This is a genomic window from Sorangium sp. So ce185 (assembly GCF_051526825.1).
Lineage (GTDB): Bacteria > Myxococcota_A > Polyangia > Polyangiales > Polyangiaceae > Sorangium > Sorangium cellulosum_D.
This window is the reverse complement of sequence record NZ_CP150316.1, coordinates 5994847-6051593: the sequence shown is the minus strand read 5'-3', so window position 1 is coordinate 6051593 and position 56747 is coordinate 5994847. Positions and strand designations below refer to the sequence as shown.

The window sequence follows — 56747 nt, the reverse complement described above, 5'->3', positions numbered from 1 at the left end:
GGGACGGACCTCGTGACGTCGATCGACGCGCCCTCGCTGGGCGGCGTCTACAAGCTCGTGGAGATCGGCGGCGCCGAGGCGGGCGCCGGCGGCGAGCGCACGCCCATCGCGAAGTTCTCGGAAGGGAAGGCGACGCTGCCCGGCGCGCACCAGGTGCACCGCTTCCGCGACCCGGCCGGCAAGCTCGCCCGCGACGTCATCGCGCTCGACGGCGAGCCCGCGGCTCCCGGGGCCGAGCCGCTGCTCGCGCCCGTGATGAGGCGCGGCGCCCGGGTCGCGCCGCCCGAGGGGCTCGACGCCGTCCGGGCGCGGGTGCGCGCCGAGATCGCCGGCCTGCCGGACGCGCTGCGGCGCATCGACGACGACCCCGCGCCGGGCGCGCCCTTCGCGGCCGAGGTGTCGCCGCGGCTCGGCGCGCTGGTCGAGGCGGTGCGCGCCCGCGTCGTCGCCGGCGCAGGATAGCGACGGCGAGCGGCCCGCCGCGCGGCGAGGCCGCGGCGCGGCGCGCGCCTTTCGAGGGGAACGCGAGAGGAGAGAGGACATGGCGAGCAGCGATCCGACCCGGCAATCTCCGCACCCGAGGGTGTTCGTCGACGTCGACGTGCAGCGCGACTTCTGCGAGGAGACCGGCGCGCTCTACGTGAAGGGCTCGCCGAACGCGCTGTTCCGGCGGCTCACCGCGCACGCCGTCGCGCGCGGGATCCCGATCGTCGGCTCGGTCGACTCGCACGCGTGGGACGCGTGGGAGTTCGGGTCGAACGACACCCCGGCGCCCGAGGGCGAAAAGCCGGGCTTCCCCGACCACTGCGTGAAGGGGACGCCGGGCTGGCTCAAGGTCGAGGGGACGCTGCCGCCGCGCTTCCGCTTCCTGCCGAACGTCGCGGAGGCGCCGATCGACGCCGCGGTGCGCGAGCTCGCGACGGGCAAGACCCACGCGGTCTACTTCGAGAAGGAGGTCTACAGCCTGTTCGCGAACCCCCTCGCCGAGGGCTTCCTGCGCGACCTCGCCGCGGCGCTCGGCGGCGCGCCGGAGCTCGTCGTCTACGGCGTCGCGACCGACTACTGCGTCCGCGCCGCCGCCCTCGGGCTCGTCCAGCGCGGCTACCGCACGACGGTCCTGACCGACGCCGTCGCCGGCATCACCGAGGCCGGCGTCGCCGCCGCGCTCGCCGAGATGCGGGCCGCCGGCGTCGCCCTCGCGACCTCGTCGGCCGTGCTCGCCTGACGCCGTCGCGCGGCCGGCGAGGACCGCCGGGGCGCCCGCGGCGGTCGTCGACGACCCGCGCGCGGCGCCGTCAGCGGCCCTGCGGCGCGCCGCCGGTCGGGTCCGGATCGCTCGGGTCGCCCTGGGCCCGCAGCGACGCGCAGAGGTCGACGAGCGGCTGCGGCTTGTCGAAGTGCCACCCCTGCGCGTAGTGGATGCCCATCGACGTGAGCAGATCGGCGATCTCCTGGTTCTCGACCTGCTCGGCGACGGTCTTGATGCCGAGCGTGTCGCCGATGCGGTGCACCGACTCCACGATCGCGCGGTGGAGCGTGTTGTCCTGCAGGTCGCGCACGAACATGCCGTCGATCTTCACGTAGTCGACCGGCAGGCTCTCCAGGTAGCCGTACGACGCGTGCCCGCTGCCGAAGTCGTCGATCGCGAACCGGCACCCCATGGCGCCGAGCTCCTGCATGAACCAGAGCACCTCGCCGAGGTTGGCGAGCGCCGCCGTCTCGGTGATCTCGAAGCAGATCTTGCTCGGCGGCACCTGCGCCCGGTGCAGCTGCTCGACGAGGAAGTCGAGCAGGCCCTCGCGCAGGAGCGACACGCCCGACAGGTTGATCGAGCACGTGTCGAGGCGGCGCAGCGCGTGCTGCGGCAGCGCGCCGATCAGCCGGAACGCCTGCCGCGCGACGTAGCGATCGATGACGTGGATGAGGCCGCTCTGCTCCGCCGCCTGGATGATGCCGACCGGCGAGTAGAACCGGCCGTCCTCGCCGAGCTGCCGCACGAGCACCTCGAAGTGCGCGCCGCGCGGGGTGTGGGGCGCGCCCGGCTTCACGAGCGGGTGGATGCCCTGCGAGTAGAGCCGGAGCCGCCCCTCGGCGAGGTGGCGCTGCAGGCTCGCGACCCACTGCATCGAGCGCCGGCTCGTCGTCATCTGCTGGTCGTCGAGGTAGACCTGCAGCCGCCCGCGCCCGTTCTCCTTCGCGATCCGGCACGCGTGATCGGCGGCGCCGAGCACGTCGACCGCGCGCTCGAAGTGGGGCGTCAGCACCACGAGCCCGATGCTCGCGCCGATCGAGAACGTCTTCTCCGCCCACCCGAACCGGAACTCGAGCAGGCAGATCTGCAGATCGCGCGCGATGCGCTCCGCCTCGCGCTCGCTCTTGTCCGCGAGCAGGAGGACGAACTCGTCGCCGCCGATCCGCCCGGCCGCGTCCTTCGGCCCGACGATCTCGTGCACGCGCGTCGCGACCCACTGGAGCAGGTCGTCCCCCGCCTCGTGGCCGCACGTCGCGTTGACGAGCCGGAAGCGATCGAGGTCGATGTAACAGAGCGCGTACGGCGTCCCGGTCTTCCGGCAGTCGTTCAGCGCCTCCTCGATGCGATCGATGATCGCGTACCGATCGAGGAGGCGCGTGAGCGCGTCGTAGCGGGGCTTGGCCGGGTGGATCGGCAGGGGCCCCGGCGCGCCGAGCTCGCGGAACAGGATGATCTGCCCGGGCGGCGGCGGCGGCTTCGAGTCGCGGTGGCCCTCGCGCGCGGGCCGCGCGGCGACCGTGCCGATCGTGTGGAGGATCGGGATCACGGAGCCGTCGCGGCGCTCGAGCAGCGCGGTGTACCGCGCCGGCGGCCGGCTCGCCGCGGCCGCCTCGGGCGCGGCGAGCGGCGCGCCCGGCGTGCGCAGCGCGCCCTCGTCGATGATCACCGGCGAGAGCGGCACCACGGGCTCGCGCCGCGGCGTGAGCCCGGGCGACGGCGGCGCGGGCTTCGCGGGCGTGCCCTCGTCGAACAGCTCGTTCATCTCGCCGACGTCGATGTCCGGATCTCCGCTCGTCGTGCCCGCCGCCGGGATCAGGCGGAGCACGCGATCGAGCAGCGCGCCGCGCGCCTCGACGATCGACCAGCCGGTCAGCCGCTCCGCCGCGCCGTTGCAGCGCACGATGCGCTGCTCGGCGTCGACCTCGATCAGGCCGACGTCGACCTCGGACAGCCACGCAGCAAGCTGTTTGTCCGGCGAGCCGCGGTGCGCGTCCGAGCGATCGAACGCGGCGTGCAGGCTCGACTCCGGCCGGTCATCGATCTTTGCCACCACCCCGTTATGGTAGTTGTATTCCCGGAGAAGCGGACTTCTTAAGCGCCGACGGCGCGGAAACTCGACGGCCACGGCCCCCCGCTGGGGTAGGCTCGGGTCATGGGTGGTCACGAGGAGAGCAGGCGCTCCCGGCCGGGGCTCGGCGTCGGCGCCGCCATCGTTTCCCCGGCGTTGCGGCGATCCGTCGATCTCCAGCGGAAAAATTCCGGTCACCGGCCGGCGAGAGCCGGTGCTGACGCGATGCGTTGTGGCGGTGTGCCGGGGTGGGATGGCGGTGTGGGAGCGCGGATCGCTCCCGGCGGGGGGTGAAGCTCGATGGGGCTCGTCCTGTTCGGGCTCACCGGCGGCCTCGGGTCCGGCAAGAGCACGGTGGCGGCGCGGTTTCGCGCGCAGGGGCTCCCGGTGATCGACGCCGACGCGCTCGCCCGCGACGTGGTGGCGAAGGGGACCGAGGGGCTCGCCGAGGTGGTCCGCGCCTTCGGTCCGGAGGTGCTCGCGCCGGACGGCTCGCTCGATCGCGCGCGCGTCGCCGCGATCGTCTTCGACGATCCGGACAAGCGCCGGCGGCTGAACGCGATCGTGCACCCCCGCATCGGGGCGCTCCTCCTGGAGCGCGCCGCCGAGATCGAGGCGCGGGGCGAGCCGCTCGCGTGCTACGAGGCGGCGCTCCTCGTCGAGAACGGGCTCGCCGACGCGTTCCGCCCGCTCGTGGTCGTCGCGGTGCCGGAGGCGGTCCAGATCGCGCGCGCGATGGCGCGGGACGGCGCGACCGAGGAGCAGGTGCGCGCCCGGCTCGCCGCGCAGCTCCCGCTCGCCGACAAGGTCGCGGTCGCCGACCACGTCATCGACAACGCCGGCGATCGCGCCGCGACCGAGCGCCAGGCCGACGAGGTGCTCGCCGCGATCCGGGCGAAGCTCGGCCGCGCCGGACCACTGACTTGATGCGCAGTGCCCGGCGTGGAAGTCTCGCGGCCGGCCGATGACGTCGTTCAAGTCGAAGCTCGCGCGGCTCGGGCCGCTCCCGGCGGAGCGGCGGGGCAGCGCGCCGCTCGCCCCCGCGCCGGCGCTCGCCCGCGATGCCGCCGCGGCGGACGACCGCGCGTCCGCCCCTCCGCCCGCGCCGCCGGCTCCTCCGCCGGTCCTCTGCGAGGCGGACGCCGTCGGCGCGGTCCCGGCCGCCGGCGGCGCGGTCCTGGCGGTGGCCGCGCCGGCCGAGGCGGCGCGGCCGCGGCCGGCGGCGCCGGGCGCGCCCGCGGGGGGCGGCGCTCGGCCGTCGCTCGACGAGCTGCGCGATCGCATCTCCCGCATCGTCGCCCGGGGCGCGCCGCCGACGCCGCGGGCCGATCCGGCGCGCGGCGAGCTCCCGTTCCACGTCGAGCAGACGCCCGGCGGGCCGCTCTACGTGAGCCGCACCCGCTCGCTCGCGGCGGCCCGCGTCGGCCGCGCGCCGCTCGTCGCCGCGCGCGACGCCGACCCGGCGATGCTCGCGCTGCTCGCGCTCGATCCCGCGCTCGCCGGCTGCGACGTGCGGAGGGCGCTGTTCCTCGACACCGAGACCACGGGCCTCGCCGGCGGCACGGGCACCGTGCCGTTCCTGATCGGCCTCGCCTGGTTCGACCCCGGGGCGGCGAGCGCGGGCCCGCTCGGCGAGCCCTCGTCCGACGGCTTCGTCATGGAGCAGCTCCTCCTGCGCCGCCTCGGCGAGGAGGAGCCGATCCTGCGCCGCCTCGCCGAGCGCCTCGAAGGCGCCTCGATGATCATCACGTACAACGGCAAGGCGTTCGACATGCCGCTCCTGCGCACGCGCTACGTGATGAACCGCCTGCCGCCGCCGCCGGAGCTGCCGCACCTCGACCTCGTCCACGTCGCCCGCCGCATCCACAAGGCCCGGCTGAAGACGCGCACGCTGATCGCCCTGGAGCACGACGTGCTCGGCCGGGTGCGCGTCGGGGACGTGCCCGGCGGCGAGATCGTCGCGTGCTACGCCCACTTCCTGCGCACCGGCGACGAGGAGGCGCTGCTCGGCGTCGTCGAGCACAACGCGGCCGACGTGCTCGCGATGGTCGCGCTGGTCGGCCTCTACGGCGAGCCGCTCGGCAGCCTCGCCGCCGGCGATCTCGCCGGCGTGGCGGCCACGCTGCGGAGGGCGGGCGCGCTCGAGCGCGCGGCCGAGCTCGCGGACGCGGCCGTCGAGCGCGGCGGCGGCGCGGCGGCGCGCCGCGCGCGCGGCGACATCGCGAAGGCGCGCGGGGACAAGGCGCGGGCGCTCTCGGACTACGAGGCGCTCGCCGCCGAGATCGACGACCCCGCGGTGCGCCTCGAGCTGGCGAAGCTCTACGAGCACCACGTGCGCGCCTTCGCCCGCGCCCTCGACCTGGCCGACCTGGGCACCGCCGAGCCCGAGCCCGCGCAGGCGCGCCGCCGAGCCCGGCTGCGGCGGAAGCTCGATCGCGCGACCGGCGGCGCCGCCGCGCTGGCGCTGCCGTTCGAGCGCGCCGTGGCCGGCGGAGCGGACGGAGCGCGGCCGTGCGCCCAGCCCGCCGCCGCGCCCGAGCGCGAGGGCCGCGAGGGGAAAGAGTGAGCGGGCCCTCACCCGGGAACCTGCGGCGCGGGCCCCCGGGTGGGGGCCAGGTAGGTGGGACGGGGCCGATCGAGAAATCCATCGGTCCGGCTTCTCGCCGGCGCGCGCGTGGGCTAGGGTGGGGGCGATGATTACCGTCGGCTGCGCCGGTTTCCCCGTCCCAGCGACGCGCTATTTCCGCGAGTTCATGTTCGTGGAGGTGCAGGAGACCCACGTGTCCCTCCCGGGACCTGGAACGATCCGGCGCTGGCGGCGCGAAGCTCCGGTCGGCTTTCGTTTCGCCCTGCTCGGTCCGCGCGAGATCGGGCAGGAGGGCTTCCGGGACGGCAAGGTCATCGAGACGGCGCTGAAGAGCATCGAGGCCGTGGCGGACGAGCTCGAGGCGAAGAGCGCCGTCTTCGTCGGTCCCCCGGAGTTCACGCCGACGCGCGCGAACAAGGCGATCCTGCGCGACTTCCTGGTCAACGTGAAGAAGCGCTTCGAGCGCGTCGTCTTCGAGCCGCCCCCGGGGTGGGATCCGGACGAGAGCGACGAGCTCACCCAGGAGGTCGGCGCCCTGGCCGCGCGCGATCCGCTGACCGCGGGGCTCTCGCGGCTGAAGGTGGCCTACTACCGCCTGCACGGCCCGGCGGGGCACAAGTCGCGCTACGAGGACCCGGCGATCGAGCGGCTCGCGGAGATCGCGCGCGGCGCGAAGCACGACGACGCGACGTACGTGTTCACGAACGTCGACATGTTCGCCGACGCGAAGCGCTTCAAGAAGGCGATGAAGATCTGACGCGGGCGCGCCGCCCGCGGCGCGGCCCAGCGCGCCGCGCGGCGCCGTGGCGGTGAGGCTCAGCGCGCGGCGCCGCGGTGGTGAGGCTCAGCGCGCGGCGCTGCGGAGGCGCCAGCGCTCCGGCCGCGTGAACAGCGCCATCGCGGCGCTCACGGCCGCGGCGACGTACCACGGGATGTCCTGCACGGTCCCGTAGACGGTCCGCGCGCGCATGAACCGCGCCTCGCCGAGCAGCGTCTGCTCCTTGAAGGTGTCGCTGTGCACGACGACCCGGCCGACCGGGTCGACGATCGCGGAGACGCCGCTGTTCGTGGCGCGCACGAGGTAGCGGCGGTGCTCGATGGAGCGCATCTTCGCGAGCGCGAGGTGGATCCACGGCTCCGTCGTGTCGCCGAACCAGGCGTCGTTCGTGAGGTTGACGAGCAGATCGGGGTCGCCCGCGGCGACGAGCTTGTTCACGAAGTGCGGCAGGATGTCCTCGTAGCAGATCATCGCAGCGAGCCGGTGGCCGTCCCACTCGAGCGGGGCGAGCGACGTGCCCGGGCTGAAGCGGCCCGAGTTCGGCGACAGCGTGTAGAGGTACGGGACCGTCTCGCCGAGCGGGAGGTACTCCCCGAACGCGAGCAGGTACTGCTTGTCGTAGCGCCCGAGGATCTCGCCCCCCTCGCCGGCCATCAGCGCCGTGTTGAAGCTCACGCCGCGCTCGTTCCGATCGGCCGGGAGCCGGTGGATGACCGTGCCGACCACGGTGGGGACGCCGAGGCGGCTCGTGAGCGACCGCTGGACGTCGTTCTTGTACGACGATTCGCGGAACGCCTGCGGCACGCCGGCCTCGCTCCACACGACGAGCCCCGCGCCCTGCTTCGCGAGCGCCCGGGTGCGGTCCACGTGGATCTTGAGCGCGTTCCGCCGGTCGAAGAGCGCGAGGTTCGGCTGGACGATCCCGATCTTGATCGGCTCGGCCGCGGCGGCGGCCGCGTCCACGGCGCGCATGCGGATCACGCCGTACACGGCCGCGAGGGCGGGGGCCGCGACGCCCACCGCGACGACCGCGCGGCGGAGCGGGCGGCCGGTTCGTGGGCCGGCGCCGCCGCCCGCGCGCGGCGCGCGATCGAGCCGGAAGGTCACCAGCTCGGCGATGGCGAGGTTGGCGGCGACAAGCACCAGCCCGACGAGGTAGGGGCCGCCGAGATCCGCGACCTGGCCCATGACCGGCGCGTTGTGGACCGAGGCGCCGTAGTACCAGGGGAAGAGCAGCGGATACACGAGCTCGCTCGTCACGAACGCGAGCGCGAACGCCACGGCGCCTGGCCATCCGCGCGCCTCGGCCCGCCCGTAGAGCCAGCCGCAGAGGGCGATCCGTCCGGCCTGGTAGGCGCAGAGGATGGCCATGAAGAGCGCGCAGAGGATCGTGGGGAATCCGCTGAACACCCGCAGCATCTCGAGCAGCCAGTAGAAGCCGGTCATCGTCATGACGAAGCCGGCGATCCAGCCGAGCAGCGCCGCGCGCCCCGGCGTCTGCCCGCGCAGCGCCACGATCAGCGGGACGAGGCCGAAGAACGAGATCGGCCAGAGGTCCATCCCCGGAAACCCGAGGAAGTAGAACAGGCCGCTGAGCGCCGCGAGCCCGTAGGAGAGGCGCGCGGGCAGCGGACGCGCCGCGGCGCCGGCGCTCTCGCGCGGCGCGCCCGCGCCGGGAGGCGCTTCCGGCCGAGGGAGGTTTCCGGCCTCTCCGCCGCCGACGCCTGCGCCGGCGGCCTCGCTCTCTCGCTGGTGCGTGGTCGTCATCGGGAGCGCCGGGGGAACCGGGGGGAGGCGAAGCAGGGCGCCGCCGTGACGGCGCGGTCGAACTTGAAGGAGCCGAGCATGGCGGCCCCCGTATTGGATGGGCGCCGCCGCTCGTCAACCCGCTCGGCACGCGGCGGCAGCCCGCTCGGCGCGCGGCTGGCAACCCGCTCAGCGCGCGCCTGGCAACCCGCTCAGCGCGCGCCTGGCACCCGTTGCGCGCGGGCCGCCGACGGGCTCAGCGAGCGCGAAAGAACAAGCTCGTTGCAAGCGAGCGCCCCAAGCGGACGAACCGGGCCCGGATCGCGCCGGCGCGCCTGGTCACGCGGTGGAAAGTAGCGCAGAACGTGCCTGAACCCCGCCGTTCGTGACTACTATCCGCACGCAGAGCCCATGTCGAAGATACTTCACATCGAGGACGATCCCGCGAACCGCCTGCTCGTCCGCAAGCTGCTCCAGAGCGCAGGCTACGAGGTCCTCGAGGCCGCCGACGGGCTCGAAGGGGTGCGCCTCGCCTGCGCGCACCGCCCGGACCTCGTCCTCGTCGATCTGAACATCCCCGGCCTCGACGGGTTCGAGGTCACGCTGCGCCTGCGCGGCGAGGCGTCGCTCGCCGGCGTCCCGATCGTGGCGATCACCGCCGAGGGCGACCGGGACACGAGCCTTGCGGTCGGCTGCGACGGCTTCCTCCAGAAGCCGATCGACGCGCGCTCCTTCTCGGCCGTCATCGCCCGCTACCTCAGCGGCGCGCGCGAGGAGCTCCCCGCGTCGCAGGGGCCGCTCCGGCTGCGCGAGCAGAGCCAGCGCATCGTCGCCCACCTCGAGCAGAAGGTGGCCGAGCTCTCGCGCGCCAACGCCCGGCTGCGCGAGCTCGACGCCGCGCGCACCGAGTTCTACCGCAACATCTCGCACGAGCTCGCGACCCCGATGACCCCGATCGTCGGGTACGTGAAGCTGCTCGCCGACGAGGAGCTCGGCCCGCTCAACAAGGCGCAGAAGAAGGCGCTGCTCGCGATGGAGGACTGCGTGCGCAGGCTCCGGTCGCTGATCGACAACCTGCTCGACGTGACCGGCATCGAGACGGGCCGGATGCGCTTCATGCACTCGGAGTACGACTTCCTCGACACCACGCGGCGCGCCCTCGCGCAGGTGGCCGACCGCTTCGCCGAGGGGAAGGTCCAGCTCGTCGAGGATCTCCCGCGCGGCCCGCTGCCCGCCTGGGGCGACGCGGGCCGGCTGCAGCGGGCGATGATCCAGCTGTTCGAGAACGCCGCGAAGTTCACGCCGGCCGGCGGCACCGCGGGCGTGCGGGTCAGCGTGCTCCAGTCGGGGCACTACGAGCTCTGCGTCGCGGACACGGGGCCCGGGGTCAAGGCCGACCGCCAGCCGCGCATCTTCGAGCCGTTCTACCAGGTCGACGGCTCGGCCACGCGCGCCTACGGCGGCGTCGGCGTCGGGCTCGCGATCGCGCGGCGCACCGCCCGCGGGCTCGGCGGCGACGTGCGCGTCGTCTCGCCGAGCAACGAGGTCATCGAGGGCGAGTCGCTCACCGGAGCCGCGTTCTACCTGACGGTCGCCCGGCGGGCGCCGCTCCAGGACGACGGCAGCTCGCCGGGCCGGCTCGGCCCGCCCTCGTCGCCGCCCATCGATTCGTAGGCCGGATGCGCCCTGCCTCCAGCGTCATCTACCTCGACTGGAACGCCACGACGCCGCCGCACCCCGAGGTCCTCGCGGCCATGCAGGCCGCCGCCGAGGTGGCCTGGGCCAACCCGGCGAGCGTGCACGGGCCGGGGCGGCGGGCGCGCGCGTTCATCGAGCAGGCGCGGGAGGCGGTCGCCCGGCTCACCGGCTTCGACGCGCGCGACGTGACCCTCACCTCGGGCGGGACCGAGGCCAACAACCTCGCGCTCCTGCACGCCTTCGGCGACGAGGCAGGCGCGGCAGGCGCGGCCGGCGTGCCGGCGCCGGGGCGGCTCCACGGCGCGCTCGTGGTCTCGCGGATCGAGCACCCGTCGGTGACCCGCGCCGCGGAGGGGCTCGCCGGCCGCGGCGTGCACGTCGCCTGGGTCGATCCCGAGCCGTCCGGCCGGGTCGCGCCGGAGGCGATCGCCGCAGCCATCGACCGGGCGGCGGCGGTCGCGCCGGTGCGGCTCGTCAGCCTCCAGGCGGTGAACCACGAGACGGGGGTCGTCCAGCCGGTCGCCGAGGCCGCGGCGATCGTCCACGCCCGCGGGGCGCGGCTCCACGTCGACGCCGTCCAGGCGGTGGGGCGCCTGCCGCCCGAGGCGTGGGCCGGGGCGGATCTCGTGTCGGTCGCGGCCCACAAGATCCGCGGCCCGAAGGGGATCGGCGCCCTCGCGGCGCGGCCCGGCATCCGGCTCCGGCCCGTCCTGCTCGGCGGCGCGCAGGAGCGCGGGCTGCGGCCCGGGACGCAGGACCCGGTGGCCGCGGCCGGCTTCGCCGTCGCCGCCCGTCGAGCGCTCGGCGCCCCCGCCCGCTACGCGGCGCTCGCCCCGCTCCGCGATCGCCTCGAGGCCGAGCTCACCCAGGTTGGGCGCGCCGCCGGCGCTTCGCCGGTCCGCAACGGGGAGGGCGCGCGCGCCCCCCACGTCACGAACCTCTCCTGGCCCGGCTGGCGCGGCGACGAGCTCTGCGCCGCGCTCGACCTCGAGGGCGTCGCCGTGTCCAGCGGCGCGGCCTGCAGCGCCGGGACCGCCGAGCCGTCCCCGGTCCTCACGGCGATGCTCGGACCCGAGCGCGCGGCCTCCGCCGTGCGCTTCTCGATCGGCGAGGACACGACCGAAGCCGACGTGGTCGAGGCCGCGCGCCGCGTGGCCCGCGTGCTCTCCCGCCTCCGGTCGCTTCCAGCCGGAAGCTGAGCCGATCCAGCCGCTTACCGAGAGCCCGTCGATTCTTGAACCATCCCTCGAGCCATTCCGGATTACCGCGCAGAAAAGGGTGAGTCCACAGGGGTAAACCCTCGCAGCGACTCAACTTTTTGAGGGGGGTGTGGATTCTTTTTGTCGATCCATTGAATGGATTGAATCGGCCGTCCTGCTGCGAGCCTGTTCAGCGATGGACCCCCTGCTCGAAACCGCTTCAGGTGTTCCGCTTATCTATGCAAATTTGTTGATCATTTTTCTGAATTCAGGAATGAACTGACGGCGCTTCCTGACGACCTCGCAGCGCGCGTTGCGCCGAGCCCAGCCCCATTGCGCGGGATCGAGCGCTCCAGGTCCCCTCGGGAATGGCCTACGGCGCCGGCCTTACGATCGCGCAGCGCACGCGCCGTGGGTCCGCCGGGCAGGGCGCGGGCGAGGCGACGTGCGCTCGCGCGGGCGAGGCGACGTGCGCTCGCGCGGGCGAGGCGACGTGCGCTCGCGCGGGCGAGGCGACGATCGCTTTCGGCCTCGGGCTACGCGCGGGGCGCGCGGCGCTGCCGGACGACCTCGTAGAGCGCGATCGCGCCGGCGACCGAGGCGTTCAGCGAGGAGATGGGGCCGGTCATGGGGAGCCGGGCCACGTGCTGGCAGACGCGGCGGACCGAGCGGCGCGTGCCCTTGTCCTCGGCGCCGATCACGATCGCGACCGGGCCGGTCAGGGGCAGCTCGCCGAGCTCGACCGGGCCCTGCGCGTCGAGCGCGATCGCGGCGACACCCCGGGCGGCGAGCGACTCCAGCGCGTCGGGCAAGGAGCGGACACGGCAGAGCCTCGCGTGCTCGATCGCGCCGGCGGACGCGCGGAACGTCGCCGGCGTGAGCGGCGCCGAGCTGTGCTCGGGCCACAGGATCGCCCGCGCGCCGAGGGCGACGGCGCTGCGGATCACCGCGCCGAAATTCTGGGGGTCCATCACGCCGTCGAGCGCCACCGTGATCGTACCGACGCCGGGCTGGCCCTCCTCGACGACCGGGATCGCGTCGACCCCGACGATCTGGAGCTCGGGCGCCGACGCGACGGCGCCCTGGTGGCGGCCGCCGGCGCTGCGGCGATCGAGCTCGCCGCGCGGCGCGCGCTCGGTCGGGATGCCCTGGCCCTCCGCGAGGCGCGCGAGCGCGTCGAGCTTCGGGCCGCCGTCGCGCTGGACGAGGACCCAGCCGATCCGAGCGCCGTGCGCGCGGATCGCCTCCCGGACGGGCTGGAGACCGTAGACGAGTCGGCTCACGTCAGCGCGGAGGGTGGAGCGTGTGCGCGATCTCCTGGACGATGGAGCGCGCCGTGGCGAGCGGATCGGCCGCGTCGCGGATCGGCCGGCCGACCACCAGGAGATCGGCGCCGGCCGAGATCGCGGCCGAGGGCGTGGCGATGCGCTTCTGATCGTCGGCGCGCGCGCCGTCCTGCCCGGGGCCGAGGCGGATGCCCGGCGTCACGATGAGCTCGCCACGCCCGAGCGCCTCCCGCAGCGCCGGCACCTCCTGCGGCGAGGCGACGAACCCGTGGATGCCGGCGTCGCGCGCGAGCTGCGCCAGCCGCACCACGTGCTCCGACGCGCTCCCCTGGATGCCCTGCGCGGCCAGATCGCCCGCGTCGAGCGACGTGAGCACGGTGACGGCGAGGAGGATCAGATCCTGGGAGCGCGCCGCCTCCTGGGCCGCGCGCCGCAGCATCTCGGCGCCGCCGGCCGCGTGCACGGTCAGGTAGCGGACGCCGTGCGCGGCGGCGCTCGACACCGCGCGGGCCACCGTCTCGGGTATGTCGTGCAGCTTCAGATCGAGGAAGACGTCGAGGCCGAGCGACCTGCCGATCTCGATCGCGGCCGGCCCCTCGCGGACGAACAGCTCCAGGCCGACCTTGAGCACGCCGACGGAGGGGGCGACGCGGGTCGCCGCCGCCCGGGCCTCGTCGAGGGTCGCGAAGTCGAGCGGGAAGACGAGCCTGCGGCGCGCCTCGTCGAGCGAGCTGCCGCCGAGGCTCGTCCTCTGCCTGACGTAGCCGGTGTTCGTCATGCGGTGACCCCGTCCCCGATCAGAAGCAGCTGCAGAGCGGATCGCCAGGGGCGCAGGTGCAGGGTTTGCTGTTGCCGCCGCTCGCCGGCTGGCCGCCGGACGGCCGCACGCCGCCGCCTCCGCCGCCGCGGCGCAGCTGCTCCTGCTTCTGCTGCTCGGCCTCGAGCTGCTTCTGCAGGGCGAGGCGGGTCGCCTCGTCCTTCGCGCTCGCGAGCTGGTCGCGGAGCCCCGACATCTTGGACTCGGACTCCTTCATCTGCGCCTCGAGCCGCTTGTTCGCCTCCTCGAGCTCGCGGGCGCGCGCGGCCTCGGCGGCGATGCGCGCCTCGTTCTCCTGGGACGACTTGACCGCGGCGATGGTGATGCCGCCGATCACCAGCACGCTGGCGACGGCGCCGCCGATGAGGAGCTTGCGCAGCTTCTTCTTCGACTCGTCCTGCTGCAGCGCCGCGAGGGAGCGCTCGTGGTGCTGCTGCGCCGCCATCGCCTCGAGCCGCGCCTTCTGCTCGGCCTCGACGCGCGCCTTCTCGATCTCGGCCTGCCGGATCGCCTCGAGCCGCGCAGCCTCCTCGCGGGCGCGCCGCTCCTCGTTGCGGCGGCGCTCCTCCTCGGTGCGGAGGCGCAGCTCCTCGGCCTCGCGCGCGGCGCGCTCCGCCTCGACCCGCGCCTTCTCGGCGGCGGCGGCGGCGGCGGCCTTCTGGGCCTCTTCGGTCTTGATGCGATCCTCCTCGAGGTTCATCAGCTCCTTGAGCGAGAACAGGACCGAGCTTTCCTTCTGTTCCGACATGACCTCGTGGCTCCTTCGATCGAGCGCGTGCGGTTGGGCTACCTAGGGGCGGTGCGGAGAACCTGCAGGTCGCCCCGGGTGAGGGCACCGAGCAAGACGATTCTGACCCGCAGCGCGGCTTTCACGCAAATCTTCGCGATCACCGCGACCCTCGCGATGTCGAGGAACCGCGGGGCCGCCGGCCAGATTATCGCCGTGGCGCACGGCAGGTACCAGCGGAAATCGCAGCGCTCCGTCCCTTCCACGCTTCCACGCCCTCGACGTCCGTTGTCCGCGCACCTGTGTACCCGCGCCGCCGCGCGCACCCGCGCCGCCGAGCGACCTGTACCGTCCAGAGAGGGCCGGCGGACACGCTCGGGCCGGGAACGCCCGACACAGCGCCTCCCGAGGTCGCGGCGCCGCGCGCCACGGTCCCGTTGGATTCTCGGCGGCTCTCCGGTAGGTTCGCGCGCCCATGGCAAAAGTCATCAAGGCGCACATCACCGGTACCGTGTGGAAGATCGAGGTCAAGCCGGGCGACAGGGTCGAAGAGGGGACCGTCGTCGTCATCCTCGAGTCCATGAAGATGGAGATGCCCGTCGAGGCCGAGGACGAGGGGACGGTCGAGGAGATCCTCGTCACCGAGGGGGCCGCGGTCACCGAAGGCGCCCCGCTGATCAAGCTGGCCTGACCGCCCGGGCCGGCCGGCGTCCGCGCTTTCGCGGACTTGCCCGCCGCCTCCGAGAGGGCGCGGCGGGCGCTCACTCGCGCCAGAAGAACTTCCAGGGGTTGTGCTTGAGGTCGCGGGCGAGCTCCTGGAGGTCGTCGAACAGCTGCTCGTCCATCACCAGCGCGCCCACCGTCCCCTTGCCGCGCTTGACGTGGGCGAGGACCTCCTGGGCGTCGGCGGTCGCCGACCTCGCCCTGCCCGCGATCTCGGCGATGTCGTCGAGCGTCTTCCGGATCTTCGCCTGCTCCGGCTCGCCGCCCACCGTGGTGGACAGCCGGCGCGCGTTGGCCAGCGTCTCGCGCGCGTCCGCCATGAGCGGCGGCAGATCGCGCGCGGCCGTGCTGCTCACCTGATCGGCGTTCGCGAGGATCCGGTCGATCTGCGGGTTGTTCACGTACTTCTGCCGGGCGTCCTTCACGAGATCGGTGCCGTCGAGGCTGATCTGCTCGACGTTCTCGGCGATGCGATCGAGCCGGTCCTGGTTCCGGTGCATGAAGTCGCCGGTGCCCTTCAGCGTCTTCCGGAGCCCGTCGAACGCCTCGCCGACCTCCTCCCGGTGCTCGCGCATCGCCGTGACGGTCGCGTGCAGCAGCTCGTATCCCTCGGCGAGGAGCATGTCGAGGCGCGGCGGATCCAGCCCCCGGACGACCGCGTTCGCCGGGAGCACCGGCCGATCGGTCGAGCCCGGCTCGATCGCGAGGAACTGCTCGCCGAGCACGCCCTGCGTCGTGACGTAAAACGTGGCGTTGTCGTGGATGCTCTGCTGGTAACGTTCCTCGACGCGCAGCTGGATGCGCACGAGCGGCTCGCGGCGGCCGTCCTTGCCGACCTGGCCGCCGCGGAAGTGGATCTCGCTGAGCTTGCCGACCTCGACCCCGGCGATCTTCACCGGCGCCCCGGTCTGGAGGCCGCCCGGGTTGTCGAACTCGACGTAGATCGAGTACTTCGGCTGGAAGTTGACCCCGCCCATCACGAGGATGAACGTGGCGAGGAGCCCGATCGCCGTGAGTATGAGGATCCCGACTTTGACCTCGATCGATCGCGGGCTTGCCATGGGTGCTTCATCTTGTCCGATCTTGCGGCAGAAGGTGAGGGAAATAGGCCGGGATCCAGCCGTGCGTGCCTCCTCGCCTGTGACGCATTGTTTCCGGCGCGCGTCGTGACGCTTCGCGCTGCCTTTGCCCTGACGCAACCGCAATTACCCCGCAGGTCGCGATGATTTCGTTCCGGAATGTCAGAAAATCCTTTGGACCCAAAGAGGTCCTCAAGGACGTCTCGTTCGACGTCGAGGACGGCGAGGTGTTCTTCATCATCGGGCAGTCGGGGGTCGGGAAGAGCGTGCTGATCAAGCACCTCGTCGGCCTGCTCTACCCGGACGGCGGGGAGATCTGGCTGGACGGCGAGGAGGTGAGCCGCTTCGACGAGGCCCGGATGTACCCGGTCCGGATGAAGTGCGCGATGGTGTTCCAGCACTCGACGCTGTTCGACTCGATGACGTGCGCCGAGAACGTCGCGCTCCCGCTCCGCAAGCACAAGGGGCTCAAGCCGAAGGAGGCGCTCGCGGAGGCGCGGCGGCGGCTCGAGCAGGTGCACATGCGCGAGTTCGCCGACCGCTTCCCGCCGGAGCTCGGCGACGGGATGCGCAAGCGCGTCGCCATCGCCCGCGCGCTCACGCTCGACCCGCGCTACGTGCTCTTCGACGAGCCGACCACGAGCCTCGACCCGGTGAGCGCGCGGCGCGTCGACAAGCTGATCCGCGAGCTCAGCGACACGCTCGGCGTGACGAGCATCGTCGTGAGCCACGATCTCGTGAGCATCTTCACGATCGCCGACCGCATCGTCATGCTCTATCAAGGGCTCGTCCGCCTCCTCGGGGATCGAGCGGTGTTCCAGGGCGCCGAGGACCCGATCGTGCGGCAGTTCATCACCGGCAGCGCGGAGGGGCCGATCGAGTGAGGCGCGGCGCGGCCGCGCGGTCGGGCTAGCGGAAGATCAGGAACGCGGCCGCCGAGATCAGCATGTTGAGGACGATGACCGCGAGCGAGGAGTTCACGACCGCCCGCGTCGTCGCCCAGCCCACGCCCTCGCTGCCGCCGAAGGTCGAGAGGCCGGAGTGGCCGGAGACCACCGGGATCGCGGCGCCGTACGCCACGCACTTGGCGAGGCCGGTGGCGAGGTCGCCCGCGTCGACGAGGCTCACGTTGATGAACGTCTCGGGGCTCACGCCGAACATGCTGTACGCGGTGATCATCCCCGTGGTGAACGCGACCGCGGCGCTCCAGACGATGAGGCACGTCGTCATGAGCAGGCTCGCGATGAACCGCGGCTTGATGAGGTAGTCGATCGGATCGGCCGCGCACATGCGCAGGGCGTCGACCTGCTCGGTCACCACCATCGAGCCGATCTCGGCGGCGATGCCGGCGCCGACGCGCGTGGCGAGCATCAGCGCGCCGATCGAGGCGGCGAGATCGCGGACGAGCAGCTCGAGGTAGGTCGCGCCGAGCATGGTCAGATCCGGGATGACCCGCTTGGCCTGCTGGCCGGCCTGAAAGACCATGATCATCCCGATGAAGCCCATCACGACCGTCAGGAAGAACAGCGATTTGTTGCCGATCTCGTACATCTGCACGAGCACGGCGCCCGGCTCGCGGCGGCCCTTCGCGCAGTAGTAAAGCGTCCTTACGAATACCGAGTAGAGCTCGCGCGCGGACGCGAGGAGGGACAGCGCGGCGCCGCCGAGCGCGGCGACGCCGGACAGCTCGGGCGCGACGTCGCGGAGCTCGCTCGAGGGGGGGCCGGTGGGGGGGCCAGCGCTCGCGCGCTCCGGGAAGCTCGGGTGGGAAGGGGGCATGCGCGGCGCCGTCGGTCCGTCAGTCGAGCGTGAACGAGACGAAGTAGTCGAGGATGAAGATGCCGGCGGCCGAGGCGACGACGGTCGCGTTGACGGCGCGGCCGACGCCGGGGGCGCCGCCGGTCACGCCGAGGCCGTACTGGCAGCTCGAGAGCGCGAGGACGACGCCGAAGACGACGCTCTTGACGAGGCCGCTCATGACGTCGCCGATGCCGAGGAGCCCGCTCGTGAGGCCGTTGTAGAAGACGGCCGGGGCGACGCCGAGCAGGAGGTCGCCGGTGAACGCGGCGCCGAGCAGGGCGAGCGCGTCGGCGAAGATCACCGAGAGCAGCAGCGTCAGCACCATCGCGAGGAAGCGCGGGGCGATGAGGAAGCTCACCGGGTCGATCGCGAGCACGCGGAGGGCGTCGATCTGCTCGGTGACGACCATGGTGCCGAGCTCGGCGGTGTTGTTGGCGCCGACGCGGCCGTTGATCATGAGCGCCGTGAGCAGCGGGGCGATCTCGCGGAGCGTGCCGAAGCCCGCGCCCCAGCCGAGCAGGCCGTGCGCGCCGAAGCGCTCGACCAGCGGCGCCGCCTGGATGACCATGATCGCGCCGGTGAAGAGCGCCGTCACGACGACGATGGGCATCGACTTGACGCCCATCCTGTAGAGGTTGCGCATGAACTCGGCGCCGTCGACGCGGAGCGTGGCCACGCGCGCCGCGATCTGCCCCGCGAGCACGGCCATGCCGCCGACCGTGGCGGCGATCTGCAGGAACGACGCGCCGACCTGGTGCACGCCGGAGGGCTCCTGCGCGAGCGGCGCGCGCCGCCGCCGCGGGGGCGGCCCGCCGGGGGCGGGGAGCGCGCCCGGGACGCGCGCGGCGGTGCCTGGGCCAGCAGGAGACGTCATCGGAACGGGGAGCTTAGCCCAAGGCCCACGGGGAGCGCGGCCCGATCCGACGCGATCCGCGCGCGCAGCGGCCCGGACAGCTACCCAGCCGGGAGATCGTCCCCTACCTGAAAAATACCTGCCTCTCCCCGGAGCCGTCCTGTGCGATGGCAAACGCGGACTTCCACGCGCAATGCTGGCTCGTCTCCCGCTCGAGGAGCGCGCCCGCGGGGCGGGGCCGCGGCGGCGCGGTGGCGCGGTGGCGCGGTGGCGCGGTGGCGCGGTGGCCGATGCCCGGTCTCCCGCGAATCGACCTGTGAGCCTGTGACGACGAGAGGCGCGATTTCATGTCCCAATCCGAGCGCGCGCACACCTTGACCGGCGAGCTGCCGACTGGCCTCCTCGACGATGGCCGGACGTTCGCCGTCCTCTCCGCGGCGACGTTCGCGCTGAAGGCGATCTTCGTGAAGCTCGCCTACGCCGCGCACCCGATCGACGCGGTGTCGCTGCTCGCGCTGCGGATGGGCATCGCGCTGCCGTTCTTCCTGTGGCTCGCCCGGAGGGAGCGCGGCGAGGCCGCCGAGCGCATGACGCCCCGCCTCTGGGGCGGCGTGCTGCTCGTCGGCTTCCTCGGGTACTACCTGTCCAGCCTGTTCGACTTCATCGGGCTCACGTACATCAGCACCGGCCTCGAGCGCCTGATCCTGTTCGTGTATCCGACGCTCGTGCTCCTGATCGGCGCGGTGTGGCTGAAGCAGCCGGTGCGCGCCAAGGCCTGGGGAGCGCTCGCCGTGTGCTATCTCGGCCTCGCGGCGGCCGTCTGGCACGATCTCGAACAAACCGGGGACGCGCGGGTCGTCGCCGTCGGCGGAGCGTGGGTGTTCGCGAGCGCGGTGACCTACGCGCTCTATTACATCGGCGTCGGCAAGCTCGCCTCCAGGGTGGGCTCGACGCGCCTCGCCGCGTATTGCGGGGCGACCTCGTGCGTGATGGTGCTCGCGCACTACGCGGCGACGGGGAGCCCCGCGCGGCTTTCGGAGCTCCCGGCCGCGGTGTGGTGGTACGCGGCGGCGATGGCGACGATCAGCACGGTGCTCCCCATCGTCCTGCTCGCGGCGGCGATCCGGCGGCTCGGCGCCGGCCGGGCCGCGACGTTCTCGACGCTCGGCCCGGTGCTCACGATCGCGTTCTCCTGGGTCATCCTGGGCGAGCCGTTCGCGTGGCAGCAGGTCGTCGGGCTCGCGCTGGTCGTCGGCGGCGTGACCTCGCTCGGCAAATCGCGCTGAGCCGGACCTCCGCCCCGCCGCGGGATCACCCCGCGGGCGCCGCGGGCTGGGGCTCCGGCGCGCTGGTGCCGAAGAGCTCGCTCCGGACGCGCTCGCGCTCGCGCTCCACCTGCTCGGCCGTCGCGCCGAGCCGCACGAGGAGGCGCTCGGTCATCGAGAACGCGACCTCGGCCTCGCCGGTCACGACGACGTCCGCGCCCGCCTTCTTCAGCGCGGCCACCTCGCGCATGTAGAAGGCGCGGGCGAGGACGAACAGCCCCGGATTGATGCCCTTCGCCTGCTCGATCACCGCGTCCCCGGACGGGCCCGCCGACGTGAACAGCAGGCTGTCTGCCGTCCCGACCCCGGCGCGCTCGAGGATCTCCCGCTGCGTCGCGTCGCCGTAGATCGCGCGGATGCCCTGGCTCTGCAGGTGCCTCACCGTGTCGACGTTCAGCTCGACGACCGTGGGCTCGATGCCGTTCTCCCGGAGCAGCCGGGTCAGCGTCCGCCCGACCGGGCCGTAGCCCACGACGACCGTGCGGTGGGCGCTCTCGTCCACCGGCGCGGGCTCCGCGCCGGCCTGCGCCGCGGCGCCGCGGCGCAGGAGGAGCGCCGACGTCGAGCGCGCCAGGCGATCCCGGAGGCTGAAGAGCAGGGGGTTCAAGGTGATCGACGCGATCGACGCGACGACGAGCGCCTGCGAGGCCTCGTCCGGCATGATGCCGAGCTGCCGGCCGAGCGTCGCGAGGATGAACGAGAACTCCCCGATCTGCGCGAGCGACAGGGCCACGGCGAAGGCGGTCTGGAGGGGGCGGCGGAGCAGCACCACGACGAAGAGCGCGGCGAGCGGCTTGCCGATCAGCACCACGGCGAGCGTCGCCGCGGCGACCGGCCAGCCGATGGCGAGCTGCGTGGGGTCGAGGAGCATGCCGACCGAGACGAAGAACAGCACGGCGAACGCGTCGCGCATCGGGAGCGCCTCCGAGGCGGCGCGCGAGCTGAAGTCGGACTGGCCGACGACGAGGCCGCCCAGGAAGGCGCCGAGCGCCATCGACGAGCCGAAGAGCTTCGCCGAGCCGACGGCGACGCCGAGCGCGACGACGAGCACCGTCAGCGTGAAGAGCTCCCGCGAGCCGGTCTTCGCCACGTAACCGAGCAGCGTGGGGATGACGCGCTGTCCGACGATGAAGACGAAGGCCACGAGCCCGGCGAGCTTGAGGACCGCGATGCCCACGGACACCGCGACCCCCGTCGCGCCCGCGCCGGCGTCCCCGCCGAGCAGGGCGGGGAGCAGTACGAGCACGAGCACGGTGAAGACGTCCTCGAGCACGAGCCAGCCGATGGCGAGGTGACCGGCCGGGGTGTGCAGGACGTGGCTGTCGCTGAGGACGCGCGTGAGCACGACGGTGCTCGCCACGGAGATGGCGATGCCGAAGACGATCGACGCGGCCCACGACCAGCCCGCGGCGCGGCCGACCAGGCCGCCGAGCGCGGTGGCGACGGCGATCTGGATGAGGGCGCCCGGCACGGCGACCTTGCGCACGGCGAGGAGCTCGCGGACGTGGAATTGCAGGCCGACCCCGAACATCAGCAGGATGACCCCGATCTCCGCGAGCTGATCCGCGAGCCCCTTGTCGGCGACGAACCCCGGCGTGAAGGGGCCGACGAGGATCCCGGCCAGCAGGTAGCCCACGATGGGCGACAGCCTCAGCCGCTGGGTCATGAAGCCGAACGCGAGGGCGGCGGTGAGCCCGCCCGTGAGCGTGAGGATCAGGTCGAGTTCGTGCGGCATGTCCGCGTCTAGTAGCGCTTCTCGCCGCCGGCCGCAGCCGTTACCGCGCGACGGGGCGGCGGAAGCTGCGCGACATCGTCATCGATCGTCGCGATCGTCGCGCCCGCGTGCCGGCCCCTACTTGCCCACGACGCCGATGGCCTCGTACGCCTCGATGATGTGCGGCTCCTCCTTGGCCTTCGCGATCCACTCCTGCATCGCGGGGAGGGCCAGGATCGACGCCACGTAGCGCTGAGAGATCGCGTCGAGCTCGACCCCGTAGGTGTCGAACCGCGTCGCGACCGGCGCGTACATCGCGTCCGCGACGCTGAAGCGGCCAAACAGGAACTCGCCCCCTTGGCCGAAGCGAGATCGGCAGTCGTTCCAGATCGCTTGGACGCGCGATGTCCTGCGACGCGGCCTCGGTGATCGCCACGCCCTGGATCTTGCGCCGCACGTTCATCGGGAGCGCGGTGCGGAGCGCGGCGAAGCTGCTCGCCATCTCGGCGCTCACCGCCCGCGCGACGGCGCGCGCGCCGCGCGCCTCCGGCCAGAGCTTCGCGTCGGGGAAGCTCTCCGCCACGTACTCGGCGATCGCGAGCGACTCCCAGATCGTGAGCGCCCCGTGCTTCAGGGCCGGCACCTTGCCCGAGGGCGAGTGGCGCTGGATCTCCGGGGTGCGGACGCCCGGCGCCCGGAGCGGGATCACCACCTCGTCGAACTCGGCGCCGGCGTGCTTCAGGGCGAGCCAGGGCCGGAGCGACCACGAGGAATAGGACCTGTTTCCGATATACAGAGTGAGGTCAGCCATGCGCGGAGTCTACCACCGCGGCGCGCCCGGGCGCGCCGCCGCCCTGGCCTTCACCCCGCCGGCTCGCCCCCGAACACCTCGCTCGCGAGCGCCTCCACCGCCATGCGCACGGCCTCGTCGCTCGTGTGGCGCACCCGGAAGCCCAGCGCCGCCAGCTTGCCCGGATCCATCCGCGATCGCGGCACGTCGCCGGGCCACCCGCGCTCGCCGCCCTGATACCGGATCACCGCGTCGGGGTAGGGCGACGCCGCCACGCACAGCTCCGCGATGCGGGAGACGCTCGTCGCGTCCTCGGGCGCGAGGTTGAAGATGTTGAGCCGCTCCGCCGCGCGATCGAAGCCGAACAGGATCCCCTCCGCGCAGTCGCGGACATCGAGGTACGGCTTCGACTGGCGCCCGTCGCCGAGCACCTCGAGCTCGGTGCGGCGGTCGCGGAGCTTCTTCAGGAAATCGAGCGCCGCGCCGTGGGTCCCGCGCGGCCCGACCACGTTGCCGAAGCGGTAGATCCACGCGGTGAGGCCGAAGCACTCGACATAGGCGCTGATGAGCGCCTCGCCCGCGAGCTTGCTCGCGCCGTAGAGCGAGATCGGCAGGGCGCCGAGATCGCCCTCGGCGCACCGCCGCGCGGTGTCGCCGTAGACCGTCCCGGAGGACGAGAAGATCAGCCGGCTCACCCCCGTGCGCCGCATCGCCTCGAGCACGTTGTACGTCGCGATCGTCCCCTGCTCGAGATCGAGCCGCGTCCGCGCGAGCCCCCAGCGCGCCTCGGGGTTCGCGGCGAGGTGCACGACGAGATCGTGGCCCGCCATCGCCTCGGTGAGGCGCTCGAGGTCGAGGGCGTCCGCCTCGACGAGCGTCGCGCGCCCGGAGGCGAGGTGCGAGGCCACGAACGCGCGGCGCCCGACCGAGAGGTTGTCGTACAGCGTCACGTGGCCGCGCTCGACGAGGCGATCGGTGAGGTGGCTCCCGATGAACCCGGCGCCGCCGACGACGAACGACCTGAGCCCGGTCATCGCCCGCCTCCTCCGGCCGGGCGCTCGACCCGGGCCGCGAACTGCAGTCGATCCTGCGTCACCATGCGAAACGGCATGTCGTGGATCCGGAGCGGCCACTCGAGGCCGGTGATGCGCCCGCCCGCGCCGCGCACGAGCTCGACGAGCTCGCCCGGCGTGAAGTAGGCGCCGCGCACCTCGACGCCCGGCGCGGCGTTGCCGACGAGGTCCATGAGGAGCAGCACCTTCTCCGAGACCGGGCCGAAGCGGAAGTGATCCTTGAGCGCGACGACGCGCGCGGCGACCCGGAGCGCCTCCGCGAGCAGCGCGGCGGGGCGCGCGCAGTGGTGCAGCACGTCGGAGAGGAGCACCGCCTCGAACGCCCCGTCGGGGAAGGGGAGGCGCTCGCCGTCGTACGCGACGACCGGGAGCGCCGCGCCGGGGCGCGCCTTCACGTCGACGCCGACGACGCGCTGCGCGCCCACCCGGCGCGCGACCTCGAGCGCGACCGTCCCGTCGCCCGCGCCCACGTCGAGCAGCGACGACGCGCGGCCCACCTGCGCGGCCAGCGCCCGCGCGACGCGGCCCACGCGCGGCACGTGGACCAGGCGATGGTGCATGGAGAACAAGGCGCGCGCGAGGACCGTCATTCCACATCCGAGCCCCGGCGCCGTCCGCGCCGGAGAGCCGCGCGACCCTAGAACACCGATCACGTCAAGATCCAGAGAAAATCGGCAGATGGGAAGAGGACCGCCAGGGCGCAAGGGACGCAAGGGGAAGCGGGGAACAGATTATCTCCCTGTCCCCTTGCGCCCCGGCGCGAAAGGAGGGCTGACCTGAAACAGCCGCTCTTCCAGGGTCTACGACGATGACGTGGCGAGGCTCGCTCTCAGAGCCGTTCTCGCCCCGCTCTCGCTTGACCGATTCGCGCCATCGAACATAGCTGATTCAATGAACGGCACGCGCGGAACAGGGCTCATGAAATACGGTGTGCGCTGGTTCGGTCTGGCTTGCCTCCACATCGCTCTTTCAGGGTGCAGCGGAGAGCTTGGAGTCGAGGGAGCGGGCCAGAACAACGCCCCTCCGGACGGCGCGGCGGCGGGCGAGGCGGCGTTCGCGCCGGAGGAGCCGACGGAGCTCTGGTTCGTGGAGCTCGAGCGCGCGCCGGCCGCGACGAGCGGCGGGCGCGCGCGCGCGAAGGGCCTCGCCGACGAGGAGCGGGCGCTCTTCCGGCGGGCGGCCGAGGAGCGCGGGCTCCGGTACGCGCTCCGGTTCTCGTTCGAGGAGCTCTGGAACGGCCTCTCCGTTCGCGTCGCGCGCGGGGGCTCCGCCGCGCTCTCCGAGATGCCCGGGGTCAAGGCCGTCTACCCCGTCGTGCCCGTGGAGCTCGACGTCGCGCGCGCCGCGACCGCGGTCGATCCGGACCTCGCCGTCGCGAGCGACATGTCCGGCGCGGACCTCGTGCGCCGCGACCTCGGCGTGACCGGCGAGGGCATCCGCGTCGGCGTGATCGACAGCGGCGTCGACTACCATCACCCCGACCTCGGCGGCTGCTTCGGCCAGGGCTGCCGCGTGGCGTTCGGCCACGACTTCGTCGGCGACGACTTCGTCAGCGGCGACGCGAGCAAGCCGCCGGTGCCCGACGGCGACCCCGACGATTGCCTGGGCCACGGCACGCACGTCGCCGGCATCATCGGGGCGAACGGGATCGTGCAGGGCGTGGCGCCGGACGTGACCTTCGGCGCCTACCGCGTGTTCGGCTGCCGCGGCGGATCGCGCGCCGACATCATCCTCAAGGCGATGGAGCGGGCCGCCGAGGACGGCATGCGCGTCGTCAACATCAGCATCGGAACGCCGTTCCAGTGGCCCGACTACCCGACGGCGGCCGCGGCGACCGCGCTCGTCGCGCGGGGCGTCGTGGTCGTCGCGTCGATCGGCAACAGCGGCGAGAAGGGGCTCTGGGCCGCGGGCGCGCCCGGCGTGGGCGAGGCGGTCATCGGCGCCGCGTCGATCGACGGCACGCGCGTGACCCGCCTGTCGTTCACCGTGGCGCCGGGCAACGCGGCGATCGGCTACGCGCGCGCGGAGGGGAGCCCGCCCCCGCCGCTCTCGGGGAGCGCGCCGCTCGCGCGCACCGGGACGCCCTCGAGCGCGCGCGACGCCTGCGATGAGCTCCCCGCGGGCAGCCTCGCGGGCAAGATAGCGCTCGTCCGGCGCGGCGGCTGCCCCTTCCACGAGAAGGCCGCGCGCGCGCAGGCCGCGGGCGCGGCTGGCGTCGTGATCTACAACGACCGGGGCGGGGAGATGAACCCGTCGGTCGCGTCGGGCGGCCCGATCTCGATCCCGGTCGTGGGGATCGCGCAGGCCGACGGCGAGCTGCTGAGCGCGCGCCTCGACGCGGGGCCGCTGACCCACAGCTGGACCGATCGGGCCGTGGCCGCGCAGAGCAGCACGGCGGGCCTCATCTCCGGCTTCAGCTCGCACGGCCTGAGCGCGGCGCTCTCCTTCAAGCCCGACCTCGCCGCGCCCGGCGGCGCGATCTACTCGACGGTCCCGGTCGAGCAGGGCTCGTACGACACGCTCAGCGGCACGTCGATGGCGGCGCCGCACGTGGCGGGCGCCGTCGCGCTCCTGCTCGACGCGCGCCCGGAGCTCTCGGCGCCGCGCGTGCGCGACGTCCTGCAGAACAGCGCCGTCCCCGCGCCGCGGGGCGGCGATCCGAGCGGGCAGGTGCTCGAGGGCGCGCACCGGCAGGGGGCGGGGGTGATCCGCGTCGACCGGGCGATCCGCGCGACCACCGTGATCAGCCCCGGCAAGCTCGCGCTCGGCGAGAGCGAAGCCGGCCCCGCCGCGCGCACGCTGACGCTCGAGAACGCGGCCGCGCACGACGTCACCTACGACCTGTCGCACGCGCCCGCCGCGTGCGCGACCGGCGGCGATCACTGGAGGCCGACGAGCGCGACGGCCGGCGCCGCGGCCGTCGATTTCGGCGCCCCGAGCGTCACCGTGCCCGCCCGCGGGCGCGCGACCGTCACCGTCACGATCAGGGCGAGCGACGCGCTCGCGGACGGGAGCCTGTTCGGCGGCTACCTCGTGTTCACCCCGCGGGGCGGCGCGGCCGACGGCCCGCTGCGGGTGCCGTACGCGGGGTTTAAGGGCGACTACCAGAGCGTCCCCGTCCTCAAGCCGTCGGGCAGCAGCGAGGCGCCGTGGCTCGGCAAGCTGAGCGGGACGCGCATGGTCCCCCAGCGGAGCGGCGCGACCTACACCCTGGCGTCGGACGACGTGCCGTACGTGATGGTCCACTTCGACCACGGCGCGGAGCGCGTGACCCTCGACGTCGTCGAGGCCGCGACCGCGAAGCCGTGGGGGAGCGCGCTCTCGCTCTCGCACGTCGGCCAGAGCTCGTCGGCGACGGCGGCCACGCGGTACGGGTGGAAGGGCACGACGAAGCTCGACGGGCGGCCGACGGTCGTGCCGGACGGGGACTATCGGATCAAGCTCCGCGCGCTCAGGGCGCTCGGCGATCCGGGCAACGAGGCGCACTGGGACACGTGGACGTCGCCCGTCTTCACGATCGATCGGCCGTGAGCGGGGCGCTCACGGCGCCTTGTGTCGATCGGCCGTGAGCGGCGCGCTCACGGCGCCTTGTGTCGATCGGCCGTGAGCGGTGCGCTCACGGCGCCTTGTGTCGATCGGCCGTGAGCGGTGCGCTCACGGCGCCTTGTAGACGAGCACCGGCCGGAGCCGGCGGACGACGCGCACGAGCGCGCGCTGCGCCCGCATGACCGCGCCGATGTCCTTGTAAGCCGAGGGCGCCTCCTCGCGGAGCCGGTCGGCGAGGCGATGATCGAACCACACGCCCTCGGCCTCCCGCAGCAGCTGCCGCGCGCCGATGCGGCGGCGCGCCTCGCCCCGCGGCAGCGCGCGCCCGGCGCCGTGCGCCGACGACCCGAGCGCGTCGGGGTGGCCGCGCCCCGCCACGTGGAAGCTCGGGCTCCCCATCGACCCGGGCACGACGCCCAGCTCGCCCTCGCGGAGCCCCATGGCGCCCTTGCGGTGCACCCAGAGCGCGCGCCCGCCGTGCTCCTCGAGCCGCACGTGGTTGTGATCGACCTCGATGCGCGACGGCGCGTCGACCTCGACGCCGAACAGCTCGGCGAAGAGCCCCGCGGCCTCGGCCGCCATCCGGGCGCGGCTCGCCCGCGCGTAGCTCGCGGCCCACGCCGCGTCGGCGAGGTACGCGCGCCCTGCCTCGCTGTCGGCCTCGAGGAAGCGGACCCCCGAGCGATCGCGCGCCGCGAGCGCCTCGTGGTGCTCCCGGATCGCCGGCCCCATGGCGCGCGAGCCGCTGTGCAGGAGCAGCCACAGCGCGCCCTCCTCGTCGCGCTGCACCTCCAGGAAATGGTTTCCCCGGCCGAGCGTGCCGAGCTCCATGCGGCCCTCGCGGCGCTTCATCGCCTCGAGCCGCGGCGCGCCGAGCCGCGCCTCGGCGAGGTCGTTCGGCAGCGGCGGGGCGCCGGCGACCGGGTGCAGGACGTGCGGGACGCGGCGGCAGAGCCCCGAGAGGAGCCGCGCCGCGCGGTCGCGGTCCGCGAGCAGATCGGCGCCCGCGCGGAGCCGCAGGGCGACCATGCCGCACCCGATGTCGCCGCCGACCGCCGCCGGCAGGAGGCGGCGGGTCGTGGCGGTCACCGTGCCGACGCACACGTCGTCGGCCACGTGCGCGTCGGGCATCACCGCGACGTGCGCGACGTCCTCGGTGCGCGCGAGCCGCGCGAGCGAGGCGTCGAGCGCCGCGCCCGCGCCGTCCGGGAGCCACGCGGCGATGCGCGCGCTCACGGCTCCTCCTCCGGCGGCAGCACCTGGAAGGCGAGCGTCGGCGCGCGCTTGCGCGTGATCGCCCCCGCCACCTCCGCGCGCACGTAGCCCGCCACCCGCGCGAGCCGCGCCGCCGCCGCTTCCGGCGGCGTGCCCGGCCCGACCTGCACGACCACCGCGAGCCGGCTCGCGTCGGGCGCCGGCTCCACCTGCATCACCCAGACGTCCTGGAGGACGTCATCGCGGAGCGCGGCGAGCGCGTCGCTCACCGCCTCCTGCACCTGACGACAGAGCTGGCGCTCCTTGCGCTGCGCCTTCCGCGCCGCCGTCCCACCGAACAACGAACCTGCGTCCACGACGGAGCGCGCGTCTTCGCGGCTCCGCGATCGATCCTTGCTCATGCCATGCTCCCGAGGGCGCGGCGACGCACCTACGCGTCTGCCGCGCGGTTTCCAGCGACACGCGAGATGAGCTCGGGGATGTGAGCCTCGCCGGCGCGCTCAGCGGCGCGCCAGACCGAGGCTCGTCGATGCAATCGGGTGCATGGCGGGCCTCCTTCGCTGCGAAGGGTGCACGAGCGAGGGCAGGCGCGCAAGGCGCGCGCGGCCGCGCTTCCGCGGGCCGCGCGCCTGCCGCTCCGGCGCTCGGCGCCGCGCGTGGAGCGGTCCGGCCATCCCTGGCCGGACCTGTGGCGGGCGGCGGTCCGGCCATCCCTGGCCGGACCTGTGGCGGGCGGCGGTCCGGCCATCCCTGGCCGGACCGCTTGCGGGCGGAGCTACAGGGCCTGGCGGTGCGCCGACGCGGCGCACTGGCGCTCGATGACCTTCGCGGCGTAGCGGAGCGTCCGGCGCGTGACCGCCATCATGAGCGGCGCGGTCAGCGCGTCCCAGATGAACAGCTGCCGCCGCGTCCGCGTGTCGGTCGCGCGGATCCGCACCTCGTACGAGAGCATCGTCCGGCGATGGCCGTGGGGCGTCACGACGTAGCTGCCCGCCGCCTTGACGTACCCCGGGCAGTCGAACGCCTTGAACTCGGCGGCGGACCGCCTGACGTACAGGCTCTGCGCGTTCATCGGGCGCGCGATCGCGCCGACGACGATCTCGGAGCCTTCCTTCTCGGCGAGCCTGATCTGGCCGTAGTCCTCGACGTTCTGGAGCGACACGCGCGCGGGCGCCGGCAGCGGCGCGAGCCGGAGCCTGCGCCGGGCGCGGCGCGCCTCGGCCACGCGGAGCGCGAGGAACGCGCGCACCAGCAGCGAGGGGCTCCTCGCGAAGTCCACCCGCTTCAGCGCCGCGTACGTCGCCTCCGGCGTCGCCATCACGACGATTTGCTCGTTCACGACGATGTCCGCCACCGGCAGGAAAGACTCGATGAGCGTCGGGCAGGCGGCGGAGCGCTGCTGTCCCTCGAACGAGCTCTCCGTCATGGCCTGTCCCTCTCCCTGTCGGCTCTCACCCTGTTCTGTCGAGATGTTCTGCATGGCGAGCTACCCCCTGCGCGAGTTCATTGGGGCAGCCGCGACGGATCGCCAGCAGGCGTCTCCTGCTCCTGGTGCGGGGCGCTCGGAGCACGCGAGACGGCGGAAATACCGCGAGAGCGGTTGAGGCCGCGGCGGGAATCGCGGCAAATGCTCTGTGCTCTCGATGAAAGGAAGAAAAACCGCCAAGACGCCGAGGGCGCCAAGAGAGCTCAGATTGCCTCTCTTGGCGTCCTTGGCCGCCTTGGCGGTTCATCTGTCATCGCCCGATTCTCGCCCGAGCGCCGGCCCGGGGCGGAGCCGGCGCTCAGCCCTTCGAGCGCCGGGAGGACTCCGCCATGCGGTGGGCGATGCGGAACGCCATCTCGAGCGACTGGCGGTAGTTCAGCCTCGGATCGCACAGGCTCGCGTACCGCCGGTCGAGATCGGACTCCGTGAGACCCGCCCCGATGCACTCGGTCACGTCGTCGCCCGTGAGCTCGAAGTGGACGCCGCCGAGGTGGGACCCGAGCGCCTCGTGCACCTCGAAGCTCGCCTCGATCTCGGTGAGGATGTCCTCGAAGTTCCGTGTCTTGATCCCGCCGGCCGTCGTCTGCGTGTTGCCGTGCATCGGGTCGGACATCCAGAGGACCTTGCGCCCCGCCGAGCGCACCGCCTCGATGAGCGGCGGGAGCCCCTCGCGTACCCGGCCGGCGCCCATGCGCACGATGAGCACGATCTTGCCCGGCTCGTCCGCGGGGTTCAGCCGGTCGAGGAGGCGGATCACCTCGCCGGGGACCGTCTTCGGGCCGAGCTTGATGCCGACCGGGTTCGCCACCCCGCTGAAGAACTCGACGTGCGCGCCGTCGGGCTGCCGCGTGCGCTCGCCGATCCAGGGCAGGTGGGTCGTCAGGTCGTAGTAGCCGGGGCGGCGCGCGACCTTCCGCGTCTGCGCCGACTCGTAATGCAGGTTGAGCCCCTCGTGGCTCGTGAAGAACTCGACCCGCGACAGTTCCCCGACAGGCACCTCGGCGAGCGCCTCCATGAACCGGAGGGCCTCCCCGACCTGCTCGGTCATCCGCTGGTAACGCTCGCGCAGCTCGCCGGGCAGATCCGCCCGCTCGAGGAAGCTCAGATCCCAGTACTCCGGGTGATGCAGATCGGCGAAGCCGCCCTCCGACAGGGACCGGATGAAATTCAGGGTGAGCGCCGCGTGCTGGTATCCCGCCACCATCAGGCCCGGATCCGGGCGCCGGGCGGCGGCCTCGAAGGGCGCGCGGTTGATGAGATCCCCGAAATAGCTCGGCAAGCTCACGCCGTCGCGCGTCTCGATCGGGCTGGATCGCGGCTTGGCGTACTGCCCCGCGAAGCGCCCGAGCCGCACGACCGGCCGGCGGGCGCCGTGCACCAGCACGAGCGACATCTGCAGCAGGATCTTCAGCTTGTTCGTGACGATGTTCGGGCTGCAGTCGTCGAGCGTCTCGGCGCAGTCGCCCCCTTGCAGCACGAACCTCCGGCCGACCTGCGCCTGGGCCAGATGGCCTTTGAGCCGCTCGACCTCCCACGAGGTCACGAGCGGCGGCAGCGCACGGAGCTTGTCGACGGCCGCGTCGACGGCCGCGGCATCGTCGTACGGCATGGGCGCCGCGTTGGGACGTTCACGCCATGAATCTGGCGACCAAGGTTGAGCAGGAACGGACATGAGTTGAGCCCTGATATGGCAAGGCTCCCACCCGCGCAACCCTCGGTCAACGCGATCGGCGCGCGCGGGCGATCATCGGCTCTCGGGCGCGTCGGCCGCCCCGGGCGACGGCCCGACGCGCGCCTCGATCGCCTGGATGGCCGCCTTGATCTCCTTCGCGATCGAGGCGCACGGCGCCGCGCAGCGGCTCATCCCCAGGAAGCCGCACCCCTTGCTCTTGCTGGAGACGAGCGGCGTGAGGACGTCGATCGCGCGCCGATCGCCGTCGGCCGTCGCGCGCCCCAGGAGCGCCTGCCGCGCCTTGCAGGAGGGGGCGGCGCGGAGCTCGTGCGCGACGCGCAGCGCGGGCGTCGCCCGCGCGAGGACCGCGGCCTCGGCGAGCCGCTTCGCGGCGCGCTCCTTCAGGGCAGCGCTGCCGATCGAGAGCTCGTAGAGGAGATCGGCCCCGTGGCTCCCCATGCCGGTCGCCATCAGGTCGAGCGCGGCCGACGCGGCCTCGGGAGGGCCGCCGGCGGCGCTCGAGACGACGCGCTTCACGTCGTCGTCCGCCGCCGCGCCCGGATCGAGCTCCAAGAGCCGCTTCGCCGCCGCGAGCGCGGCGGCGTGGTACGGGGGCGGGAGCGCGTGGCGCAGCATGAGCGCCCGGAAGATCGACGGATCCTTGGGGTAGCGCGCGGCGAGCGCCTCGAGCTGGAGCACGCCGCCCGCGGTCGCGGCGGCGAGCTCGTCGGCGGGGACCGCGTCGCTCGGCCGCGGGGCCACCGGACGCCGGGGCGCGGAGCCCGCGTGCCCCGCGCGCTCGGCGCTCACCGCAGCCTCGAGCTGGGCGAGCGAGCCGTCGTCGCGCAGCAGGGCGGCGCCGAGCACGAGGGCCACGACGGCGGCCGCGCCGGCGACCAGCCACCGCGCCGCGGCGGGCGCCCGCGAGAGCAGGGCGGCGCGGCCGGCCGGGGCGCCGCCGCCCGCGGTGAGGACGGTGGTCGTCCCCGGGAGCGAGCCCGGTCGATCGGGGGGGCTGCCCTGGCTGGCGCTGGTCCCGGAGGCCTGCGGCGGCATGCCCCGCTCCCCTAACACAGGCGCTGGCTGAGGCCCATGGGCGGCGTCGCGCGGCCGGGCCGCGGGCTCATCGCCGCTCGGCTCGCCACTGGAACAGCGCGGCCGCGAGCGCGGCGCCGACGCTGATCAGGAAGAGCAGCGCGTCCCAGACCGGCCATGCGATGCCGACGGCGCGCTGCAGGAACACGCCCTCCAGCAGCCGGACGAGCAGCGACGCCACCCCGTAGGCCACGAGGGCGAGCACGACGGGCGTCGTGAGCCGCGGCGCGAGCGCGCTCAGCTTCGTGTCGTCCCGCCAGATGTGGCGGAAGACGTAGAAGCCGCCGAGCAGCCCCACGCCGAACAGGGCGCACAGGACCCCGAGCGTGAGCAGCGTGGCGCCCTGGCCCGACAGCGCGGCGCTGTCGCTCCGCGCCGCGCGCGCGAGGCCGGCGAGGCAGCTGACGAGCCCCGCGCCGAGCCACCCGAGGCCGAGGCTCGCCGAGAGGAAGACCATCTGCCGCGTCAGGTACGCCTCGGACGTGGCCGACCTGGGCAGGCCGAAGGCGTGCGAGAGCGCGTAGGGCCTGCCGAGCGTCACGGACGGGCGCCCGAGCGACGCGCTGGGCGGCTGCGCGGGCAGGGGCGCCTCCTCGAACGGCGCGAGCGCGCTGGCGAGCTCGCCCATCGAGGCGTAGCGGCCCTCCTTTTCCTTCGCCATGGCGCGCTGGACGATGAGCTCCAGGTCCGGCGGGATATCCGGGTTCACCGTCCGCGGCGCCGGCGGCTCCTCGGTCATGACGGCGAGCAGCATCGCCGTCGGGTCGCTGCGCTCGAAGGGTCGCTGCCCGGTGAGCGCGTGGTAGAGGACCGCGCCGATGGCATAGATGTCGGCCCGCGCGTCGATCTCGTCCCCCTTGGCCTGCTCCGGGGCCATGTAGGCCGGCGTTCCGAGGATCATGCCGGTCCGCGTGAGCCCGGACGGGGCGGAGGTCTTCGAGATGCCGAAATCGAGGACCTTGACGGTGGGGCACGCCGGGTCGCCCGTGAGGAAGATGTTCTCCGGCTTGATGTCCCGGTGCACGACGCCCGCGGCGTGCGCGGCCGCGATGCCGTCGCAGACCTCGCGCGCGATCCTCACCGCGGTGCCGACCGGCAGACGGCCCCCGGACGCCGCGAGGAGCTCGCCGAGCCCCTGGCCGTCCAGGTACTCGGCGATGATGCACGGCCGGCCGTCGCTCAGCCGGTTCACGTCGAAGATCTCGACGATGTGCGGGTTCCGGACCGACGCCGCCGCCTCCGCCTCGCGCTGGAACCGCGCGAGGATGGTGGGCTGCTGGGAGAGCTCGGGGTGGAGCGTCTTCAGGGCGAAGCGCTTGCCCGGGATGCGGGTGTGGTGCGTCTCGTAGACGCGGCCCATGCCGCCTTCTCCGAGGAGGCGGACGATGCGGTACGCCCCGGCCACCGTGGTGCCGACCAGCGGATCCGCCTCGACCGGCGGATCGCCCGGCGCGCCCGACGCGGGCGGAGCGGGGGGACGGACCGTATCGGCGGTCGCGTAGTGCGCCGCCGCAGCGGGTCCCATGGGGACGTTGTGCGGCCGGACCGTCACCGGGGCGACGTCGTGCGCCGCCTCGCTTCCCCCCGGGGGGGGAGGCGGCCGGACCGTCTCCGCGGTCGTGGATGGGGACGCGGCTGCGGCGGCCTGGGCCTGCGCGGCGCGGACGGCGGCCAGGGCGGCCTGCCGCTCCGTGTCGCTCATGACGCGGGTCGGGCCCTCGCCCTCCTCAGGAGGCGACGGCGGCGCGCTGCCAGCAGCGCGGGACGCGGGTACGGCAGGGCTGCCCGAGCGACCGGGCGAAAAGCTCGAATCCGACACGCTCAGGGCCTCGCTCCCATGGATCCGGGTCGATCCTCGCCGGAGGCGGGGACCGACGATTCGTCGCCAACGCGCGGGCGAACACCGCGAGGCGACGCTACCACGGATCACGCCGCGCGAGGGCGCCGACCTACCGAACCGCGATCGGTATGCGATGTCGAGGCGTTCGCGCGGCCGGTCCGGTTATCGCCGCACGGTGGTCGGATGGTCAGCCCGCGGGCTGCTCAACCGGGGCCGGCTTCTGCTTGGCGGCCTTGCGCTGCTCCGCGTCGAGGAGACCGATCCGCGCCTTCTGGCAGCGCTTCAGGCGCTTCTTCTTGAGCGGGGTGGCGAGCCATTCGTGACGCAGACGGACATTCCACTTCGGGGTATTGGCCATGATCTTAGGACTTTCTCTGCGAGGGGGGCGGAGACTACACAAACGTGCGGGAGCGTCAAGCTGACAGTGCGGTCGCCCGCTTCACATTTGTTGTGCTCGGCTTGTTGCGCTCGCCGCGCGGCGGGCGAGGTGAGGACGGCGGGCGCGTCGGCAGCGCTCTCGCACATCGCGATCCGGTGCTGGAGACGGAGCCAGAGCGCGCCCGCGTCGGCCGCGGGGACGGTCGGGAACACGGCCGCGGCGCGGAGCAAGGACGCGGCCGCGGCGTGGAGGGGGCGCTCCGACGCGGTGAGGGCGCGCAGGGCGCTTCGGCGCTCGGACGACTGGCGCGCGACCGCGGCGCGGAAGTCCTCGCGGGCGAGGCGCAGGCGGGAGCGGACCGTGTTCTCCTTGAGCTCGAGCTCGCGGGCGATGTCCGCGACCGCCACGCCGAGCAGCTCGTACATCACGAGGATCACGCGTCGCTCGGGCGCGACCTTCCGGAGCAGCGCCGTCACGATCTCCGCGCGGTCGTCGCTCGCGAGCGATTGCTCCGGCGTCGGCGTCGGATCGCGCCCGTCGAACGGCCAGGACGCGCCGGCCCCGGACGGGATCTCGCGGCGCCGGTGAGCGCGCGCGTGGTAGTGGCTCATCTTCCGCCACGCGATGCCGAACAGCCACCGCTGCAGCGCCGCCTCGGGCGTGATGCGCAGGGGCGGCGGCCCGTCCGTGGGGAGGCCGTGGGGAGGCGCGCCGTGGTAACGCCACGGCTCGTAGCCGGGCAGGGCTCGGTGGGCCGCGAGGAAGATCTCCTGGAGCATGTCGTCGACATCGTTCGTCTCGACGCCGAGCCAGCGGAGCGCGCGGTGCAGGAACGGCAGGCCCACGGCGTAGACCGTCTCGAACGACGGGCGCGCCGGCGGGGAAGGCGGCGAGGGCGACGTCATCCGGCCCCCCGCACCTGCGGGAAATCCGCGCCGGCGTAGGTGGGGTACGGGCGCGGCGCGGGCCGGCCGGCGGGCAGATCGGACGCCGGGGGCGGGCGCTGCCAGCGCTCGAGCGGCTCGAGCTCGACGAGCATGTCGAGGGAGGTCCGCAGCGAGAGGCGGAAGTCCTCGTCCTCGGCCGCTCGAGCGCCGTGGAAGGCGACATAGAAGAGCACGGTGCCGAGCTGCGTCGCCCGCGGATCTCCCCGGCGCTGCAGGAAGCGATCGGCGAGATCGCACAGGGCGTGGAACAGGCGGCCTCCCGGGCGATGACTCTCGGGACCGCACACCTCGAGGGTGGCGCGCCGGCGGGCGCGCCGGGCCATGTTCTGCGTGGAAGGCGCGCGCGACAGCGCCTTCGGACGGGTCCGATTCGGCATGTTCCTGTCCACCGTAAGCCTGAGGTTGAGGGCGAATGCGCGCTGCGCGCATCCATCTCCCTGGATTACGGAGAGCGCCTGGAGATGATTTCGTCCTGCGCCGTCGCGCGCCTGCGCGGCGGCGACGAGGCGACGGCGGCGCGATGGAGCGAGCGGCGTCTGCCCGGCGAGGCGTCAGTCCGGCACGGGCGTGAGCTGCACCTGAAGATGGATCGGCGCGTCGCCGCTCTTCGCCTCGACGAGCCGATCCCAGGCGAAGTAGCCGGCCTTCTCCACGGTGATGCGGTGCGCGCCGGGCGGCAGCGCGACGCCGCGGGCGGCGACGTAGGCGAGCGCGCCGATGTACTGGTCGTCGATCGTGACCGACGCGTCGGGCACGTTGCCCTTCATCCGCAGCGAGACCGTGGCCGGGGTCCGCGCGACGCACGACGAGAGCCCGAGCAGGAGGAGCGCCAGCGCGGCGCGGGGCCGCCTCGCGTTGCCGCCGGCCATCGTCACTCCCACTCGATGGTCGAGGGGGGCTTCGACGACACGTCGAGCACCACGCGGTTCACGCCGCGCACCTCGTTGATGATGCGCGAGCTCACCCGCGCGATGAGGTCGTAGGGCAGCCGCGCCCAGTCGGCGGTCATGCCGTCGGTCGAGTGCACCGCGCGGAGCGCGATCGCCTCGTCGTAGGTGCGCTCGTCGCCCATCACGCCCACCGAGCGGACCGGGAGGAGCACGCAGAAGCTCTGCCAGAGCGACTCGTAGAGCCCGGCGGCGCGGATCTCCTGGTCGAAGATCGTGTCGGCCGCCCTGAGCACGCGGAGCTTCTCCGGCGTCACCTCGCCGAGGCACCGCACCGCGAGCCCCGGGCCGGGGAACGGCTGGCGGTAGAGGATCTCCCGCGGCATGCCGAGCGCCTCGCCGGCGGCGCGCACCTCGTCCTTGAAGAGCTCCCGCAGCGGCTCGATGAGGCCGAGGTTCATCCGCTCGGGCAGGCCGCCGACGTTGTGGTGGCTCTTGATGACGGCGCTCGGCCCCTTGAACGAGACGCTCTCGATCACGTCGGGGTAGAGCGTGCCCTGGACGAGCCACTTCGCGCCCTCGACGCGCTTCGCCTCCTCCTCGAACACCTCGATGAAGAGGCGGCCGATCACCTTGCGCTTCTGCTCGGGATCCACGACGCCGCGCAGCCCCTCGAGGAAGCGCGCCGACGCGTCGACGGCGTCGAGGTTCATGTGGAAGTGGTCGCGGAACGTCCGCTCGACGGTCTCGGCCTCGCCCTCGCGCAGGAGGCCGTTGTCGACGAAGATGCACGTCAGCCGGTCGCCGAGGGCGCGCTGGCAGAGGACCGCGGCGACCGAGGAGTCGACGCCGCCCGAGAGGCCGAGGATGACGCGGTCGTGCGGGCCGGCCTTCTCGCGGACCGCGGCGATCGCCTCCTCCACGAACGACGCGGGCGTCCACGTCGGGGAGAGGCCGGCGACGTCGAAGAGGAACGCCTGGAGGATCTCCTTGCCGCGCGGGGTGTGGACGACCTCGGGGTGGAACTGGAGGCCGTAGAGCTTGTCGCGCTCGCGGGCGACGGCGCAGAGCGGGCTGCCGGGCGTGGTGCCGAGCGCGACGAACCCCTCCGGCATCGCCGTGAGGCGATCGCCGTGGCTCATCCAGACGTCGATGGAGTCGCCCTCGACGAAGCGGGAGAAGATGCCGGTCGGGCGATCGATCCGCACCGTGGCGGGGCCGTACTCGCCCCCCGTGTGCGCGCGCTCGACCTTGCCGCCGAGGTGGTGCGCCATGAGCTGGAGGCCATAGCAGATGCCCAGCGTCGGGACGCCGAGCTCCAGCACCTCGCGGGAGCAGTGCGGCGCGTTGTCGCCGTACACGCTGGCGGGGCCGCCGGAGAGGATGAGCGCGCGCGGGGCGAGCCGGCGCAGCTCGGCGATCGGCACGTCGAAGCGGTGGATCTCGCAGTAGACGCCCGACTCGCGCACGCGCCTGGCGATGAGCTGCGTGTACTGAGAGCCGAAATCGAGGATGACGACGAAGTCCCGACGGGGTGAGAGCATGGCTGCCGCTAGCATGGCGGTGCTGGATCCGCCAGCGTCGGACGGGCCGGGGCGCAGGCGAGGCGCTCGCCGCGCAGGCGTCATGGCTGCGCTGGCGTCATGGCCGCGCAGGCGTCACGGCCGCGCTGGCGTCACGGCTGCGTGGGCGGCGGCGGCGGCGTGCCCGTCGGCGGAGCGCCCGTCGGCGGCGCGCCCGGCGACGGGGCGAGCAGCGGCGCGCCTGGCGTCGCCGCCGGCTCGTCCGGCGAGGCCGGCGCCGCGGGCGCGTCGCCCACGCCGCCGTCGTACGCGCGCGGGCGCTCGTACTCGGGCGGCGGGCCGGCCGGGAGCGGCTTCGGGGAGGACGAGGAGCACGCCGCGGCGAGGAGCGCGGCGAGGGCCGCAGCGACCGCGGCGACCTGAGAGGCGTTGTGAGGGCGTGTCATAGCTCGACTCCGCTGCCGCTCCCCTCGGCGTTCACGGGAGGAACGGGATGCGGCGACAACTCGGGAGGACCCAACGGATCGGGCGGTATCTGGAGCTTCTCCGGATCGCCGAACGGCGAGGAGGGGACGGAGGGCGCCGGCGGCCCCTCGAGCGGCGCCCCGCGCGCGTTCGGCGCCGCGCGCGGGATGCCCGTGCTCGGCGGGGCGGGCGCGTCCTCGGCGGCGTCCGCGCCGCCGCACGCCGCGGGCGCGACCGCCGCGAGGAGCGCCCCCGCGAGGAGCGCCGCCCGCCGCGCAGGGCGGGCCGGGCGGGAGCGGGGTGCGAACGACGCCTGGCTCGAGCTTCGGAGATCGCCGGACACGGCCGGTACGCTAGCACGGAGGCGCAGGAGAACGGTTGGCCCGCGCAGGGAGGCGAGCTAGGTTCCCGCTGTGGAACAGAGCAACGTCGATCTCGAGGGCACGCTGCGCGCCCTCTGCCTGCGCGCCCGGGCGGCTGCCCGGGCCCTCGCCCCCCTGGACCGGGCCCAGAAGGACCGCGCGCTGCGCGCGATCGCCGAGCGGCTGCGCGCCGAGGCCGGCGAGGGCAAGCGCTCCGCCGTGCTGGCCGCGAACGCCGAGGACGTGGCCGCGGCGCGCGCCGCCGGCGTCTCCGAGGCGCTCGTCGACCGGCTCGTGCTCGACGAGGCGCGGCTCGCGTCGATCGCCGGCGCGGTGCTCGAGGTCGCCGCCGCGGGCGATCCGGTCGGGCAGGTCATCGGGATGGAGCGGCGGCCGAACGGGCTCCTCGTCGGGCAGGTGCGCGTCCCGCTCGGCGTGATCGCGATGATCTACGAGTCGCGCCCCAACGTGACGGTCGACGCCGCGGTGCTCTGCCTGAAGAGCGGCAACGCCGCGATCCTCCGCGGCGGCAAGGAGGCGGCGCGCTCGAACGCGGCGCTCGGCGCGCTGCTCTCGGACGCGGTGCGCTCGGTCGGGCTCCCGGCGGACGCGGTGCAGATCGTCCCCTCGCTCGACCGCGAGGCCACGCGCCTCCTGCTCGGCATGACCGGCCTCATCGATCTGGCCATCCCGCGCGGCGGCGAGGGGCTCATCCGGTTCGTGGCCGAGAACGCGCGCGTCCCCGTGATCCAGCACTACAAGGGCGTGAACCACCTCTACGCCGACGCGGGCTGTGACATCGACATGGCCCTCCGCCTCGTCGACAACGGCAAGCTCCAGCGCCCCGGCGTCTGCAACGCGCTCGAGTGCCTGCTCGTGCACGAGAGCGTCGCCGCCCCGCTGCTCGCGCGCGTCGCCGCCCTCGCGGAGCGCGGGCTCGAGCTGCGCGGCGACGAGGCCACCTGCGCGCTCGTGCCGTCGGCGCGCAGGGCCTCGGAGGACGACTACGGGCGGGAGTTCCTCGCGCCCATCCTCGCGGTGCGGGTGGTGAGGTCGCTCGACGAGGCGCTCGAGCACATCGGCCGCTACGGGTCGCTGCACACCGAGGTCATCTGCACGCCGCGCTACGATCACGCGCAGCGGTTCGTGCGCGAGGTCGACGCGAGCTGCGTGCTCGTGAACGCGTCGCCCCGGTTCAACGACGGCGGCGAGCTCGGCCTGGGCGCCGAGATCGGCATCTCCACGACGAAGCTCCACGCCTACGGCCCGATGGGGCTCGCGAGCCTGACGGCGCTCAAGTGGATCGCATACGGCGAGGGCCAGACCCGCTGACGCGGGCGAGACGAGGGGCGCCCGGCGACCTCTGGGGCGCAAGAGAAAGCGAGAGAACGTTGGCGACGAAGAAGGACGCAGGCGAAGGGAGCAGCAAGCCGCGGGCGAAGTCGGGATCGAAGGCGAGCGACAGCGCGGAGCCCCGCATTCCGGCGCGAAAGAAGGCGAGCACGGCCAAGGCGGGCGCGGCCGGGCGGGCGTCGTCCGCGGCGAAGACGAAGCGGCCGGCGTCGCCTCGGATCCGCGCCTCGCACGCGGGCGTGGGCGAGGCCGGCGCGAAGAAGACGGCGCGCCGCGCGCTCGGCGGGGGCGACGAGGTCGAGCAGCTGGACCGCCCGGAGCGGCCGATCCCGGCGGATCGGCCGGCGACGCGGGCGCGGCGTCCCGCGCGGGACGAGGGCGACGCGCCGCGGCCTGCGCGGGGCGGCGGCGAGGGCTCGGCCAAGGCGATGCTGCCGCTCGCGGGGCGGTCGCCGGCGCGGAGCAAGGCGCCGCTCGCCGGCCCGAAGCGCGCCGCCGCGCGGCGGAGCGCGCCGCCGCCGGCGCCCGAGCCGTCGGCGCCGGCGCGCGAGCTCGCGCTGACGCTGGCCGCGGCGGGGCTCGACAAGAAGGCGATCGGCGTCGAGATCCTCGAGGTCGTGGGGCGCGTCGACTACGCGGACTACCTCGTGATCATGACCGGCCGCTCCGACCGTCATGTCCACGCGATCGCGACGGGCCTGGAGGAGGCGGTGCGCAAGCAGAAGCTCGCGCCGCTCTCGATGGAGGGCCTCGCCGCGGCGACGTGGGTGCTGATCGATTTCGGCGACGTGGTGGTGCACGTGTTCCAGGAGGAGACGCGCCGCCTGTACGACATCGAGGGGCTCTGGATCGACGCGGGCCGCGTCCCGGTCCCGTCGGACACCCCGCCGCCCGGGGCGCAGCCCGCGCCGCGGTTCGACCCGAGCTGAGCGCGCCCGTGCGCCTCATCGTCGCCGCCGTCGGGCGCGTGAAGGACAAGCCGCTGCGCGCGGCGATCGACGAGTACCTCGGCCGCGTCCGCCGCTACGTCGCGTGCGACGAGATCGAGATCCCGGACGGCCCGCCGGCGAAGGTCGGGCCGCTGCTCGCGCGCGCGTCGGCGGGGGCCAGCGTCATCGCCATGGAGGTGAACGGCAAGCCGCTCGGCAGCGAGGCGTTCGCGGCCGGGGTGGAGCGGTGGGGCTCGCGCGGCAAGGGGGTGGTCGCGTTCCTGATCGGCGGGGCGGACGGGCTGCCGGCCGACGTGTCCGCCGCGGCCGACGATCGGTGGAGCCTGTCGTCGCTCACGTTCCCGCACCGCCTCGCGCGGCTCGTGCTGATCGAGCAGCTCTACCGCTCGATGACGCTGCTGCGCGGCGAACCATACGCCCACTGACGCCCACTGACGCCCGCTGAGGCGCGCGTTACGGCCCCTGCGGGCGGGGCGCCTTCCGCGCGCGAGCGCCTGCGCGTGCGCTGCACGCCGGTCGCTCGACCTCCGGCCGGTGTCCCTCCGGGCGGCGGTTCGGGCTCGTCGCGTTCCGCCTCGCGCGCGTCTTCGCGCCTCTTCCTTGCTCTGGAGCTTGCGGATCTCCTCGGCCCAGGTCATTGATTGAACGTTCAATCAAATGTCGCCCCGACGCCGGCACCCCCGACCAGAAGACGTCCGTACGCACCTGATGGACGCCGCGCTCCGGGTCTTCGCCCGTCACGGCTACGAGGGTGCCAGCGTGCGCGACATCGCCACCGAGGCGCAGGTCGCCTCGGGGCTGCTCTACCACTACTTCCCTTCCAAGCAGGCGGTGCTTCAGGCCCTGTTCGAGCGGAGCGCGGGGCTCGTCATGGAGGCCTTCGCCCGCGCCGCGGCTGTCCCGGAGCCGCGCGCCCGGCTCGGCGCGCTGGTCCGCGTGAGCGCGCGTCTGGTGCGCGAGCACGAGCAATTCTGGCGGGTGTCGTACGGGGTTCGCTTCCAGCACGCCGTCGTCGCCGGCCTGGCCGAGGGCATCGCCGCCCAGTCAGCCCTTTACCTTCGCCTCTTCACCGCGCTGCTCGCCGAGATCGGATGGCCGGAGCCGGAGCTCGAGGCGCGCCTCCTCTTCGCCGCGCTCGACGGGGTGTTCCAGCACTACGTGCTCGACCCTGCGAGCTACCCGCTCGACGCCGTCATCGAGCGCCTTGTCCACCAGCATGGCGGTGTGCCCGCCAAGGAGCCGTTATGAGCCGCATGCAGCTCGTTGAGCTCGAAGACCTCCCCTGGTTTCCCAGCGTCCTTCGCGACGGCGGCACCGCCTTTCTCAATTTCGCCGAGCGCGCCTCGGGCCATGTGCGGATGCTCGTCGGCCCGCTCGAGCGCGTGCTCGACGCGACCGGCGAGACCCGGCTCGTCGACCTGTGCTCGGGCGGCGGAGGGCCGGCCGCAGCCATCGCCGACGAGCTCGCGAAGCGCGGTCGCGAGGTCACGGTCACGCTCACGGATCTCTACCCCAACCTCCCTGCGTTCGAGCACGCCGCCCGCGGGAGCGGAGGCGCCGTGGTGGGCCGCGCCGCGCCGGTGGACGCGACCGCCGTCCCCGCAGAGCTCACGGGCTTCCGCACCGTCTTCAACGCGTTCCACCACTTTCCCCCCGAGCAGGCGCGGCAGATCCTCGCCGATGCGGTCGCGCAGCGGCAGCCCATCGGCGTCTTCGAGGTCGTGAGCCGCGAGCTCCCCATGCTCCTCGGGCTCCTCTTCACGCCGCTCACGGTCACCGTCTCCATGCCCTTCTGGCGACCGTTTCGCTGGGCGTGGCTCCTGTGGACGTGGCTCGTCCCGGCGATGCAGGCCTTCGTCCTCTGGGACGGCCTGGTCTCCTGGCTGCGCATCTACAGCGTGGAGGAGCTGCGGGCGCTTGTCGCGCAGATCGACGCGCCCGACTGGGTCTGGGATATCGGCACGATCAAGCTCGGGGACGCGCCGCTCCACGGGACCTACCTCGTGGGCTACCCCAAGCCGCGCGCCTGATCCGCGGCGCGCCGCGCGGGCCGGTCACTCCTTGGGCCAGTCGGGCGCCGCGAGGTCCATCGGGCCGTTGAACCACCACGCGTACGCGGCCTCGTCGGCCTTCCTGCACTCGCCGAACGTCTTCGCGAAGTACTCGCCCCAGTGCGGCGTCCGGCCGTCGACGTCGGTGAAGCCGTACTCCCTGGCGAGATCCCACGAGCTGAAGACGCGGCCGGACTTCGTCGCGACGTTCGGGTCGGCGGCGAGCGCCGCGATCGCGCGGCCTACGTAAAACGGGGTCTCAGACTCGATGAAGTGCGGGTCCTTGGCGGTCGCGTCCCGCCAGTTCTCCTCGGTCACGCCGAAGCCGTCGAGCATCGCCTCCGAGCGCAGGAAGCCGGGGGTGACCGCGAGCGCCGTCATGGCGGGGTGGCGGCGCAGCTCCCAGGCCATGGCGAAGGCGAGGCGGATGACCGACATCTTCGCGAGGTCGTAGAAGAGGTTGCCCCGGTAGCCGAAGGTGTCGCCGTCGGTGACCTCGACGATGAGGCCGCGGTCGCGCTCGAGCATGAGCGGCACCGCGTGGCGGCTCGTGATGATGTGCGACGTGACGGCCCGCTCGAGCAGGAGCTTCCCCTTGGCCAGGGAGAGCTTCCAGAACGGCTGGCCGAACTCGGTGAGCTCGTCGCCGCCCCAGACGTCGTTGACCAGGACGTCGAGCCGCCCTTGCTCGCGCCGGATCCGGGCGCAGAGCGCCTCGACCTGCTCCTCGACGGTGTGATCGACCTGCACGGCGACGCCGCGCCCCCCGGCCGCGCTCACGCGCTCGGCGGTCTCCTCGATGGTCTCGGGGCGCTGCCCCGTGGCGGGCCGGCCGCGGACGCTGCGGCCGGTGCAGTAGACCGTCGCGCCGGCCTCGCCGAGCGAGCACGCGATGGCGCGCCCCGCGCCGCGCGTGGCGCCGGCGACGAGGGCGACCTGTCCTTCAAGCGGTCTCATACGCTGTCTCCTCCTTGCGCGCCGGAGCTCGCGGCGGCGCTGGGTGGGTGCGCGCGGCGCCGCGGCTCCGGTCATCCGGGGACGCTACGGGACGATTCCTGACACCTCCTGTCATGAATTGCGCGTAGGCTGATCGCCGGGTCGGACGGGAATCGGACGGCAATCGGACGGGCGCGGAGCCGCCCGGGAGCCACGGAGGGTCAGTCATGCGCGCGGATCGGCTGCTCAGCTTGCTCTTGCTCCTCCAGCAGGCGAAGAGCCGGCAGCTGACGGCCGAGGACCTCGCGCGCCGCCTGCAGGTCTCGGCGCGGACGATCTACCGGGACCTCGACGCGCTGTCGTCCGCGGGCGTGCCCGTCTACGCGAACCGCGGCCCGAACGGCGGGATCGCGCTGCTGGAGGGGTGGCAGACGAGCCTGACGGGGCTGACGCAGGCCGAGGTGCAGGCGCTCTCCGCGGTCGCGGCGCCGGGCGCCCTCGCGGACATCGGGCTGTCGGCGGCGCTGCAGAGCGGGCTCATCAAGCTGTCGGCGGCGCTGCCGGTGGTGCAGCGGTCGATGGCGGAGCACGCGCGGCAGCGGCTCCACGTCGACTCGTCGGGGTGGTTCCAGGGGAGGGAGGTGGTGCCGCACCTCGAGGTCCTGCGGGAGGGGGTCTGGCAGGATCGCAAGGTGTGGCTGGCGTACCGGGACTTCGACGGGGCGGCGAGCGAGCGGGTGGTGGATCCGTACGGGCTCGTGATCAAGGCCGAGCGCTGGTACCTCGTGGCCGGGACGACGGAGCGGGGGCCGAGCGTGTTCCGGGGGGCGCGGGTCGAGGGGGCGCGGCTCCTCGACGAGGGGTTCGCGCGGCCGGAGGGGTTCGACCTGCCTTCGTGCTGGAAGGCGTGGTGCGAGCGGTTCGCGGAGCGCCGGGCGAGCTACGTGGCGACCTTGCGCGTGACCGAGGAGGGGGAGGCGGCGCTCCGGCGGATCCGGCCGAGCGGCGAGCACGAGCGGTGGGGGCAGGGGAAGCGCGGGCGCGACGGGACGACGACGGTGACGGTCGACTTCGAGCGGGAGTCGATCGCGGTCTCGCAGATCGTGGGGCTGGGCCGGGGCGTCGAGGCGCTCGAGCCGGCGGCGCTGCGGGCGCGGATCGAGGCGATCGCGGCGGATCTCCGCGCGGTGTACGGGCCGCGCCGGGCGGCGCGGGCGCGCGCGGGTGGGGGCGCGGCGGCGCCGCCGCGGAGGCGGGGAGGCAGGAAGGCGGCGAGGTAGATGCGCGCGGAGGCGGCTCGCGCGCGGGGAGGGGACGAGGGGCGAGGACGCGTCAGCTCACGGGATGCCGGCGGAGAGGGTCACGGGACGCGGCGTCGGTGCGAGCGCATGACGAGGACGGCGTCTCGCGAAGCGCTCGCGGTCCTGCCCTGGGTTAGTCGGCGTCGGGACACGAATAGCCGATCTCCCAGTCCTGGACTTGAACGCCGCCCGCGCCGTCGCTCGTCGGGTTGAGCTTTACCTGCAGCTCCAGGTAGTCCGCCTGCGCTTCCGGCAGCCCTCCGAGCGCGCCGGCGAGATCGACCGCGCACGGCGGCGTCGAGGTCTCGTCGCACACTTGGGTGTCGGCGGGCGTCGCGTGAGCGGTCGCGGCGAGCGTCACGGGCGCGGCGTCGAGGCCGGCGGGATCGTCGGCCGCGCGCACGAAGAGCTCGACGCTCGAGTCCTCCGGCGTGACGGTCCTGTACGTGAGGTATTCCCACCGGGCCTTGGTCCCTGGCGGGCAGACGCCGTGGTAGCGCTCCCAGCCCGTGGTGATGGGCGTGAGGGCCTCGGCCGCGCACGGGACGGTGGCGCGGACCTTCCCCGGGGTGTCGCGGAGAGCCGTGCACGTCTGCGGGCAGAGCTTGACGCTCGTGTTCGTCGCGTCGGCGAAGTACCAGCCCTGGCCGCAGCTGGCGAGGTCGGCCCGCGGCGTGAGCACGGTCTCGGTGCCGGCGCTGTTCACGTGGACGACCGACACCGAGGCGGGATCCGCGACGCCGGCGAGCGGGACCGCCACGTCGCAGGGGAGCGCCTCGCCGCGGATCGAGACGAGCGCGTCCTGGAGGGTCGTCGCCAGCCCCGCGCCGGCGGTGAGGTTGAACGCCCGCCCGCCGCCGCGCGTCGCGATGAGGTTGATGATCTCCGCGTTCGAGTTGCCGAAGCCGACCGCGTGCACGCGGACGCCGTGGTTCTCGAAGGCATTGCGCGCGAGGTCCGCGATGTGGCTCGGGACGGTGTCGCAGTTCGACGGGACGCCGTCGGTCATGAACACGACCGCGACCTCCTCCTCGGGATGGGCGTTCTTGTAGTTGATCGCCCAGGTCGTGGCGCCGTTCAGCGCCGGGTACATGGGCGTATCGCCGTTGGCGCTGGGGCCGGGGTTGAGCGCGTTGACGAGCGCGAGCTCCTGCTGATCGAGCGGCGCGGGGGCCGCAGTCAGCCTCCGGGCCGCCGTGCCATCGAAGGGAACGATCGGCATGGAGCACCCGCTGAAGGCGTAGGCCGGACAGGTGCCGGCGACGTCGTTGCACGGGCCGGGGTTGTCGTGCGGCCAGAACCGGAGCGCGACGCCGAGCCCCGCCGACGCCGGATCCGCGAAGAACGCCATGAGGGCGTTGCGCGCCGGGTTCCATCGGGAGTCGCTCACGCTGTCTCCTGACGAGTTCACCATCATGGAAGCCGACCGGTCGAACGCCACGAACAGGGTGGCCGGCCTGATCATCGAGACGCTGGCCGTGGCGATGCAGCCCGGCGACTCGCACGTGGCCGACTGATAGATGCTCCCGTTGTTGCCGCACTGGCACTCGGCGATCTGCCCCGGGCCCGGCGGGTTGACGATGAGCTCCATGCCGTCGGCGACGCCCGTGCAGCCGGCCACGCTGATGCACTCGCCCGGGGCGATCGGCTGCGCGGTCGTGCAGGCGAGGGTCCCGCCGGTCGGGCTGCAGGAGTTCAGGACGCGGCTCGGGGCCGAGGAGGGGAGCTGGCCCGCGCCCGCGGGATAGCGGTGAATCGCGATGCCCGCGGGCGCCGGCATGGTGCCGCGGTTGCAGACCGGGATCGTCCCGCCGCAGGGCACGCCGACCGTGAGATCCACGCCGCTGCACGCGGGGTTCGTCTGGTTCGGCAGGTAGGACTTGCAGAGGCCCTGTTGCACGCCTGGCTCGGTGCCGCACGCGGCGCTGCACTCCTGCTCGGCCAGGGCGACGCACGTCGCGTCCCACGAGTTGGTCGGCGTGGTGCACGTCTTGGGGGCGCACCGGGTCGCGACGAGGTTCCTGCACAAGGGGCCCCATTGCGGCACGCACGCGCCGCCGGTGTACGTGGTCGTCGGGGGGCAAACCATGCTGGTGGGCCGACTGCACCTGCCGCCGGAGAGCAAGGTGCTTCCCGGTCCGATGAGCGCCGCGCACTCCGCCGAGCTCGTGGGGTGGATCTCGCAGCAGAGCGGGTTTGTCGCGCAGATGTTGGCGATGCACGGGTCGCCGCAGGTCGTGGTCATGTTGGTCGCGGTGCCGGTCTGGCAGGCGTCATGTCCACAGTCGGCCGGTATCGTCGGCTGGGCACAGCAGCTCGGCCGAGCGTCGCAGACCTTCGCGACGCAGCCGCTGCAGGTCGACAGGAGCGCGCCGCCGGTCTCGCACGGGTCGTGGGCGCACGCGCCCTGCGCGGGGTGCTCGCAGTACTGATCGAACTGGCAATCCTCGCTGGTCGTGCACGGCTCGTGCGTGCCCTGCCGCGCGACGGACTCGGGCAGCTCGTTGATGTCCCCGACCGACCACGCGTACGTCGGGCCGCTCCCTTCGAGCTCGACGGGGCTCCCGCCCGGCGGCCCCTCGAACGACTGGCCGCCGCAGGCGGGGCACGCGCCGCCGCAGTCGACGCCCTTCTCGCTGCCGTTCTGGATCCCGTCGTCGCACGTGACGTAGCAGAGCTCGAGCTTCGGCCGCTCCTCGACGACCGACTTCTCGCTGCTGCGGAAATCGGTCCGCTGGACCGGGTCTTCCTCGAGGAGGACGCCGTGATTCGCCGCCTCGCCGCTCGCCCACGCCCGCGCGAGCTCGGTGACGTCGGACGAGCGGAAGCCGGAGCCGCCGCCGGAGGTGAACGACGCGGCGATCGCCGTATCGAACGCCTCGCCGAAGCTCGCCCAGGTCACGGCCGCCTCCTCCCAGGCGCTCGTGGCGCGGTGGACGCGGACCGTGCTGTCCACCGTCTTGAACGTCTGCGAGAGCGACAGGCTCGCCGACACGACCTCGGCGCCCTGGGGCAGGCCGGAGAGATCGAACCGGAGCAGGCTGCGCCGGAGCCCGCCGCCCGCGGTCGTCCCCGTGCTGAGCGTCACGCCCGCGCCATCGTTCCAGCTGGGCGAGCTTTGCCAGAGCACGGCGTCGGCCACGCCCGCCGGCCCAGCGCCGCGCTGGATCGTGGTGCACACCTGTCCCTCGGTCGACAGACCGATCGCGGCGCGGCCGACGCCCTCGTCGCCGGCGCCGCCGGGATCGGCGCCGCAGCCGGCCGCGAGGGCGCTCGTCACACCGGCGCATAACGTCGTGAATACCTTCCTTTTATTTCTCATAGGCAGAGATTCCCCCTGACACGCTTCGTGGTGAGCCCCGCCGAGCCCCGCCGGATGCGAGGCCGGAGTCTTGGCGCCTCGCCGTCACGACCGCTGGTACGACGCGAGCGCGCGGCGTGAATCGATGAAAAGGCTCAAGACAGATAGCCGCTCATCGTCGCGCGGTGCATTCAGTCGTGTCAAGGCCGCGAAGGAGAAGATCCTGTGTCCCGGACGCGGGGGCGGAGCCGCGCGCCGCCCTTGTCGTCGAGGCGGCCGTCGGTTGAGCTGCCGCCCCCTGGCCGGCCAGACCGCGTGTCGTCGCCGGGCGAATCAGGCACATCGACGAGCGGCCGCCCGCCGGCGAGGCACGGGCAGCTCCAGCCTGTGGGGGCTGCTGCCGCCTTGTGCGCGGCGGGCATGGGGGCCTGAACGCCGCCGGCCCACGCTCGAACGTGGTTCGGAATCGTGCGTCGAGGATCGTGCGTCGAGATCATGCGTCGAGAATCATGCGTCGAGAATCATGCGTCGAGATCGTACGTCGAGACCGAGATCTCCAGCAAGACTGTACGGATTCGGGCGGTCGCGATGGCCTTGACTTCTCGGATATCGTTTGGTCTTCCTATTGGCTTCCCCGAACGATGCACCGCAAAGGCCGACTGGACAGCTGACACCCTCGAGCGATCGTGCTGAAGCCCATCGACGTATTCATTTCCTACGCGCGCAGGGATGAATCCGCTCTTCGGGAGCTCGTGGCGCACCTCGCGCTGCTGCAGCGTCAAGGGGTCCTCCGGGCGTGGCACGACCGGGAGATCGACGCCGGGGCGCACTGGGAGGCGGAGGTGCGCGAGCACCTCGAGGCGGCGCAGCTGATCTTGCTGCTCGTCAGCGCGGATTTCATCGCCTCTCCGTCCTGCTGGGACGTCGAGATGGAGCGCGCGATGGCGCGCCACGCCGCCGGCTCGGCGCGGGTGATCCCGATCCTGCTCCGGGCGTGCGACTGGAAGGGCGCGCCGTTCGGGCACCTCTCGGCGTTGCCCGACAGCGAGCGCCCCATCCAGGGCCGGGCCGATCGCGACGAGGCCTGGACAGACGTGGTGCTCGGCATCCGCGCCGCCCTCGACAAGAAGAACCCGCGCCAGCACGGCCACAGGCCGAATTACCCGGACCTCGAGACCCGGCGGCTCGCGCAGGAGCTCGAGCGGACGCGCGGGCGGCTCAGGGCGCTGCAGCTCGCCGGCGTCGACGCGGCCGAGGCGCAGCGCGAGGTCCTGGAGCTCCGGCGGCAGCTGCGCGAGGGGGGGCAGCTCCGCGCCGGAGACCGGCTGGGCCCAGGCGGGAGATACCTGCTCCTCGATCGGGTCGGGCGGGGCGGCTTCGCGAAAGTGTAAGCAGGCTAACATGCTACTCCAGCCCACGGGCGAGCCGCGGCTCACGGATTTCGATCTCGTCGCGGCCGCGGACACGACCGGCGGGACGCGGACGGGCGCGCTCGGCACCTACGTGTACAGCGCGCCCGAGTCGCTGGATCGCCCTCAGGACGCCGACGCGCGGGCCGACGTGTACGGCCTCGGGATGACCGCGCTCTTCTGCCTCCACGGCGCGCAGCTGCCCGCCGAGGCGGTGCACGACCGCCCCGCCTTCCTGCGGGAGCTCTCGTGCGACAGCACGGTCAAGGCCGTCCTCGAGCAGGCGATCGCCTGGCGGCGCGACAAGCGATACGGCAGCATCGACGACCTCTGCGCGGCGCTGAGCATCGCGAGCCGGCCGCGCGGCTCGGCGCATCCGCGGCGCGGCGGGTCCGAGGCCCCGCCGGCGATGGGGCCGGCGATCTCCGCCACGGCGACGCCGCCGGCAGGGATGCCCGCCGTGGGGTTCGCGGCGGCCACCTCGCCCGCGGGGAGCTCGGCGGCGAGCGCGGCTGCCGCGGTGGACGCGCCCGCCCCTGGCAGGAGCGCGCCGAAGATCGAGACGGCCGTGATCGTGAGCGGGCGCTTCTGGATGGGCGCCAGCGACGAGGACGCCTCCGCGGCGGCCCACGAGCGCCCGCAGCGGCAGGTGCTGGTGTCGGCGTTCAGGATGGGCGTGTACCCGGTGACGCAGCGGCTGTACCGCGAGGTGATGGGCACGAACCCCGGTCATCCCGTGGCGGACGATCGCCCCGTGAACAACGTCAGCTGGTGGGACGCCGTCGAGTTCTGCAATCGTCTCTCGGCGCTCCGGGGGTTCGCGTCCGCCTACCAGCTCGACGGAAAGGGCGTGATCTGGAACCGCGAGGCGAACGGCTACCGGCTCCCCACCGAGGCAGAGTGGGAGTACGCGTCGCGGGGCACCGATGGACGGATGTATCCGTGGGGGAACGAGCCGCCGTCCGACCAGGTCGCCTGGAGCGACGCGCGCATCAAGAGCCCGGTGCTGGCCAAGCGCGCCGGCCCCAGCCCCGTGGGGTACTATCCGAGGGGGGCGTCGCCGTTCGGGATCCTCGATATGGCCGGCAACGTCTGGGAGTGGTGCTGGGATTGGTACGGCGATTATCCGGCCAACGACGGCCCGGTGAGCAATCCTGTCGGGCCGTCCATCGGCCATGGTCGGGTGCTCCGCGGCGGCTCGTGGCGGGTGATCGCGAAGCACCGGCTGCGGGCCACGGCGCGCCACTTCCTGTTCGCGGGCACCCGGGACGTCGACGTCGGCTTCCGCTGCGTCCGCGGCGGGCTGCAGGCCCACGCCGCAAAGCCGCCGCTCGGTCAGCCGGCGCGGTGACGGCGGCGGGCGCGGCCGGCGCCCGTCTTGACACGCGGCCGTCTTCCGGCGCTATCGTGCGACCCTCGTCATGGCGAGGAGACACGCGTCGATCATGTCGGCAGCACCGTTTGCGCGGGGACCGGCCGCCGGGGGGTCACGATCCCGGTGAGCCCCGACGCGCAAGCCGACGCTCTCGCGCGATGCCTCTGGCCGGAGCTGTCGCCGAGGTACGCGAGCGCCCTCCGCGAGGCGATCGGCTTCGTGCTCGAGCGGTTCGAGCCCCTGGCCATCGTGGCGGCCGGATCGATCGTCCGCGGCCACGGGGATCGGTCGAGCGATCTCGATCTGTTCGTGATCCACGGCGCTCCGTACAAGCAGCGGTTGCAGCGCTGGTTCGGGGAGGGCGTACCCGTGGAGATCTTCGTGAATCCGCCGGCGGCCGTCCGCGAGTACTGGGCCGCCGAGCACCAGCACGCGCGGCCGTCCGCCGCCCACATGATCGCAACCGGCTTTCCGGTCCTCGGGGCTCCGCTCCTCGACGAGCTCAGGGCGGAGGCCGCCGCGTGGCTGGCGAAGCGCTCCGAGCTCACGCCGGATCAGGACGCGTGGGAGCGGTACAGCGCCGCGACGCTCCTCGAAGACGCCGTCGACGTCGCCGAGCGCGACCCGGTCATGGCCAGCGCCCTGCTCGCCGAGGCCGTGCTGGCGATCGTCCGATACCACCTCCGTGCGCGCAACGGCGTCCTGCCCCGCACCAAGGAGCTCTTCGCCGAGCTCGATCGGAGCGACCCGGACGTCGCCCGCCGCGCGCGCCGGTTCTTCGAGGCCGCCGCCCTGGAAGATCGGGTGAGCGCCGCCCACGCGATCGCCGACGCGTGCATCGGCGCGCGGGGGTTCTTCCCGTGGGAGTCCGAGCGGATCCCGGTGGCGGCGCCCGGCGGCGACGCCGGCCCGGGCCCCGGCTGAAGCGGGTGCGCTGCGCAGGCGCCGAGCTCCGGCGCGCCGGCGGAGCTCAGCCCGGAGAGGTCCGTCCACCGGCAGGGCTCGGGCCGCTCGCGACCTCCGCCGAGGCTGCTCCGATCAGAGGAATCCCGCGTCGTCGCGTGAATCTCTTCAGATCCACGGCCCTTGGCGCCATCGTCCTGGAGGTCCGCTTTCTCTGCCGCCGAGCCGCCTGCGCGAGCGTCCTTGGGATCCATCCTTCGGTCTAGGCGTGAAGAAGAGAGCGCGAGCCGGTGGGCTCCTTTGGCGGATCTCCGCGGAGAAACAACACTCCATCGAAACCACCGTGCCCGGCAAAGGCCATGAGCCGACGAACCAGGTGCTCGATGGCTCTCGTCGCGCTCGGCGAAATAGAGCGGCTATGTCCGGCACAGACGCTCATCGTCTGGCATCTTCGCACGAGAACGTCCAAATGGATGGCGCCAACGTCTCTGCTTCATGCCATGATAGGGGAGACATATAGTTGAGGGGGGTCCAGTGATCACGCGTAAAGCTGTCGTGAGTGCGTCGACGTCCGTCGTCCTGGCCTGTGCGCTGTGCGCGTTCTCCACCGCTTCCCCGATCGCGATGGCCGATGAGCGCGGCCCCGCGCTGGCGAGGGGACAGGAGGGCTCGAAGCCCAGCCAGACCCATGACATCGAGCGGCTCATCGCCGTCGAACAGCTTCCGGCGCCCGTCTATGCAGCGCTGATGAGCCTCGGGAGCAAACTCAGGATCCTGCAGATAGAGGAGAATATCGACGGGGGCGTCGCGACCTACGAGATCGACGTGCTGATCGGCGAGACCTATTACGAGGTGGAGCTCGACGCCGAGGGCACCATGACCGCCAGCGAGATCGAGGCCTGGATCGTGCCCCTGGCCAGCATCCCCGAGGGCGCGCGCGCGGCGATCGAGGAAGAGGCCGCCAAAGCGGCGATCCTGGAGGTGCGCATGGAGATCGAGGAGGACATCGGGGAAGCCGTCTACGAGGCCGACATCCGGCGAGGCCGGCGGACCTACGCGCTCAGGATCGACGGGCACGGCACGCTGATCGAGCGCGACATCACGATGGATATGCTCCCGCCGGGGGCTTACTGGGCGCTCGTCCTCGCGGCCCGCGGCGGCTGGATCGTGGAGCTCGACGAGGAGCTGCACGACGGCAAGCTCTCCTACGAGGCGAACATCGTGATCGGGGGCGTGGAGTTCGAGATCTCGGTGGACGCCTACGGCAACGTCGTCGAGGTGAATTACCCGTAGGCTCGCGCGCCAGGGACCTCGCCGGGCCCTCGCCGGCCGCCCGAGCGCCGCGCCCCCGCGGGACGCGGCGGAGCTCGCTCGGGCCCCGGTGCGTGGCGCCCCGTCGGAGATCTCGACGATGTTGCCGCCCGGATCCAGGGCGAGGCGATCGCCGCGGGGGGCGACCCGGCTCCACAGAGGCTCGCCCGCGGGCGTCAGCTTGGCCACGAACGCCGACCCGGGGGGCAACGGTCCTCCTCCGAGGTCGATCGCCTCCGCGACATAGCCGGAGAAGAGGATGTCGTCCAACGCGTCGATCGCGACGCTGCTGGCGGAGCCGCCGCCCAGCACCGTGGTGTCCTCGCCCTCGAAGATCTTGCTCCAGAGCAGGGCGCCGGCTGCGTCGTGCTTCTTCACCACGATGGCCTGGTCGCAGGGGCATCCGGACGCGTAGCCGTCATGCCGCCAGGCGACCACGACGAGGTGGCCGGCGCTGTCGAACGCGACGCTCCCCTCGATCCCGTCGCCCAGGTCGTTCTGCGCCTCCCCGCGTTCCTACGGCGCGTCATCGCGATCCGGCGCGGACCCTAGGTCGCGACGGCGCAGGTCGTCACGCGTGCTCGAGCACCACGCCCTCGATGACGTTGGCGACGTCCTCGCAGCGATCGCTGGCGTTCTCGAGCTGATCGTAGATGTCACGCCATTTCAGCACGAGCAGCGGGTCGTTGCCCTGCTTGAAGAGCGCCGCCAGGGCCACGCGGTAGTGCGCGTCGGCGTCGTTCTCGTGGCGGTTGATCTCGACGCACAGCTCGAGCAGCCGGGCGCCGTCCTTCACGTCCCGGAGCGAGCTCGTGGCCGTGCTCATGGCGATGCACGCGGCCACGAGCGACTCCGCGAGGCGGCGCGCCTCCGGCGTCGCACTCTGGATCTCGAAGAGGACGATTCGCTCGCTGGCGGCCTCGATGAAGTCGAGCACGTCGTCGAGCCGGGTGATCAGCGCGTGGATCTCCTCGCGGTCGAGCGGAGTGATCCAGGTCTTGTGCAGCGCGGCGAGGCAGCGATGCGTGATCCGATCCCCCTCGTGCTCGATCTCCTTGATTTTCCTCGCGATGGCCGGCGCGTCCTCGATCCGGTCGAGCATCTCCAGGAGGAGCTTGCTGGCGGTGACGCTCTTCTGCGCGTGCTCGGCGAGGGCGTCGAAGAAGAGGGCGTCCTTCGTCAATCCCATGCCGTGTGATACCCCGGTGTCGCCGGGCGCGTCAATGCGCGCCAACGAACCGAACACCTCGTTAATCAATGAAAACAACGGCGGTCGCCGCCGCGTCTCGCGAGGCCCGCCGCCGGGGACCACGATCAAGCACGCTGAAGACGGATCGCTCCTCTTCCGCTCTGGAAAGCATTATCGAGTGTCACGAGCGCTAGCTCACGATGCCGGAGCGGCGCGTCCCGGCGGCCCGCCTGGGCGCGCCGCGGCGCACGAGCGCGAGGCCCGGCGGGACGAGGCGGGCGCGCTCCCCTCAGCGGCCCCACGAGAGCTCCTGGAAGGACGGGGCGCCGCTGCCGGCGTCGAAGCCGACCGCCGGGCGGGGCCGTGAGGCCGAGGTAGAGCGCGCGCCCTGGTGGAAGGCGACGCCCTCGATGTCGAGCTCGCGCGTGGCGCGGTGGAGCCCAAGCGCCGCGGCGCGCTCAGCGCTCGCGTCCGGCGCGGAGGCGAGGCGGTCGCGGCGCCCGGCGCCTTGCAGGATCAGGCAAGGTCCCGCCAGGATCCGGCATTGTCGGCGCCCCCGGGCGTGCTTTGCATTCGCCCTGCCGGCGGCGAAGGGCGCCGCTGGCAGAGGAGCCGCTTCGTCCCATGGAACAGGCGCAGGCGATCTGGTTCGCCACGGGAATCTACACCTCTCCGTCCGCCGCTCGGCTCGGGGTGATCCGATGAGCACCGGCCGTCCCCCGGGGGGCCGCGGCCGCGCGGCGCGGCTCGCGGCGGCGGCCCTCGCCGCGGCGGCGCTCGCGGGCTGCGCCGCGGCCGGCCCGGCCCGCCCCGCGTCGCCGCCCGTCGCGGCGCCGGCGCCCGCGGCGGCAGGCGACCGCTTCGCCCGCGGTGCGGCCGTGCTCGGCCGGCTCGACCGGGGGGCCCCCGGGCGCGTCATGGAGGCGTATGCGGGCGTCGCGCCGGACTTCGGCCGGTACGTGATCGAATATCCGTTCGGCGATATCTATGCTCGCCCTGGCCTCGACCTGCGGACTCGGCTGCTGACCGCCGTCGCCGCGCTGGCTGCGGTGGGCGACTCGGAGGTGCCGCTCGGCAACCACATCCGCTACGCGCTCAACGTCGGGTGCACGCGCGACGAGATCGTGGAGACGGTCATGCAGGTCTCGGTCTACGCGGGGTTCCCGCGCGCGGTGAAGGGGCTCGCCGTGCTCGAGAAGGTGCTCGCGGAGCGGGGCGGCGACGGCGGCTCCCGGTGAGGCCGCCGCCGCGCGCCCGCGCCCTCGAGCGTCAGCCCCTTCCGCTGAAATGGCTTGAAGCGCGCTCAGGTCGTCGTTCCGAGTCGGTCTCGACGCATCCTCGCTCGATCCCATCCGGCCCTTTCGGCGCGCCGCCGCCGTCGAACGCGCCCGCGGCTCACTCCGGAAAGAACGTCTCGACCGTGAGCGCCGGCGTCCCCTCCGCGTGGACCCCGCCGAGCAGCGCGAGCGTCCCGTTCGGCGCGGGCACCACGGTCGCGCCGCGCCGCGGCTCCCGGAGCGGCAGCTCCTCGACCTGGGCCGCCGCGAGGTCGACCACGAAGCTCCTGGTCAGGCCGCCCTCGCCGGCCTCGGCGCCCACGGCGAGGAGGCGCCCGCCGGGCAGCGCGAACGCCACGACGCCCGCGATCGCCGCCGGCAGCGCGGCCCCCGCGACCTCCGCGGCGGCGCACGCGCCGGCGCACCCCGGCGCGAGCCGCCGCGTCGGCGCCGCGGCGC

At 73.4% G+C, this 56747-nt stretch carries 50 protein-coding genes and 1 pseudogene (2 of these 51 only partly in view); 23 read left to right on the top strand and 28 right to left on the bottom strand.

All coding sequences use genetic code 11. The annotated features are described in order from the left end of the window. Positions 1-462, top strand: partial view of a nicotinate phosphoribosyltransferase gene (locus WMF26_RS22100; RefSeq protein ID WP_437339010.1) — the end only. It extends 915 nt beyond the left edge of the window; only the last 462 of its 1377 coding nucleotides appear in the window; its start codon lies beyond the left edge, outside the window; its stop codon occupies positions 460-462. A gap of 79 nt (positions 463-541) precedes the next feature. Further along, entirely contained in the window at positions 542-1225 is a 684-nt protein-coding gene (locus WMF26_RS22095; protein WP_438001942.1) for a cysteine hydrolase family protein, read from the top strand. Between the two features lie 70 nt (positions 1226-1295). Here the strand turns inward: WMF26_RS22095 and WMF26_RS22090 are convergent, their stop codons facing one another. Continuing rightward, on the bottom strand, positions 1296-3302 hold the full coding sequence (locus WMF26_RS22090; RefSeq protein WP_438001941.1) for a sensor domain-containing protein: 2007 nt from the start codon (positions 3300-3302) through the stop codon (positions 1296-1298). Positions 3303-3620: 318 nt separating this feature from the next. On the opposite strand from WMF26_RS22090, the gene coaE reads away from it, so the two are divergent. The 3 genes from coaE (at position 3621) to WMF26_RS22075 (ending at position 6664) form a co-directional block, all read left to right on the top strand. Continuing rightward, positions 3621-4247, top strand: coding sequence for a dephospho-CoA kinase (coaE, locus tag WMF26_RS22085; RefSeq protein WP_061621263.1), 627 nt, complete (start codon positions 3621-3623; stop codon positions 4245-4247). Positions 4248-4284: 37 nt separating this feature from the next. Further along, positions 4285-5886: a ribonuclease H-like domain-containing protein gene (locus WMF26_RS22080; protein WP_438001940.1), complete on the top strand. Its 1602-nt coding sequence runs from the start codon at positions 4285-4287 to the stop codon at positions 5884-5886. 127 nt (positions 5887-6013) lie between these two features. Continuing rightward, a complete protein-coding gene (locus WMF26_RS22075; protein ID WP_020736395.1) occupies positions 6014-6664 on the top strand; it encodes a DUF72 domain-containing protein in 651 nt (216 codons plus the stop codon). Between the two features lie 87 nt (positions 6665-6751). Here WMF26_RS22075 and lnt read toward each other — a convergent pair whose 3' ends face one another. Then, the gene (gene lnt, locus WMF26_RS22070) at positions 6752-8452 is read right to left on the bottom strand and encodes an apolipoprotein N-acyltransferase (RefSeq protein WP_438001939.1); all 1701 of its coding nucleotides are present in this window, start codon (positions 8450-8452) and stop codon (positions 6752-6754) included. 390 nt (positions 8453-8842) lie between these two features. Here lnt and WMF26_RS22065 point away from each other — a divergent pair, with 390 nt between their 5' ends. Together WMF26_RS22065 and WMF26_RS22060 are read left to right on the top strand one after the other, a co-directional pair. Then, positions 8843-10105, top strand: coding sequence for a hybrid sensor histidine kinase/response regulator (locus WMF26_RS22065; protein WP_061629350.1), 1263 nt, complete (start codon positions 8843-8845; stop codon positions 10103-10105). Between the two features lie 5 nt (positions 10106-10110). Then, on the top strand, positions 10111-11328 hold the full coding sequence (locus WMF26_RS22060) for a cysteine desulfurase family protein (RefSeq protein WP_438001938.1): 1218 nt from the start codon (positions 10111-10113) through the stop codon (positions 11326-11328). Positions 11329-11864: 536 nt separating this feature from the next. On the opposite strand, the gene WMF26_RS22055 is transcribed toward WMF26_RS22060, so the two are convergent. From WMF26_RS22055 to WMF26_RS22045, 3 genes are read right to left on the bottom strand one after another with little or no spacing between them, the layout of a single operon-like run. Then, positions 11865-12611, bottom strand: coding sequence for a TrmH family RNA methyltransferase (locus WMF26_RS22055; RefSeq protein ID WP_437339003.1), 747 nt, complete (start codon positions 12609-12611; stop codon positions 11865-11867). A gap of 1 nt (position 12612) precedes the next feature. After that, positions 12613-13392 carry an orotidine-5'-phosphate decarboxylase gene (gene pyrF, locus WMF26_RS22050; RefSeq protein WP_438001937.1) on the bottom strand — a complete coding sequence of 260 codons (780 nt, stop codon included), beginning with the start codon at positions 13390-13392 and terminating at the stop codon, positions 12613-12615. A gap of 19 nt (positions 13393-13411) precedes the next feature. Beyond that, complete coding sequence (locus tag WMF26_RS22045) at positions 13412-14179, bottom strand: hypothetical protein (RefSeq protein WP_438001936.1); 768 nt, start codon at positions 14177-14179, stop codon at positions 13412-13414. Between the two features lie 454 nt (positions 14180-14633). On the opposite strand from WMF26_RS22045, the gene WMF26_RS22040 reads away from it, so the two are divergent. Continuing rightward, a complete protein-coding gene (locus WMF26_RS22040; protein WP_437339000.1) occupies positions 14634-14849 on the top strand; it encodes a biotin/lipoyl-binding carrier protein in 216 nt (71 codons plus the stop codon). 70 nt (positions 14850-14919) lie between these two features. Here WMF26_RS22040 and WMF26_RS22035 read toward each other — a convergent pair whose 3' ends face one another. Further along, the gene (locus tag WMF26_RS22035; RefSeq protein WP_061629344.1) at positions 14920-15942 is read right to left on the bottom strand and encodes an MlaD family protein; all 1023 of its coding nucleotides are present in this window, start codon (positions 15940-15942) and stop codon (positions 14920-14922) included. A 161-nt stretch (positions 15943-16103) separates the two neighbouring features. Between WMF26_RS22035 and WMF26_RS22030 the strand changes: the two genes are divergently transcribed. Further along, a complete protein-coding gene (locus WMF26_RS22030) occupies positions 16104-16844 on the top strand; it encodes an ABC transporter ATP-binding protein (RefSeq protein WP_061629343.1) in 741 nt (246 codons plus the stop codon). 25 nt (positions 16845-16869) lie between these two features. Here the strand turns inward: WMF26_RS22030 and WMF26_RS22025 are convergent, their stop codons facing one another. Together WMF26_RS22025 and WMF26_RS22020 are read right to left on the bottom strand one after the other, a co-directional pair. Further along, positions 16870-17739 (bottom strand): MlaE family ABC transporter permease, encoded by an 870-nt coding sequence (locus WMF26_RS22025; protein ID WP_438001935.1) that lies wholly within the window; start codon positions 17737-17739, stop codon positions 16870-16872. 19 nt (positions 17740-17758) lie between these two features. Next, positions 17759-18634 carry an ABC transporter permease gene (locus WMF26_RS22020; protein WP_063823965.1) on the bottom strand — a complete coding sequence of 292 codons (876 nt, stop codon included), beginning with the start codon at positions 18632-18634 and terminating at the stop codon, positions 17759-17761. A 326-nt stretch (positions 18635-18960) separates the two neighbouring features. On the opposite strand from WMF26_RS22020, the gene WMF26_RS22015 reads away from it, so the two are divergent. Further along, positions 18961-19899, top strand: coding sequence for a DMT family transporter (locus WMF26_RS22015; RefSeq protein WP_437948128.1), 939 nt, complete (start codon positions 18961-18963; stop codon positions 19897-19899). Between the two features lie 25 nt (positions 19900-19924). On the opposite strand, the gene WMF26_RS22010 is transcribed toward WMF26_RS22015, so the two are convergent. The 4 genes and pseudogenes from WMF26_RS22010 to WMF26_RS21995 all read right to left on the bottom strand — a co-directional run bounded on the left by WMF26_RS22010 (position 19925) and on the right by WMF26_RS21995 (position 24105). Beyond that, a complete protein-coding gene (locus tag WMF26_RS22010; protein ID WP_438001934.1) occupies positions 19925-21673 on the bottom strand; it encodes a cation:proton antiporter in 1749 nt (582 codons plus the stop codon). A 117-nt stretch (positions 21674-21790) separates the two neighbouring features. Then, a pseudogene (locus WMF26_RS22005) lies at positions 21791-22463 on the bottom strand (glutathione S-transferase N-terminal domain-containing protein). 50 nt (positions 22464-22513) lie between these two features. Further along, a complete protein-coding gene (locus tag WMF26_RS22000) occupies positions 22514-23476 on the bottom strand; it encodes an NAD-dependent epimerase/dehydratase family protein (protein WP_438001933.1) in 963 nt (320 codons plus the stop codon). Next, positions 23473-24105 (bottom strand): class I SAM-dependent methyltransferase, encoded by a 633-nt coding sequence (locus WMF26_RS21995; RefSeq protein ID WP_437338995.1) that lies wholly within the window; start codon positions 24103-24105, stop codon positions 23473-23475. Before WMF26_RS21995 ends, WMF26_RS22000 begins: the two co-directional genes overlap by 4 nt. Positions 24106-24433: 328 nt before the next feature. On the opposite strand from WMF26_RS21995, the gene WMF26_RS21990 reads away from it, so the two are divergent. Next, a complete protein-coding gene (locus WMF26_RS21990; RefSeq protein WP_438001932.1) occupies positions 24434-27046 on the top strand; it encodes a S8 family serine peptidase in 2613 nt (870 codons plus the stop codon). Between the two features lie 123 nt (positions 27047-27169). Here the strand turns inward: WMF26_RS21990 and WMF26_RS21985 are convergent, their stop codons facing one another. From WMF26_RS21985 to WMF26_RS21930, 12 genes are all read right to left on the bottom strand, one after another. After that, the gene (locus WMF26_RS21985; protein WP_438001931.1) at positions 27170-28297 is read right to left on the bottom strand and encodes an RtcB family protein; all 1128 of its coding nucleotides are present in this window, start codon (positions 28295-28297) and stop codon (positions 27170-27172) included. Continuing rightward, the gene (locus WMF26_RS21980) at positions 28294-28677 is read right to left on the bottom strand and encodes a ribosome-binding factor A (protein WP_437948121.1); all 384 of its coding nucleotides are present in this window, start codon (positions 28675-28677) and stop codon (positions 28294-28296) included. Before WMF26_RS21980 ends, WMF26_RS21985 begins: the two co-directional genes overlap by 4 nt. A gap of 374 nt (positions 28678-29051) precedes the next feature. After that, on the bottom strand, positions 29052-29702 hold the full coding sequence (locus WMF26_RS21975) for a hypothetical protein (RefSeq protein ID WP_438001930.1): 651 nt from the start codon (positions 29700-29702) through the stop codon (positions 29052-29054). A gap of 358 nt (positions 29703-30060) precedes the next feature. Next, complete coding sequence (locus WMF26_RS21970) at positions 30061-31434, bottom strand: 3-deoxy-7-phosphoheptulonate synthase class II (RefSeq protein ID WP_061629334.1); 1374 nt, start codon at positions 31432-31434, stop codon at positions 30061-30063. 72 nt (positions 31435-31506) lie between these two features. Continuing rightward, positions 31507-32490, bottom strand: a complete 984-nt coding sequence (locus tag WMF26_RS21965; protein WP_438001929.1) for a hypothetical protein — start codon at positions 32488-32490, stop codon at positions 31507-31509. Positions 32491-32557: 67 nt separating this feature from the next. Continuing rightward, positions 32558-34231 (bottom strand): serine/threonine-protein kinase, encoded by a 1674-nt coding sequence (locus tag WMF26_RS21960; protein WP_438001928.1) that lies wholly within the window; start codon positions 34229-34231, stop codon positions 32558-32560. Positions 34232-34651: 420 nt separating this feature from the next. Continuing rightward, positions 34652-35653, bottom strand: a complete 1002-nt coding sequence (locus WMF26_RS21955; protein ID WP_438001927.1) for an RNA polymerase sigma factor — start codon at positions 35651-35653, stop codon at positions 34652-34654. Continuing rightward, entirely contained in the window at positions 35650-36072 is a 423-nt protein-coding gene (locus tag WMF26_RS21950) for a hypothetical protein (RefSeq protein ID WP_437948115.1), read from the bottom strand. Before WMF26_RS21950 ends, WMF26_RS21955 begins: the two co-directional genes overlap by 4 nt. Positions 36073-36246: 174 nt before the next feature. Then, on the bottom strand, positions 36247-36564 hold the full coding sequence (locus WMF26_RS21945; RefSeq protein ID WP_437338989.1) for a PEGA domain-containing protein: 318 nt from the start codon (positions 36562-36564) through the stop codon (positions 36247-36249). Positions 36565-36566: 2 nt separating this feature from the next. Continuing rightward, positions 36567-38141, bottom strand: coding sequence for a glutamine-hydrolyzing GMP synthase (guaA, locus tag WMF26_RS21940; protein WP_437338988.1), 1575 nt, complete (start codon positions 38139-38141; stop codon positions 36567-36569). 116 nt (positions 38142-38257) lie between these two features. Next, positions 38258-38551, bottom strand: coding sequence for a hypothetical protein (locus tag WMF26_RS21935; RefSeq protein ID WP_437948114.1), 294 nt, complete (start codon positions 38549-38551; stop codon positions 38258-38260). Beyond that, the gene (locus tag WMF26_RS21930) at positions 38548-38913 is read right to left on the bottom strand and encodes a hypothetical protein (RefSeq protein ID WP_438001926.1); all 366 of its coding nucleotides are present in this window, start codon (positions 38911-38913) and stop codon (positions 38548-38550) included. Before WMF26_RS21930 ends, WMF26_RS21935 begins: the two co-directional genes overlap by 4 nt. Positions 38914-38983: 70 nt before the next feature. Between WMF26_RS21930 and WMF26_RS21925 the strand changes: the two genes are divergently transcribed. The 5 genes from WMF26_RS21925 to WMF26_RS21905 all read left to right on the top strand — a co-directional run bounded on the left by WMF26_RS21925 (position 38984) and on the right by WMF26_RS21905 (position 43265). Beyond that, a complete protein-coding gene (locus tag WMF26_RS21925) occupies positions 38984-40264 on the top strand; it encodes a glutamate-5-semialdehyde dehydrogenase (RefSeq protein WP_437338985.1) in 1281 nt (426 codons plus the stop codon). A 59-nt stretch (positions 40265-40323) separates the two neighbouring features. Next, positions 40324-41214 (top strand): ribosome silencing factor, encoded by an 891-nt coding sequence (rsfS, locus tag WMF26_RS21920; protein ID WP_438001925.1) that lies wholly within the window; start codon positions 40324-40326, stop codon positions 41212-41214. Positions 41215-41222: 8 nt separating this feature from the next. Continuing rightward, on the top strand, positions 41223-41660 hold the full coding sequence (locus WMF26_RS21915) for a 23S rRNA (pseudouridine(1915)-N(3))-methyltransferase RlmH (RefSeq protein WP_020736363.1): 438 nt from the start codon (positions 41223-41225) through the stop codon (positions 41658-41660). A gap of 232 nt (positions 41661-41892) precedes the next feature. Continuing rightward, positions 41893-42483 carry a TetR/AcrR family transcriptional regulator gene (locus WMF26_RS21910; RefSeq protein WP_438001924.1) on the top strand — a complete coding sequence of 197 codons (591 nt, stop codon included), beginning with the start codon at positions 41893-41895 and terminating at the stop codon, positions 42481-42483. Between the two features lie 5 nt (positions 42484-42488). Then, a complete protein-coding gene (locus WMF26_RS21905; protein ID WP_437338982.1) occupies positions 42489-43265 on the top strand; it encodes a class I SAM-dependent methyltransferase in 777 nt (258 codons plus the stop codon). Between the two features lie 24 nt (positions 43266-43289). On the opposite strand, the gene WMF26_RS21900 is transcribed toward WMF26_RS21905, so the two are convergent. Further along, a complete protein-coding gene (locus WMF26_RS21900) occupies positions 43290-44243 on the bottom strand; it encodes an SDR family oxidoreductase (protein ID WP_438001923.1) in 954 nt (317 codons plus the stop codon). 206 nt (positions 44244-44449) lie between these two features. On the opposite strand from WMF26_RS21900, the gene WMF26_RS21895 reads away from it, so the two are divergent. Next, positions 44450-45502 (top strand): helix-turn-helix transcriptional regulator, encoded by a 1053-nt coding sequence (locus tag WMF26_RS21895; RefSeq protein ID WP_438001922.1) that lies wholly within the window; start codon positions 44450-44452, stop codon positions 45500-45502. 154 nt (positions 45503-45656) lie between these two features. On the opposite strand, the gene WMF26_RS21890 is transcribed toward WMF26_RS21895, so the two are convergent. Further along, positions 45657-48803: a DNRLRE domain-containing protein gene (locus WMF26_RS21890; protein WP_438001921.1), complete on the bottom strand. Its 3147-nt coding sequence runs from the start codon at positions 48801-48803 to the stop codon at positions 45657-45659. Positions 48804-49510: 707 nt separating this feature from the next. On the opposite strand from WMF26_RS21890, the gene WMF26_RS21885 reads away from it, so the two are divergent. From WMF26_RS21885 to WMF26_RS21865, 5 genes are all read left to right on the top strand, one after another. Next, positions 49511-50215, top strand: a complete 705-nt coding sequence (locus tag WMF26_RS21885; protein WP_438001920.1) for a toll/interleukin-1 receptor domain-containing protein — start codon at positions 49511-49513, stop codon at positions 50213-50215. 10 nt (positions 50216-50225) lie between these two features. After that, the gene (locus WMF26_RS21880) at positions 50226-51584 is read left to right on the top strand and encodes an SUMF1/EgtB/PvdO family nonheme iron enzyme (RefSeq protein ID WP_438001919.1); all 1359 of its coding nucleotides are present in this window, start codon (positions 50226-50228) and stop codon (positions 51582-51584) included. Between the two features lie 147 nt (positions 51585-51731). Beyond that, entirely contained in the window at positions 51732-52532 is an 801-nt protein-coding gene (locus WMF26_RS21875) for a nucleotidyltransferase domain-containing protein (RefSeq protein ID WP_438001918.1), read from the top strand. A gap of 534 nt (positions 52533-53066) precedes the next feature. Beyond that, the gene (locus WMF26_RS21870) at positions 53067-53804 is read left to right on the top strand and encodes a hypothetical protein (protein ID WP_438001917.1); all 738 of its coding nucleotides are present in this window, start codon (positions 53067-53069) and stop codon (positions 53802-53804) included. A gap of 277 nt (positions 53805-54081) precedes the next feature. Continuing rightward, a complete protein-coding gene (locus tag WMF26_RS21865; protein ID WP_438001916.1) occupies positions 54082-54237 on the top strand; it encodes a hypothetical protein in 156 nt (51 codons plus the stop codon). Between the two features lie 156 nt (positions 54238-54393). On the opposite strand, the gene WMF26_RS21860 is transcribed toward WMF26_RS21865, so the two are convergent. Beyond that, positions 54394-55011, bottom strand: a complete 618-nt coding sequence (locus WMF26_RS21860) for a DUF47 domain-containing protein (protein ID WP_438001915.1) — start codon at positions 55009-55011, stop codon at positions 54394-54396. Between the two features lie 701 nt (positions 55012-55712). On the opposite strand from WMF26_RS21860, the gene WMF26_RS21855 reads away from it, so the two are divergent. Next, complete coding sequence (locus WMF26_RS21855) at positions 55713-56249, top strand: carboxymuconolactone decarboxylase family protein (protein WP_438001914.1); 537 nt, start codon at positions 55713-55715, stop codon at positions 56247-56249. A gap of 157 nt (positions 56250-56406) precedes the next feature. On the opposite strand, the gene WMF26_RS21850 is transcribed toward WMF26_RS21855, so the two are convergent. After that, a protein-coding gene (locus WMF26_RS21850; RefSeq protein WP_438001913.1) for a hypothetical protein crosses the window boundary here: on the bottom strand, positions 56407-56747 show its end. It continues 1072 nt past the right edge of the window; the window shows 341 of its 1413 coding nt (coding positions 1073-1413); its start codon lies off the right edge, out of view; the stop codon is at positions 56407-56409.

Coding starts and splice junctions, on each gene's coding strand:
- WMF26_RS21970 (WP_061629334.1), bottom strand. CDS start 31,434: ATGTCCGTTCCTGCTCAACCTTGGTCGCCAGATTCATGGCGTGAACGT.
- WMF26_RS21880 (WP_438001919.1), top strand. CDS start 50,226: ATGCTACTCCAGCCCACGGGCGAGCCGCGGCTCACGGATTTCGATCTC.
- WMF26_RS22045 (WP_438001936.1), bottom strand. CDS start 14,179: ATGTCGGAACAGAAGGAAAGCTCGGTCCTGTTCTCGCTCAAGGAGCTG.
- WMF26_RS21995 (WP_437338995.1), bottom strand. CDS start 24,105: ATGACGGTCCTCGCGCGCGCCTTGTTCTCCATGCACCATCGCCTGGTC.
- lnt (WP_438001939.1), bottom strand. CDS start 8,452: ATGACGACCACGCACCAGCGAGAGAGCGAGGCCGCCGGCGCAGGCGTC.
- WMF26_RS22000 (WP_438001933.1), bottom strand. CDS start 23,476: ATGACCGGGCTCAGGTCGTTCGTCGTCGGCGGCGCCGGGTTCATCGGG.
- WMF26_RS21965 (WP_438001929.1), bottom strand. CDS start 32,490: ATGCCGCCGCAGGCCTCCGGGACCAGCGCCAGCCAGGGCAGCCCCCCC.
- WMF26_RS21905 (WP_437338982.1), top strand. CDS start 42,489: ATGCAGCTCGTTGAGCTCGAAGACCTCCCCTGGTTTCCCAGCGTCCTT.
- coaE (WP_061621263.1), top strand. CDS start 3,621: ATGGGGCTCGTCCTGTTCGGGCTCACCGGCGGCCTCGGGTCCGGCAAG.
- WMF26_RS22030 (WP_061629343.1), top strand. CDS start 16,104: ATGATTTCGTTCCGGAATGTCAGAAAATCCTTTGGACCCAAAGAGGTC.
- guaA (WP_437338988.1), bottom strand. CDS start 38,141: ATGCTAGCGGCAGCCATGCTCTCACCCCGTCGGGACTTCGTCGTCATC.
- WMF26_RS21955 (WP_438001927.1), bottom strand. CDS start 35,653: ATGACGTCGCCCTCGCCGCCTTCCCCGCCGGCGCGCCCGTCGTTCGAG.
- WMF26_RS22095 (WP_438001942.1), top strand. CDS start 542: ATGGCGAGCAGCGATCCGACCCGGCAATCTCCGCACCCGAGGGTGTTC.
- WMF26_RS21980 (WP_437948121.1), bottom strand. CDS start 28,677: ATGAGCAAGGATCGATCGCGGAGCCGCGAAGACGCGCGCTCCGTCGTG.
- WMF26_RS22010 (WP_438001934.1), bottom strand. CDS start 21,673: ATGCCGCACGAACTCGACCTGATCCTCACGCTCACGGGCGGGCTCACC.
- WMF26_RS22020 (WP_063823965.1), bottom strand. CDS start 18,634: ATGACGTCTCCTGCTGGCCCAGGCACCGCCGCGCGCGTCCCGGGCGCG.
- WMF26_RS22060 (WP_438001938.1), top strand. CDS start 10,111: ATGCGCCCTGCCTCCAGCGTCATCTACCTCGACTGGAACGCCACGACG.
- WMF26_RS21950 (WP_437948115.1), bottom strand. CDS start 36,072: ATGCCGAATCGGACCCGTCCGAAGGCGCTGTCGCGCGCGCCTTCCACG.
- WMF26_RS21895 (WP_438001922.1), top strand. CDS start 44,450: ATGCGCGCGGATCGGCTGCTCAGCTTGCTCTTGCTCCTCCAGCAGGCG.
- WMF26_RS22065 (WP_061629350.1), top strand. CDS start 8,843: ATGTCGAAGATACTTCACATCGAGGACGATCCCGCGAACCGCCTGCTC.
- WMF26_RS21945 (WP_437338989.1), bottom strand. CDS start 36,564: ATGGCCGGCGGCAACGCGAGGCGGCCCCGCGCCGCGCTGGCGCTCCTC.
- WMF26_RS22025 (WP_438001935.1), bottom strand. CDS start 17,739: ATGCCCCCTTCCCACCCGAGCTTCCCGGAGCGCGCGAGCGCTGGCCCC.
- WMF26_RS22075 (WP_020736395.1), top strand. CDS start 6,014: ATGATTACCGTCGGCTGCGCCGGTTTCCCCGTCCCAGCGACGCGCTAT.
- WMF26_RS22015 (WP_437948128.1), top strand. CDS start 18,961: ATGTCCCAATCCGAGCGCGCGCACACCTTGACCGGCGAGCTGCCGACT.
- WMF26_RS21860 (WP_438001915.1), bottom strand. CDS start 55,011: ATGGGATTGACGAAGGACGCCCTCTTCTTCGACGCCCTCGCCGAGCAC.
- WMF26_RS21935 (WP_437948114.1), bottom strand. CDS start 38,551: ATGACACGCCCTCACAACGCCTCTCAGGTCGCCGCGGTCGCTGCGGCC.
- WMF26_RS21910 (WP_438001924.1), top strand. CDS start 41,893: ATGTCGCCCCGACGCCGGCACCCCCGACCAGAAGACGTCCGTACGCAC.
- WMF26_RS21960 (WP_438001928.1), bottom strand. CDS start 34,231: ATGAGCGACACGGAGCGGCAGGCCGCCCTGGCCGCCGTCCGCGCCGCG.
- WMF26_RS22080 (WP_438001940.1), top strand. CDS start 4,285: ATGACGTCGTTCAAGTCGAAGCTCGCGCGGCTCGGGCCGCTCCCGGCG.
- WMF26_RS21855 (WP_438001914.1), top strand. CDS start 55,713: ATGAGCACCGGCCGTCCCCCGGGGGGCCGCGGCCGCGCGGCGCGGCTC.
- WMF26_RS21865 (WP_438001916.1), top strand. CDS start 54,082: ATGTCGTCCAACGCGTCGATCGCGACGCTGCTGGCGGAGCCGCCGCCC.
- WMF26_RS21975 (WP_438001930.1), bottom strand. CDS start 29,702: ATGACGGAGAGCTCGTTCGAGGGACAGCAGCGCTCCGCCGCCTGCCCG.
- WMF26_RS21900 (WP_438001923.1), bottom strand. CDS start 44,243: ATGAGACCGCTTGAAGGACAGGTCGCCCTCGTCGCCGGCGCCACGCGC.
- WMF26_RS22035 (WP_061629344.1), bottom strand. CDS start 15,942: ATGGCAAGCCCGCGATCGATCGAGGTCAAAGTCGGGATCCTCATACTC.
- pyrF (WP_438001937.1), bottom strand. CDS start 13,392: ATGACGAACACCGGCTACGTCAGGCAGAGGACGAGCCTCGGCGGCAGC.
- WMF26_RS22040 (WP_437339000.1), top strand. CDS start 14,634: ATGGCAAAAGTCATCAAGGCGCACATCACCGGTACCGTGTGGAAGATC.
- WMF26_RS21990 (WP_438001932.1), top strand. CDS start 24,434: ATGAAATACGGTGTGCGCTGGTTCGGTCTGGCTTGCCTCCACATCGCT.